The organism is Priestia sp. Y58 (assembly GCF_029522095.1).
In the GTDB taxonomy this organism is placed as follows: domain Bacteria; phylum Bacillota; class Bacilli; order Bacillales; family Bacillaceae_H; genus Priestia; species Priestia megaterium_E.
Genome location: NZ_JAKWFL010000005.1, coordinates 1 through 57,671 on the forward strand (window position 1 = coordinate 1; position 57,671 = coordinate 57,671).

A 57,671-nucleotide genomic window follows, 5' to 3' on the forward strand; every position below is an offset into this window, starting at 1 on the left:
CTTTATATGAATATTGCTTATTGATGTAGAAATCTACAGCTTTTAACTTTGTTTCAAGTGTGTGTTTTGACATGAAAAACTGCACCTCCAATTATTAGTTTTTGTCTAACAATTGGGGTGCAGTTCATTTGCAAGTAGTTTTTTTACTCCTTCCCTCCCTATATTCGAATAAGAATATTTATCTATTTCCACAAAACTACGCATACTTCTTTTCCAGTTTCGTATATCTAATAATAGCTTCGTTCTCCTGAACTTTTGAATTTTTTGTACATAAAACCCATATAAAGTATTTTTATACTATTTTATGTCTTTTTATGGTATAAAAAATACAACTATGTTACAATATGATTACAAAACAATCTGTATAACGCTTTCATTTCTTTACACAAAAATGAAGAACTGGAAAGGGTGTGATGCCTACGTAAATATGAATCCGCTAGATTAGTAAACTTATATTCCTAAAGTTGTACAAAGCAGCAAGAAAAGCTTAGTTATTCTTATTATTATAAATTCCCGCTAGTAAAGTCTTTCTACTTAATGATTTCCTTATTAAGCGCATACATACAGGTATAAGAAAATGCAGCTATTCGTCTTTTATTTTATTAGTGAAGAATTTATAGCACTGCCGCACCATATGTTTTTCATTAATGCAGCCTAAGGAGGCGCAGCACATGGCAAATAGAATATCAAGAACAACAATCGTACTCATAGCAGCTATTTTAGCTCTAGCCTGCTTGTTTGTAGGAGTTCCAAAAACAGAAGCTGCTTCAACACCATCTCATTTAATTATCATTAACAAAGCGACGAATAAACTCGCTTATTACCAAAATGGTTCACTTGTCCGAACGTTTTCAGTAGCAACAGGACGTACACAGTCTCTTACACCAGAAGGCCATTTCAAAGTAGTAAATAAAATCGTCAATCGCCCTTATTACAAAGGGAACATTCCTGGTGGAGATCCTAGAAACCCCCTTGGCAATCGCTGGCTAGGCCTAAATGCTAGAGGTACATACGGCACGACGTATGCTATTCACGGAAATAATAATCCTGCTTCCATCGGCAAATATGTAAGCAGCGGATGCGTTCGTATGTACGATGAAGAAGTAGAATGGTTATTTAGTAAAGTGACCGTCGGTACACCAGTGGTGATTACAACTTCTTCTAAATCATTTAACGACATTGCAGCAGCAAACGGATACAACGTTTCTGGAAACTCAGGTTCTACTCCAGCTCCTTCTACAGGAACTGTTTTAAAGAAAGGCAGCAAAGGAAATGCAGTTAAAGAACTTCAGCAGAAACTAACTTCACTTGGCTATAATACACAGGGTACGGACGGTGTGTTCGGTGCCAATACAGATTCAGCTGTTCGTAAGTTCCAAAAAGACCACGGCTTAACGGCTGACGGCATTGTTGGTCCATCAACATATAAAGCTTTAGGAAGTTCAGGAACGAAACCGAAACCGAACCCGACGACACCAACAAACCCAACAAATCCAAAGCCAACAAATCCACCAGCAGACTCAACAATTAATACAAAACAAACGCTTAAAAAAGGAAGCAAAGGCAGCAATGTTCAAGCCCTTCAAAAGAAATTAACAGCGCTTGGCTATGATACAAAAGGCACGGACGGTATCTTCGGCGCCAATACAGAAGCTGCTGTGCGTAAGTTTCAAAAAGACAATAAGCTAGCAGTTGACGGCGTTGCCGGACCTAATACTTTAACTGCTATTTCCAAACGCTAATAGAGCCTGAAATCAGGCTCTGTTTTTTTATTGATAAACCTCTTTTTACATTGACTCCTTAATGAACCATTACGCCGTCTTTCTTTTCTATCACATACTTAATCAGCTGATAAACCGTTCTCATAAGAATTTGCTGCTGATAGATATCATTTTTGGCAGGAATTACGTTTTCTATTAGTCTGCTATATTTATACGGTTGATCGTCTTCTTTTTCTTTATAAAGAGCGAGCCAGTCCTTACGGGCATTTTCAAGTAGCTGCTCGTTGAAATAGGAATAAACAACGCTTGCGAATTCTCCTGCTAATTCTTGAATAACCTGCTGTCGGTCGGTGACCGAATGATAGGTACTTGACCATCCAGACGGCTGGCTTAGAAAATGCTCGTAGACAGATGAAATAAAAGCGGACGCAATGACTGGCACCGGCCCTTCATGCTCTCCTAAGGAAATGTTCAAACACGTTTCTCTATCCATATAAGGAATGTTCAGCGACTCCATCGCCTCATAAAAAGCCTGGGAAACAGTTAAGTTTAAATAAATAGGATGCAGCTCTTGCTGCTTTTTTCTCGTTTCTGATACTAAAGCTGCCTTTATGTCTTTATACAGAAGCTGGCTCTCTTTGAATTCCTCGTGTACACATTCTAAAATAGACGTATTCCCTACTGTTAAATAGTAGTGAAGCTGCTTTTTCATAAGAGGTGAAACGCTTGTAAGCGCATAATCTATTATTTTAGCCATGGCATGTTTTTTAGCATAATCCGTACGGCAGCTTGGAGAGGTAAGCAAATCTCCGTGTGTAACACAAACGTTTACCTTAGCACCGTGACCATGTACGATGAGCTGTTGAAGAAATTGAATATTTAATTCTTTAAGCCCATGATGTACGTATAAAATAGAAGCTGCTTGTTTAAAAGAATCGTGGATGGTGCTTGTATATTCAAAACACGGATGCTCGCAAATCGCTACTCCTTTTTTAAAAGAAAAAGGGCCGCAAACTTCAATTCTACGAAACAATGGATAAATAAGACATCCGTTATTTTCTTCTTCTTCATTTGTTAGCGGGCCAAAGGAAGACAGCTCTTTTGCTGTGAGACGGCAGGATATTGGCCAGTCGTCTTCTCCTATTTCCCATATTCCTTCCTTGTATTCTTTCAACCGGGATTCAATTGCCAGAAGCATTTGCTCGGTGATTTTCCTACATTCAAGCCGCTTATGCCATACCTCTGCAAAATCTCTTCCTTCTTGATCAACAGCGTCTTTTACTATTTCACTTTCTCGTTTAATTGCATCTACAAATTGTTTGAATGAACTATTTTCGTCGCTCATTCTTAAAGGAACATCATTATTAAAATAACGGGCTTTGTATGGAATATCTCCCAAAAGAGCGCGCAGATTAAAAGAAGAATCTCCGTATAACAACTCAAAGACCAAGTCATAATCCGTTCCTCCTTCAGCATACACTTCAGCGCTTCTTAGTAGGATATTCTCCAATTTCCTTTGCACTTCACTTCGCGTAAAAAAAGAGACAGCAGCTTCATAGTGTTGGGAATCCTTCACCTTATACGTAGCAGAATAAGCGCCTTTACTGCCTATTCCTAGAAAGCCACATTCCTTTTTTATACCAAGAAGCTGGCGGATTAAGGCTGTTTTGCCGCTTCCTTGTTCTCCGATTACATGAATGTACTCATACTCGCTGTCAATTTGTTCACTCGTTCTTTTTTCAATATCGTTATAAAAAGCATTCACTACTCGTTCATCATATCTTGCTTTTGCTCTTCCTTTTGCAGTACTTGTCCAAAAATCCTGCACTCTCAGCAGTTCATTCATCTCTTCAACCAGGATGTCAATTTCATCGTGTTGCTCTGTATACATAAACCGTTTAACAAACGGGTGCGATCTTCCTCTTTCATCTTTTTTAAACGGATGCTGAAACATAATTGACCAGCCTTTTCGCATAGGAGATTGACAGGCTTTTGCACGAAAAACTTTCATTCATTTCCCCTTCTTTCCCTAACATTGTCCTATTTGAAATGTATGGCTTTTAAAGGGGGGATATGTCTATGATTTTCCTCTTTTTAGAAGGATTTTCCCTTCATTTATCGAAGTAATTAATTGAGGTGATGGGAGAATGTTGACAAAAATTGTGAAATGCAGCATACCGACTGATAAAAAAGCATCTTTTTCATATACGCAACAGCATTGGGCTGCTCTTGCACACGTGAATGGTTTCATTGGCCAATTAGGGGGTTGGAACGTGGAAGATGAAACAGATGCTTGTATTTTAGCTCTGTGGGAAGATGGAACAACTTATCAAGAATTCATGAAGCATACTCATGATTCTATTTTTTATAAAAGCAAGCAGGATCAAACATATACGAATTTGGACGTTTCCACATCAGATCCGTCCTACTTCATAGGAGCACGCTACAATTATTACCGAAGCAGCGCCATTGAAAGCCGTTATTTAGTAAAGACGGAAATTGAAGTCGATTTTTACGACAAAGAAGATATCCATGAGATGGTAAAAAGCTTGATAAATCCTTCTTATCGCTGTTTATCTCACGTCGTATCACCAATCGAGCATAGCAAGCTTGTCATTTTTTCATTATACGGATCTGCTTGTCCGCAAAAAACAATTGATACCTTCGTTCATCCAAATGTACTGAACGCGTCTCAATACATATATCAATTAGAGAAAAATTGGAACGTTCTTTCCAATTAAAAAATAGAAGCCTAGGCCCGACGCCAAAGCTTCTATTTTTTTATGATATGAACATCTTGATTTTGTACGGTAATAACTTCCTCCGTCATTCCTACAAACAAACCGCTTTCTACTACGCCTGGGATCTTTATCAGCTGTTTTTCCAACTCAGCAGGATTTTCAATTTCTGAAAAATGGCAGTCTAGAATATAATTTCCGTTATCGGTGATAAACGGCGTATGATCATCTAAAAGCCTAAGCTGCGGTACACAACCTGCACTGCGAATATGCTTCGCCGTCATTTCCCAGCCAAAACGTATAACTTCAACAGGAAGAGGAAAAGCTCCTAGCGTCTTCACTATTTTTTTAGAATCCGCAATCACGATAAACCGCTTCGCTGCGTACGCAATCATTTTTTCTCGAAGCAGCGCGCCTCCTCCTCCTTTAATTAAAGAAAGTTCGCTATCCACTTCATCTGCTCCGTCAATTGCTATATCAATATATTCAACATCTGCTAAGGTAACAATGGGAATACCTAGTTTCCTTGCCAGCTCTTCTGTTTTTTGAGAAGTAGGAACCGCTTTGATGTTTAATCCATTTTTTACTCGTTCACCTAGTTTTACAATTGTATAATAAGCTGTTGAACCTGTTCCTAGCCCTACAATCATTCCATCTTCAACAAATTGTGCTGCTTTTTCACCAACTGCTTGTTTTTCAATCATACGAAGGCCTCCTTACTCATATTGTACCCGTTTACATAAAAAAGCAAAAGCATTATGAACCCTTACGAAAAAACTCAGCTGACTATTCAGCTGAGTTTTTTTGAAACTGTGTATTTAGAAGAATTTTCTCTACCCAATACTGCTGTTTTGTACTGTTTGTCTGTTCATTGCTTTTTAGTTCAAACGTATAGTAAATATACTTGTCTGAATAATCATCATTCACATAAGCATGATAAATGCTATGCTTTCCATCTCTTGTTTGTTTTTTCACATAAATCGTTGCATTTTTACCTTTTAACATGTAATCAGGCTGAAACGCATCCATTTTATTTTGAGCTGCTTTGCTTTTTTTCTTAGAAAATAAAGCCGTTATTTTTCCAGCATTGTATGAATCATTTTCCTTCGTTGATGCTGTCCATACTTCACTTTCATCTTCACTGCTTTTATAAGAAGATTTATGAATAACATACTGAAGCGGAAACCACATCCTATATTGATTGGTATCCGAAGTAAATAATTCAAATCCATTGTCTGTTTGTTCATGATCGACCAAAAATGTACTCGTAAACTTATCTGCCTGCGCTTCACTTTTAAATTTCCCGCTTTGAAACAGCCAAATTCCTACGGCAATGACCAATGCTCCAGCTACTGATGCGGCTTTTTTCCGATCCATTGTTTCCACACACCTTTTAATACCCCTTTAACTTTTGATAATACCACATTGACGTTTATATCGTCATAAGGAGAAATAACCAAAGGGTTATAAGAGCGCACATGCTAATTTAACTAGAGAAAATAAACTTTTTTACAATAGTAAATTTGATAACAGACGCTGAGCTAACAGGCGGTTAGCCTCACTGGGCTCTATCGTATACGTTAGTAGTTCTTGCTTTTCAGCTTTCGCTTTTATCAAACATTCACCCTTTGGAGAAAGAAGAGAAGTCGTGCTTTTTTGGTTCTCTAAGGCGTAATTCACGCTTGCAAAGTAAATACCATTCCCCGTACTTCTTGCAATCATTGCATAATCATAAAACTTCGGATCTGGTACTTCACCAGTAAACTGTGGATGAAACACAATGCTCGCTCCTCTTATAGCAGCCCATCGGACAGTTTCAGGATAGCGCCATCCCTCATGGCAAATAACAATACCGAATTTCACGCCGTTTATTTCAAACAACTGGCGGCCATTTCCAGGCTTATAACCAAATTGATCTTCTGCTGGATCAATTTGATTTTTAGTTTGATACCCTAATTCTTTTCCATTTTCATCAATTACGAAAGCAGCTAAATGCATACCAAGTTCGTCGCGCCACTCCAGTGGTAAAATTACGTTGAGCTTTAACTGTTTGGCAAGCAACTTAACTCTATAAAGCGTATTTTGTTGAATTTCGTGATTGTATGTCTCAACTTCAAAACCCACTCCTCTAAGTCCCGGCACAATTGATTCTGGAAAACATACAAGGTTACAATCTTCTTCTGCTGCTTGTTTCATACAATTTTCTACCGTTTCTACACCTTCTGCGGCTGACTTTGGAAACCTCACTTGCGCTAACCCAATTTTCATTCATTGCTCCTCCACTTCCAATATCATAAAAAAACTCATGCTACTAGCGTAACATGAGTTTTTTATCTTTACGTAAATAATTTAATTTGCTGGCGGCTTAATCTTTAGTCTGCTGTTCCATTGCTTCTCCAATGGCTTTTTTTAAATGTCCGTCATGTTTATCAAGTAGCCGGTGCACCTCATCACCTTCTGTAGAAGTAAGAAGCGCAAGAATGGCAGCTTTTGGCGTTTTGTATGTTTGTAAACTTTCCGCTGCCTCTTCTGATGAGACGCCTGTTAGTTCTGCAATAATATTTTTAGCACGCTGTACGAGTTTATCATTAGTCGGCTGTACGTCTACCATTAGATTGCTGTAGACTTTACCAATTTGAATCATAGACGCGGTCGTCAGCATATTAAGAACAAGCTTTTGAGCAGTTCCGGCTTTCATTCTTGTAGAACCTGTTACAACTTCCGGCCCTGATTCTGCTACTATTGCATAGTTTGCTTCTTGTTCCATAGCTGATTGAGGAGAATTTACAACGCAGCCTGTTACTGCCCCCAGGCTGTTTGCATACGCAAGCGCTGAGAGTGTATAAGGCGTTCTTCCACTTGCAGCTATCCCTACAAGAATATCTTTATTTGATAAATTAATCGCTTTCAAATCCTCTATCGCTTGTTTTTTATTATCTTCTGCTCCTTCTAACGCATGCCGGAGCGCCTTGTCTCCCCCGGCTATGATCCCAATTACTTGTTCGGCAGGTGTACCGAATGTTGGTACACATTCAGATGCATCTAACACGCCTAGCCGCCCGCTTGTACCTGCTCCGATATAAATCAGACGTCCTCCTTGTTTAAAAGCACTGACAATTTCATCTACTAACAGAGCAATAACAGGCAGCACCTTATTGATTGCCTGAGGCACTTGGTGATCTTCTTCATTAATTTTTTTTACAATTTCCAGGCTTGATAATTCATCAATGTTTAAAGTTTGCGGATTGCGTTTTTCTGTTAAGATATGATTTAAGTTCACTGTGATCCCCTGCCTTTTCCACCATCATTTTTTCTCTATTTATAATCATTCATGAACAGCTGATAAGCTCCTTTAGCAGATGATACTCGCTGTGTTGCCCACTGGATATGCTTTATTTCTTTTTCACATGCTTTTTTATAAACATCAAACACTTCCGGAATTTCCGTTAAAATGCTGCCTTTGCATGCCAGCAAGCAGCTCCCTTCAAACCGCTGTTTCGTATACAAATGAAGAGTCATATCTGCAAGGTGTTTTCCCGCTTGGTGAAGGATGTCACTTGCTTCTTGTTTATGATTTCTTGCTTGCTGTACAACAAGCGGAGTGAGTGAAGCAACTTCTGATTTAGGAGATGAATAGACAAACTTTTTTATGTCGTGTATGGTGTCTGCTTTTACATGTTGCAAGATTGTCTGACTAAGGCTGCTGTAAGGACGGCTTTGATCATGCTCTTTCGTCAGCAATATCAGTGCTTGAAGACCAATCCAATATCCGCTTCCTTCATCTCCAAGAAGGTGTCCCCACCCTCCTCCGTATTCGTATACCCCTTCTTTTTTTCCAATGCTGACGGCTCCAGTTCCTGCAATGGTTAAAATTCCGTCTTTTCCATGCAGTAGTGCTTCATGTGCAATCATGGCATCATCATATAAACCTACTTCTACCTGATAACGATCATAAAAATATCTTTTTATTTCTTCTTTGGATAATGCTTTACTTCCAGCAAGCCCTAGTGAAATGCCTTTACATGTATGACCAGCAAGCGCATTTTTGCACGCCATAATACATTCATCAATATGAGTAACAGCCGTATTGTAATTAATGAGTAAATTGCCGTAACCGCTTTTTGAAGCAGCGAGCTTTTGACCGTCTAAGCTGTACGCAACGGCTTCTGTTTTTGTTCCCCCGCCGTCAATACCTATAATATAGTCCATTTCATCACCGCTCACAAAAAGCAAATTTGTCCCATGGCTGCAGTTCATTTAATAAGAAAATTTCCTCTTCTGCAATGCGCCCTACTACGTTAGTTTTCCCGGAGTTTTCCATGTCTAACAGCGCAATTTGCAGCTCTCCTTTGTACTGACCATAAAGTTCATTTTCTATTAAAATATCGCCTCTTCGAATGGAAGGAGTATGCGTAGGCTTGAATTCTTCTTTTTTATATTTTACTCGGCTTTGCGTAGAGCGAATTAAATAATCGGATACGTCTCCGCGGTAAAAATGAAACTCTTCCAGCACAATTTTCTTTTCAAGTTCAGTAATCGTATCATACAGGGTCACATTAAAGGTAAAGCGCTCTTGCTGAACAACATCACGCAGCGCCTTCATTTCTTCTTCTGATGCATAAGCATTCGCAATGATTGCACAATCAATTAATCCCGTTTTAAAAAGATGCTTAGCCTGCACGTCGATCGGAAGCGTGCGATGCATTTCAAGCGTACAAAGTCCTTCAGTAACAGGCCACGGTCCAAAAGTAGCGCTTGGTGAATTAATAAAAGCAGCTGTTTCAAGGTTATGTTCTTTAAACAATGCTGAACACTTCATAAAGTGATCATACGACAATCCCGCATATCGATGAGGATAGAAGTTGTGCGACCCGAGCAGCTGCTTACGGTTCGGTCGGTAACTTAAAATATTATCGACATACTTTGTTGCATTACTCATATTAATTTCAATTTTTAAGCCGTATGGATTAAAGGTCATAATGGACTCTTCATTTCCCGTATACCCTAGATCAAGACGAATAGCATAAGCCCCTAGTTCGTGAAAAAAAGATAGATCATCATAAGAAATGCCGAGCGCTCCAAATACGCGAGGAGCGATGTCTACTACTACTTCCATCTCTAGCTCATTGGCAAACTCAATAATTTCTTTAAAATTTGCCATTACTTTTTTCTGATCGCCTTCAACAGAAAGCAAGCACGTAAAAATACGTGTAAATCCGTATTGATGCGCAAGTGCTATATACGCTTTATCTTTTTCCACGGTCGAATGTTCCGGGTAAATCGCAATACCTAGCTTTTTCATTGATTTTCGCCTTCTTTTTTAAATTTTTTAATAAGCTTAATCATATGTTCAATTAATTTTTGCTCTGAAATAGCCGTCATTAAATGATCCTGCGCGTGAATTAAAAGCAGCGACTTTTCAATTATTTTTCCGTTCAATTCACGTTGAATAAGCGCAGTTTGCGTTTTATGAGCATGACTAAGCTCTTCTTGAGACTGCTTTAACAGTTCGTCGGCTTTATTAAAATCATAGTCTTCAGCTGCTTCTAACGCTTCATATGCCAGTGATCTAGCATTTCCTCCGTATGCAATAAGTTCAAAAATTTCATTTTCCATATTTGCTGCTTCTGTCATTTCTTCCATCCCCTTTTTTATAGTGGTGCAGGCGTAATGTTTCCTAATATTACAGGAGACAAGGCGCCGGTTGCACTTGGTACATTGCTTGGATAACCTGAAAGTGTTTCATTTGCGAGCACCGCAAAAGCTACGGCTTCTTTTGCTTCTGAAGACATTCCTATTTCTTCTTGTGTATACACGCTGCAGCGCTTCCCAAGCTGCGTTTTAATCATATTCATCAGCGTATTGTTATAACTTCCGCCTCCTCCAATAATCACTTCGTCAATAGAATAGGCAGGAAAAATAAATGTTTCATAGTGATGTACAATGGATGATGCCGTGAACATAGTAATCGTAGCTAGCAGATCTTCTTTTTTATGTTTGCTATATTTCTCTAGCAGTCTCCTTGTGTACTGTGTACCGAACAGCTCTCTTCCCGTCGATTTAGGAGGAGAAAGCTCCATATAATCATGATTCATACAGTCTTCTAAAAGCTCCGAAATAATCTTTCCTTCAGCTGCTAAACGCCCATTTTCATCAAATGAAACATTAAAAAGCTGCTGACACGCTTCATCAATCATCATGTTTCCCGGCCCCGTATCAAAAGCTACTACCGGTATAGGAGAGTGTTTTGGCGGAATCAACGTTACATTCCCAATACCTCCAATGTTTTGAAGCAGCCTTGTACGGTCATCGTGGCTGTACAAAATCCGTTCCGTGTGAGGAACTAGCGGAGCACCTTGCCCGCCCGCTGCCATGTCCATCACTCTGAAGTTTGCCACTACCTTCGTTTTGGTTTCATAGGCAATAACAGCGGGCTCTCCAATTTGGAGTGTAGACATCGCTATATTTTCTGAAGCATAGGGCTGATGGTAAATGGTTTGCCCATGTGATCCGATGACATCTACTTGTTCAAGAGAAAACCCGGCTTCTTGGCACACTCTTTTCACTGCATCTGCAAACGCATAGCCAAGTTTAAAATTCAAGCTGCAGATCAGCTGTACATTTGAATGTTCGAGAGAAAGCGCCTGTTCAATTTCCTTTTTTAACGGAGGTGAAAACGGCATGGTAATGAACTGAAGAAGTTTGACTTTACTTTCATAGCCGCTTCCTTCAATCTCCACAAGAGCTGCATCAATTCCGTCCAGTGACGTTCCTGACATAAGTCCAACAGCATACATACTACGCGTTCACTTCCTTAAAAAAAGCGGGTAAATACTTGCGATGAGCTTGAAGCAGTTCGTCTAAGACCGACTTAGCCAATGCGTCACTTGGAACAAGCGGATTAATAGTAAGTGCAACCAGTGCTTTTTCGTAAGATCCTGTAACCGCAGCTTCTGCTCCTACTCGTTCAAACGATTTAATTTGCTGTACCAGTCCATTCACTTCTACAGGAAGTTCACCGACAGCGAGTGGGACTGGTCCTTGCTTTGTTACCACGCAGTTTACTTCAACCGCAGATTCGTTCGGGAGTGAGGAAATAGCGCCATTGTTTCTTACATTTAATGTTTGAATATCACCTTTATCGTTATAAATGGATAAAATTAAATTACATGCGGCATCGCTGTAGTAAGCGCCTCCTCGTTTTTCTAGCTGCGGAGGCTTACTTTCTAGATTTGGATTTTTGTAGAGTTCAAAGAGCTCGGCTTCTAATGCTTTGACCACTTCAGCGCGCGTAGTACCTGACTGAAAGGCCACAAGCTCTTCTTCTAATATTTCTTTTGTTTTATAGTAGTAGCGGTGATAAGGACATAAAATCACGCCAAGAGCTTCCAAAAAGTCCGGTTGCCATGGAATAGGAGCTATGTTTTTCATTGTTACTTGGGACTTTGGATCACTTAAACGCTGAATTACTTCTTGCGTTACTTCCTTTCCTTTTGCATACACGTGCAGCCCATATACCAAGTGATTTAACCCTGCAAATTCAATGTGAACATCTTCTTTTTCGATTTGAAGCAAGCTGGCGATTGAGTTTGTCATATGTACAGGCAGGTTACAGACTCCTACTACTTTAGAATGCTTTCCGTAGCGAAGCAGCGCCTCCGTTACCATGCCAGCAGGATTTGTAAAATTAATAAGCCAGGCGTTTGGACAAATTTCGTGTATTTCCTCGGCAATTTTCAACAAAACCGGGATCGTTCGCAAGCCCTTAAATAACCCTCCTGCCCCGTTTGTCTCTTGACCAATCATTCCGTACTTAAGAGGGATGCGTTCATCTTGAATGCGTGCATCAAGCTGACCTACTCTAAGCTGTGTCGTTACAAAATCAGCATTTATCAACGCTTTTTGTCGATCAAGCGTTAAATGAATTTCCATATCAACACCTGCTTTTTTGACCATTCTTCTCGCAAGTGCTCCTACAATTTCAAGTTTCTCTTTTCCTTCTTCAACATCTACAAGCCATAGCTCTCGAATTGGAAGCTCATTATATCGTTTAATAAACCCTTCGACCAATTCCGGTGTATAGCTTGATCCTCCCCCTATTGTCACTACTTTCATTTTTTGCCCCTCCTTGTTAAAAAACGGCTAAATATGTAACGGCTGTGCACCCTGCCCCGAGCAAAACAAAGCGTATACAAACGGCGGTTTTAGATAAAGCTGCGGTTGAAAGCCGAATGGAAATAAATGTTGTCAGCAGCGCTGCTGACAGACTTGTAATGGCAAATAAACTATGCTGTGCTGACAGACCAGCATACTGCAGCAGAGGTGTAAAAATAACGTTACAAAGAACCATGGTTAGCAGAAATAAAAACACTGTTTTATAACGAAACCGAACAAACATTGATCCTCACTCCTATTAAAGAGATAGAAGCCAAACAAGTTGGCTTCTCTTTCTTTACATTTGAACTGAACTATCGGATGGTGTAACCGTTGCTTCATCGCTTTTTTCCATTTCAACCATTTTTCGGTCGTACATTTTAAAGAACGGAAGATAAATGACAACAGAAATAGCAATATTGATAACGACTAGCACAACCGCCCGCCAGTCTCCTCCGGTTGATAGATAAGCCCCGATTGGCGCAGGTAGCGTCCAAGGAACCATTACGTAGGTTGGAGTAATAAGACCTGTCGCCGTTGCTGCGTATGAAATGATCGTTGTAATAATCGGGATAATGATAAAAGGAATAATTAAAATAGGATTTAAGACAATTGGCAAACCGAAAATAATTGGTTCGTTAATATTAAAAACCGCTGGAATAAAAGATGTCCTAGAAAGCGCTTTCGAATATTTAGATTTTGAGAAAAACAGCATCGCTAAAACAAGGCCCAGCGTTGCTCCAGATCCTCCAATCCAAACAAACCACTGAAAGAACGTTTCAGGTGCAATATACGGAAGTGTGGAAGCTCCGTCTGCTACCGCTTCAGCATTTTTGGCTAAATACACTTCCCATACAGGGCGTGCCACTGTCCCAACAACAGAGACGCCGTGAATTCCAAATGACCAGAAAAACGTAATTAAGAAAACCGGTATTAATACTCCTGCTAAACTATCTCCTGCCTCTACAAGCGGAGCAACTAGTTTATCAACTAAATGGTGAAGATCGATACCTAAAACAATCGTAATAATCGTCATAAGTACAACAACAATCGCAACCGGTATTAGTGCTTCAAAAGACCTCGATACCGAAGGCGGCACTTGTTCCGGCATTTTTATGGTGACATTTTTTGCTTTACAAAACCTGAGAATTTCGACCGATAAAATCGACACAATCATCGTCACAAATAAACCGTGACCTCCAAGGTTGGTCATTGGAAGCATAAACCCTTCTTCTTCAATCAGCTTTGGAGTCAGCGTAAGAAGTAGTGCAGCAACTGCAATTTGCGCTCCTGACAGCGGATCGAGATTATAGCTTTTGGACAAGTTATACCCTATCCCAAAGGCTATATATAAAGACATAATAAACATCGTTACTCGATACGGTATTAAAATATTGGCGCTGTTATCAGCGGCCCATTTCGCAATTGTGCTATCTTGCGGCACAGGCGGAAACGCTAGAATCAAGAAAAAACTTCCGATAATGATAAACGGCAAAGCGGAAATAACACCATCACGAATGGCTTGAAGATGCCGCTGTTCTGATAATCTGGCCATGGGTCCCGATAAATTGTTCTCTAAAAACGACACAAATTTGCTCATATACCCTTTCCCCCTCTATATTCTCCCCTTGTGTAATAAACCCCTTATTTATTTAAAAAGCAGGAATACGCCTGCTTTCCTCAGCTAACGAGCTGTTGAACCGTTTTAAAAAGCGTCGGACCTCCAAGCGGCGTATAAGCCTGCGGCGGAATGGGCCCGCATGGAACAGAAGCTTTATCCGCTTCCGCTTTCACTGCGTTAAACCGGTGACGAATCTGCGGTGCAACCATTACAACGTCCCAGCCTTTTTGAATTTCCTCTGCCACTTCATTTGTCCCAATTGCCAGCACTTCCATATCCGTTCCGTGCTTTTGTGCTTCCGTCTTTAATGCTTTTACCACAATTGAACTTGACATTCCTCCAGAACATACAAACAATACCTTCATTTTCTCGTTTCCCCCTACCTCTTTATTTTTTGAATTACATTATGTGTATCGATTATGCGTTCAAACACTTGATTGCCTTTTTGAATACATAACCGTATAAACATCGCATCTACAATGGCTAACTGAGCAATACGAGCGCTCATCGTTCCAATTCGAATATGCTGCTCTTCTACTGAAATAGTCAGCAGAATATCAGCTAATCTAGAAGCTGGAGATGATCCGTGCTGCGTTAGCAAAATAACGGCTGCTCCTTTATCTTTGGCTATTTGCATCAGCTCCACCACTTCTTTTGTTTGACCTGAAGTGGATACCACAAACAGCACATCATCTTTTGTCATATTCGTAGCCATCACCATTTGAACATGACTATCTAATGAAAACAGAGCCGAAATATCAATTCGAAGCAGTTTATACTGAGCATCTAGCGCAACTACAGATGACCCTCCTGCTCCGTATAAAAACACTCGTTTCGCTCCATGAATAGCTTCCGCAGCTGCATCAATTGCAGAAGAGCTCACTAGCCGGCTTGTGTTCATAAGTGCGCTCATACTTTTGCTCATGACTTTTTCAAGCACGGCTTCGGTCTCGTCTTCGAAATTAACAGGAAGATTCGGCAGCTGCTCGGTATTCACCTTATGGGCATCTTTTGCTAATTCAATTTTTAACTCTTTAAAACTATTGATCCCTACACGCTGACAAAAGCGAATAATCGTAGCTTCGCTGCACTGACACTGCTTCGCTAGCTGTTTGGTGGTTAGGTTCAACGTGGTCGTAGGATTTTCTAACACGTAATCAGCTACTCTTCCTTCAGCAGGACTATAATGATTCATTTGTGCATCGATTAAAGTAAGTACGGAAAATTGGCGCATGAATTCCTCCATCGTTAAGTAACGTATTTCTAAAATATTCTTTAAATTACCATTATTATATTTTTTCTGAAGTTTAATTTCAATGTTTTTCTGATATTTTTAAAACTTTATTTTATTTTTCAGAATATTTTATTAAAATCTATTGTGAATATAACGACCGCATGCTATATTATGAAAGAAATTTTATCTCAACCAAAAAAGAAGGAGGAACGAACATGCATATTAAAAAATGGGTTGGAGGCATCTTGTTTTTACTGCTGTTCTGTTCGAGCACATTACCTGCTAAAGCAGACGTACCTACTACGTATCAAAAACGGGAGCTTCGAGCGGCTTGGATTGCAAGCGTATACAATATTGACTGGCCTTCTCAGCCTGGTCTTCCCGTTGAGCAGCAGAAAAAAGAGTTTACTTATTTGCTAGATGAAGTACAAAAGATGGGGATGAATGCTGTGGTCGTTCAGATTAAACCTACCGCTGATTCCTTTTATCCCTCGAAATATGGCCCGTGGTCAGAATATTTAACCGGTACACAAGGAAAAAATCCTGGCTACGATCCCCTGGCTTTTATGGTGGAGGAAGCACACAAGCGCAACTTAGAATTCCACGCATGGTTTAATCCTTACCGCATTACAATGAATCATACTGATTTAAACAAACTTGCCGATAATCATCCTGCCAAACAACATCCTGATTGGGTCGTCTCCTACGGAAAACAACTCTACTACAACCCAGGTATTCCAGAAGTGAAAAATTTTATTATTGAAGAAGTGCTCGAAGTCGTAAGAAACTATGATATTGATGCTGTTCATATGGACGACTATTTTTATCCTTACAAAATTGCAGGTCAAACGTTTCCAGATCAAAAAACATATGAAACCTACGGTGCTCAAACGTTTTCCAATATTGAAGACTGGCGACGTGACAATGTTAATCAGCTTGTTCGAGATTTAAATACGTCTATTAAAAAAACAAAATCATACGTGAAGTTTGGCATCAGTCCGTTCGGCGTATGGCGAAACATCGCTAATGATCCAACCGGCTCTGAGACGACTGCTGGACAAACAAACTACGATGATTTGTATGCAGATACGCGTACATGGATTCAAAATGGATACATTGATTACATCACTCCGCAAATTTATTGGAATATCGGATTTGAACCCGCTGCTTACGATACGCTGCTCAACTGGTGGAGAGATGAAGTTCGCGGAAAGCCAGTCCACCTCTATATTGGACAAGCTGCTTACAAAATTAATAACAACGCGGTGGAAGCTTGGTCTGATCCCGATGAGTATCCAAGGCAAATTGCTCTAAATCACCAGTTTCCAGAAGTACAGGGGAGCATGCATTTTAGCCTGAAAGATTTGAACCGAAACCCGCTAGGAATAAAGGACAAGCTGCAAAACGATATTTATAAACATCCTGCTCTTATTCCTTCAATGCCTTGGCTTGATAATGTAGCCCCAAAAGCACCAAAATTAAAAAATGCGGGCCCTCATACAAAAGAACCAGCATTTGAAATTCGAGATCACCAGCAAAATGATTCCGCTTATTATGCCATTTATCGCTTCCAAGGCAATAAAAAAGGCGATATTAACAACGCAGAAAACTTGCTGACAACCGTTCGAAAAACAGGAGAAAAACAATTGTTTGTAGATCAAAACGCACTCAAAAATCAAACATACACATATGTTGTAACCTCTGTTGACCGTTTGCATAACGAAAGTGCTGTTTCCCGCACGCTTACTGTAAAAGCATCTCATTAAAAAAGGTTCTATAGCAAAATGTATGGTAGGATAAAGAAATCAAATGATGCTTTATCAAGCCATTCTGTTATAGAAAGTAGTGAAAAAAGATGGAAGCAAACTATGATCGCGCTTTTGGCGTATATGGAATTTGTATGCGAGATAACAAGCTGCTTGTTATTCGAAAAAATAGGGGCCCGTATATTCATCGCTTTGATTTGCCAGGCGGACAGCTAGAGCACGGTGAAACATTAATAGATGCAATGAAAAGAGAATTTAGTGAAGAAACAGGCTTTGAAATTACTATTATTTCTCAAGCGGGCACAACGGATTTTCAGTATCCCTGTAAGTGGAAAGAATTTACCCATGTACATCACATTGCCGTTTTTTATCACGTAGATATTGCCGGCGGTGAGCTTCTTTCCAACCCCGTCCAGTTTGAAGGACAGGATTCTTTAGAAGCATTGTGGATCCCACCGCAAGATCTTAACATCGATAATGCTTCGCCTCTTGTTCTAAAAGCAGTGGAATCTTTAAGCTTATTATCATGGCCTTATGAATCTCAGATTTATGATGAATGGGAACTTAAAACCTCCGAATGATGATAGTGACTAAACATTACTTTTGAATATCGCAGGCTTAGCTTCTGTTTAGGCCAAAATCAGAAAATATGTTTAATTCCTTTCTAATGGTGGAATAGACAAGTAACACTACTTAATCACTAATAGAAAGGAAGATTAAAATGAGTAAAGGTTTAGGAGATAAAATTAAAGGAAATGTATCAAAAGCTAAAGGTGAAGTAAAAGATCAAGTGGGAAATGCAACAAATAACCGCGACCTTCAGCGTGAAGGAAAAGCTGAGAAAACAAAAGGAAATGCTCAAAAAGCAGTAGGTGAAACAAAAGATACATTTAGCAATAAATAAAAAAGGACGAGCTTAATGCTCGTTCTTTTTTTATTTAATAAGCTGATTTAAGCTTTTAATGATTACGTTTGGCTGCAACTCTTTATGCTCAGCTACATTTCCTTTTCGGTTAACCCAAGCCGCTGCGAACCCGTAGTTTTTAGCACCGGCAATATCCCATGTATTCGATGACAGAAACAATACTTCTTCTCTTTTTGCATTCATTTTATTTTTTGCATAATGATAGCTTGCCATTGTAGGCTTGTACTGTTTGATTTCGTCTACGGAAATAACGTCTTCAAATAAATGATTCATATTGTGATAAGAAACAAGCGGATCAATCATGTGCTTAGGACCATTCGTAAAAATAGCCAGACGATATCCTTTTTCTTTTAAATAGGCGAGCACCTCTTTGACCTCATCGTAGACATTCAGCTTCATGTAAGCACTCATCAGCATTTTTTCTTCATGTTCCGTTAAATCAATATCATTTGCTTCTGCTGCATATTTCAGGGATTGATTTGTTAATGTATAAAAGTCAATGTATCGTCCCATCAGCTGATATTGCATGGCGTATTCAATTTGCTTCAAACGCCATAAATGGCTAATACTTTCTCCCCGCTCCGGATACAGCTTATCACACGTTTCAATAACGGTATGTACATCAAACAGTGTTCCATATGCATCAAATAAAATCGTTTTAAATTTCATCTGTGTTCGCCTCCTTCTTTCATTTTACCCACTCGTAAAAAAACATAACGTTTTTTCTGTTAAAAAAGAGGCATATTACCAGCTGAGGTATGCTCATTTCTTATGAAGAGAAAAAACAGCAGGCTCTCCTACTGTTTATAATCCCACACGACTTTCCATTCTCCTTTTTCACGAACAGCATACACTTTCTGCACCAAATCAAAGTTTCCATATTTCCCTTTATACGTTTGGATAACGGTCATTTCGTAAACAACAGGAAACGCTTTACGATCATTTTCCATCTTCCAGCTCTTTCTTTTTTCAACACCTTCAATGGAATACGTAAAAGTGTCTACTCCGAAATGATTGAGAAATACGTGTGCTCGATCTTGTATGTATGCACCTTTTGTCCACTTCTTTTTCATGGACGAATGAAAAAGGTTCCATGATTCCGAAAAGTTCCCTTCCTGTTCTAGCGTATAAAATTCTTTTACAGCAGATTTGGCTTGATGACTCGGAGAAAAGAATGTAAATTGAAATATCCAAACTCCCAGCGCAATCACAGCAAGAAACACAGCTACTCCTAAACTTCGCTTCAAAAGCAGTGTTTTTTTTCGATACAAGTAAAAAGCCCCTTTATCAAAAATGCAGTATACAACAGCTTATTCGATATCGGGGCTTTTTAGTATTGCCGGACTAAACTTATCAGGCATATCTTTAAAAAAGAGATTGAGACATAACTACATACATGAAATCTACGTTCACCCTAACCATAAAAGATCCGAACGATTCATCGTTCGGATCTTCCTTCAACTAAACTACGTTTGTCACAGTCTCTTTCTGCGCTATACAATGTGAAAAGCCATTTGCATGGCTGCTAAAAAGCCGACGAACACAAGGCCCGTCACGAGACCCTCTTTCCAATCTGGCCGATCCCCTCGAACAAATTTAGCAATATCATACGATAGCATGGCTGCTAAAAAAATCGTTAAAACAATATACAGCGGCTCCATCTTCTATCACCCACTATTTCTTTTCTTCAGTGTAACAACTTTTTCATAAGTATGCATGTAAGAAAAGCAGCTTAAAATTCTTGACGAATGTGTGAAATTTCTCTTTTTTATGCATAAACTACTTAAAAGCGTGAAAGGAAGATGCCCTTTGTCTGCTTTTAATCCTCAGCAATTTAGCGTCACATACCGGCAAGGAAGCACGCCCACCTTTCCTTTTATTGGGCGACGCTATACCCTCACACATTCTGAACAAACAGACGATTTATTTCTTTGGATCGACGAAAAGTTTGCTGTTGATCAATTAAATGAGCAGCGAAATGAGCTTTTTGCCGAATGGCTCCACAAAGACGGTGTTGATACACTGTATGTATACGTATTTATTGGAAATGAACAAACGGAAAAATCCGTTCAAGCCATACGATATGCTATTTTCAAACAAGAAATGCCTTACTTGCTAAAAGCATTGCGCTACGGTGATGCCACGTTTTTCAACGCTCACCCTGCTTTAGATCGTTCCCCCATTTACGTACATTTTCATTCCAGTGACAAAGAATTTCGTTCCATTCGATATTTTCAAACGCCTTCTCACTATGCCTAAGCATATGAGAAGGGATCTTTACTTCGTTAATCTCCTGTTTTCCAAACTCCATTTCTTCTAGGGTCTCCCGCTCCTTCCATTTGTTTATCTTGAAAATTAATGGTTAACGCTTGGATACCTCCATAAAAGACGTCGCTTTCCTTTGTTTCTATTCGAAACGCAGAAGGAATATTTTTTGTATTTAAATCAGGCTCTACATAAATAGTCGAATCGTCAAAAATAAATCTCGGTTCATTTACAGCTTTTTGAAGCGGTTCATTTCCTTCAAGATTTTTAGAAAGTACCTGAGTTAAAATTTGAGGAATCCGTGTTCCGCCTGGAGAACCTATTCCCATCGCCCACTCGCCTTTTTCTCTTATAATAGTTGGAGCCGTAAAGGTTCTTGCTCTTTTTCCCGGCTCACGATTATTCGGTTCTTTGCTTCCAAACGTATCAGCATTGTTATTAAGAAAAAAGCCGTCAACTTGTTCCCCTGTACCAAAGAAGTTACTTAACGTATTGGTTGTAGATACGACGGTTCCTTCTGAATCAATAACTACAAAATGTGTTGTACTTTCGTGTTCTTCATCGCCTTCACCTGAAGAACGTGTCGGGTGATTGACCAGGTTTGTTATATAATCATCACTAACTAACTCACTTGAGTTTTGATTATGAAAGTCAGGATCGCCGATTTGTTTTAAGCGGTCGGAGTAAGCTGCTTTTTTAATTCTGTTCATCGTTTCGTAATAGTCTTTATCAGGCTTGGTTTCAAGATTTTCTTTCTCTGCCATTTTTAACATTTGAATAAGTGTAATTCCGGAAAAAGGCGGAGGCGCTGAAATCACTTCCGTTCCATTGTAAGCAGAAACGACAGGCTTGGTTTCTGTCACTTGATAGGAAGATAGGTCTTTTTTAGAAATAGGCGTTGCATCAGCAAGATCTTGTGCCATATCTCCTTTATAAAATGCAGATGCACCTTCTCGCTGAATCTTAATTAACGTTTTAGCCAACACTGGCTGCGACAGCGTTTCTCCTTCTTCGATTGCTTCTCCCTTTGGATAAAAAGCGGATAGATCGGCTACATCCATCCTTCCTCTAGAGTAATACAATCGAGAAGATAAAAGAGAGTCTACTTCAAACCCTTTTTCAGCGTATTCAACAGCCGGCTGAATCAAATCACTCATTGATTTTGTACCATACTTCTGCTGAATATATTCCATACCAGCGACAAATCCCGGCACGCCGTTTTTACCACTCATAGAAGTTGGAGCGGTTTCCCGGTAATCGATAAAGGTAGCAGGCTGATCTTTTTTGGCAATCAGCATACCTCCACCTCCGCCAATTCCAGATCCAAAAGGTTCGACTACATTGAGGGCATACGAAATAGCAATGGCCGCATCTACTGCATTCCCGCCTTCTTTTAATACGTCCATCCCTACATTTGCTGCCAGAGAATTAGAAGAACTCACACCATAAGAATGATCATTATTTTTTTTAAGCAGCTTTTCAGGACTAAGGTCTGTACTCGATTGAGTCATAAAAAAAGCGACTATAACGCAAATTAATAATAAAAAAGCCATAATATTAAACAACAGTAATTTTTTATTCACATCTTACCCTCCATTTTTACTCATCTGTATATTTTGTGAAGCGCTTTCATTTTTATCCATACATTACATTGCACACAAAAAAGACATCGTCTAGGACGATGCCTTTTTGTCACTACCTAAGATTTATTTTCCAGAAGCTGCCGCAGCATCATTTACTGCATCTGTAGCAGCAGATTTTGTTTGTTCAATCATTTTTACGTTATTTTCAATTTTTTGCTGTTCATCTGTTGAAAGAGTAGCCGGATGTTTTAAAGCTCCAAGTCCTGCTACTACTCCTGCTACAATAGCAATTGGTCCTACAATCCCTACGATTCGTTTTGCGATCATTTTCTATTCCTCCAATTAAGTTAGTCTGTACTTTTTTCCCATAAACCGTGGCGGCGCGGATCAGCGTCACCTTGAATTTTGTTTTTCTTTAAGTCTTTCACAAGTGCTTGAACGCCTCCGTAAAACATCGCGTTATCATTGTTTTTTAAGTCATAGCCGTACGTTTTTAAACCATCTTTAGTTGACTGTTTAAGCTTAGCTTCTGAATAAAACTTATGAGAATCAAAAATGACACGCTTGTTTTCTACTGCGTTTTTAATGGAATCTTTGTCTTCAAAATAATCCCCAATTACTTGCGTTAATACTTGAGGAATGCGATTTCCTCCCGGTGTGCCAATGGACATTACCCATTCATCACCTTCACGAATAATGGTAGGGGCTGTAAATGTTCTTGGACGCTTACCAGGTTGACGCTTATTAATTCCTTCTCCAAACGTATTGAGTGTATTATTTAAAAAGAATCCATCTACATACTCACCGCTGCCGAAGAAATTACTCAGCGTATTTGTTGTTGATACAACGGTTCCTTCACCGTCCATGACAACAAAATGAGTGGTACTTTCATGTTCTTCGACGTCGCTTACTTTTGTATGATCTGTTTCAGTATTATTTAATTTATTACGAAGTAAATGCACGTAATGATCGTCGATCCAATCATTTGGCGTTTCTTTTATAAAAGCCGGATCGGCAATTTTTTTCAAGCGGTCTTGATAAGCTACTTTTGAAATTTGACCAAGAAAATGATAATAAAGACTAGGATGCGATTTCTTCAGCTTCCAAATATCTTCTTGATCCGTCATTTTTAACATTTGAATGAGCGTAGCACCAGCAAAAGGCGGAGGTGCTGAAATAATTTGATGACCTTTATAATTCGTTGATAGAGGTTTCCGCTCAACAGGCGCATACTTTCGCAAGTCTTTGTGACTTACTTTTGTTTCTTCTGTAATATCGTCTGCAATTTTCCCTCTATAAAAAGCATTTGGCCCTTCTTCCTTAATCTTTTGCAGCGTGTTCGCTAATTCATGCTGTTTGACAATTTCACCTGTGTTAATGGCGTCCTTATCTGGATAAAAGCTAGGAATTTCATCTTCATTCACATTACCTTTGTATGAAACCAGCCTATCGTGCAAATCTTTGTCCACTTTGTACCCATTCTCGGCATAGTTAATGGCCGGGTCGATTAGTTTGCTCATCGACAGAGATCCGTAGTGGTGCTGAATATAATCCATACCAGCGACGAACCCTGGTACGCCAATCTCATCTTCTTTATCATTCTTAGGTGCAATTTCTCGGTAGTCAATAAATGTTGGAGAGGCATCTGCTGGATCAATCAGCATTCCGCCGCCTCCCCCAAGTCCTGATCCGTACGGTTCCACAACACCAAGCGTGTAGGAAATGGCAATAGCTGCATCAACTGCTGTACCGCCTTGTTTAAGAATTTCCATACCTACTTTTGTGGCGCGAGGATCTGAAGTACTTACTGCATATTCTTGTTTTGGAAACATAAATTGATAAACACATACACCTACTATGAGTGAAAAGATGACAATGGAAACAATAATCGTATTACGTTTATTTATCATCTTTTACCTCCTCTGTGTATGACGGGCTATTAGTTAGCTTGCGCTTCTTTCTTTTTGCGCTCCTCTGCATGTTTTATAATGCGAGAATGATCTAAGTTTAATTCAAACTTGTTTCGTTCTTTTTCTAACAGTTCAGGGTTTGAAGAAAACTTGTTTAAATCGTTATAAATACGCTTCATGCGCCAAGGGTTATCTGTTGGAGTTGGTGTACCTGCTTTAATAACCATTGGAATAACATCAATTTTAGCTTGGCCCTGCTTGTTTAAATGATACTGAACCATCGCTGTATTTTTCGTACTTGACCACCCTTGGTCAAAAATAAAGTTTCCTAAGCTATAGAAAATAACCGAACCTTTATATACGTCATATGACTGTAGAACGTGCGGATGGTGACCGATGATAATGTCCGCACCAGCGTCTACCATCGCTTTTGCTAGTCCTTCTTGACGAGGACTTGGCTGTGCATCGTATTCTTCACCCCAGTGGGCATTTACTACAACTAAATCAGCATTTGCTTTCGCTTGCTGAATCGTGCTGAAAATAAGATCCGGGTCTGCTTTTAAAATACCTGGGTTGTTTTTTCCAGCCGACATTCCGTCTGAATGTACATCCGTAAAACCTACGGTTGCAATGCGGATGCCGTCAGCATCTTTATATGAAATATGCTTTGCTTCTTCAGAGTTACGGCCAGCACCAACAAAATCTAATTTGTTTGCTTCAAAAGTAGAGATCGTATCTTCTAACCCTTTTGCACTGTAGTCCATTGAATGGTTATTCGCTAAGTTTAATACGTCGAAACCTGCATTTTTAACGGTCGCTAGATCAGCAGGCTTACTATATAAATGAATACCTTTTTCCATTGCTTTATATGAATCTACGTCATTTGTTAAAATCGGCGTTTCGTAGTTCCCGCTTACGTAATCCGAATTTTTAAAGAACGGCTCCACGTTGCGGAATACAAAATCTTCTCCGTAGCGTTCAGTTACTTCTCTTACATGGCGACCCATCATAATGTCTCCGACCATAGTCATCGTTAAATCATTATTGGCCTCTGGATTAGCCGTCTCAGGGTTTTCAAGAGCATCCGAACGCTCCATCCATCCTGAAAGAGCTAAAATTACGATTAAAATTGGCGTTAAGATAAGAGCTTGCTTGCCTGTTGTAGGCTTTGTTTTCTTTATAAACATCAATACTTTTTCTTGAAAGTTTAATTTTTTCTCTTTCAACGCTTTCACCTTCCTTTACCAGCTGCGGTTTGTTTGTGTATTAAAATAAATAATAAACTTGCATAATTCCAAATGTTACACCACTTAATAAAACCGTTGTTCCAACTGTTAAAGGAAGACCTTGCTTTTGCATTGTATTTGCAATTAAGCCCGGTACAATGATACCAATTCCGCGTAATTCAAACACTTCAAACGGCAAGATCGGGAAGAAATAATCAAATGCAACTTTAATCACAATACCCGTAATTAACATCGCTGTAAATTTGCGACGTCCATATAAAATAACTACTTTTGAGATTCCGTACACGACGATAACATACGTTAAAATACTAATTAAGAAAATCATTAAAATGGTAATTGGCTGATCAAATACAAGAGCTAAATACCCCGGTACGATAAGACCGGCTGGCAATACGCCCGTTTTTTCTGTGAAAATTAAGCTTAGTGTAACCCCTAACACAAGGGCAATATATAAATCTGATCCGAACATGAAATGGCCTCCTAGATTAAACTGCTTTTCTCATCTTTTTCATTTCAATAATAGCTTCAACAAGCGGCTCGGCTGAACCGTGGATATTTCCGACACCGTATACAATACGATCTTTTAAATAAGGCTTCATGCGCTCTAAAATTTCTTCTGTAGAAGCGCCTTCCATATCCCAGAATTCTTTTGTTGGCAATTCGCCTCTCTGGTGTGCAGCAGCGATTGGTGAGGTCGTCTGACCAATTGCAATCATTACGTCCGCTTCAATGTATGGCATTACATCTTCAGCAAATTGCTCCGTGCGATCTACACGGTCCGGACGGCAGTTCATAATGACAATAGGAAGCTTTTCACTATAGTTCATTGAATCTACACGTTCCCAAATACGAAGCGTGGAAGAAGCGTCGTTGGCAGCAAATCCATTTACTAAAAATGCTGGATTTTTTTCATCGCCGAACGTTGTAATTCTCATAGCTCCTGGGTCAGGCTGGGCATTTAGCATTCCTCTCATCGCTGTTTCAGCATCGATACCAAGTGCTTCTGCTACTGCTAAACCGATGGAAGCATTATCAGGGAAAACCATATAATCAAATTCACGTAAATACGCTTCAGATACTTTATCATTGTCAGCTACAATAACCTTTGTGTTGCGCTCTGCAGCTATTTTTTTATAGTATTCCAAATATGGGCCTTCAATCGTAACAAGGTGGCCATCATAAGGAATAGTAGCAGTGAACGCTTGAGCAACTTCATCTAGAGTTGGACCCATTACATCCATGTGATCTTCTAGTACGTTTACAATAACGCCTACCTTGGCTTGAATCAGCTGATTTTGGAATGTGATTTGATAATCAGGCTGTACCGCCATACATTCACAAATAAGAGCTTCCGCGCCAATATCGGCAACTTCATTTACCACTCGTCGCTGTTCTCCAATGTTCGGACCTTCTTTACGACGAATAATTGGTTCTTCTTCACTTGTATGCCAGTAGATCATACGCGCTTGTGTTCCTGTCGTTTTCCCTACTGTTTTATAACCTGCTTCTTTTACAATACCTGTAATCAATCGTGTAACGGTGGATTTTCCGCGAATACCATTAACATTCACTCGTACAGGAATTGAATGCAGCTTGCGTAAATGTCTGCGATACTCCCAAACGCCATACCCTACTAAAAATAGGCAGCATAGGATAATTAAGATCATGTTTCATTCTTCTCCTTCCAAACTTCTCCTGTTGGATACGTTATGAATGCTTTTGATTCATAATGATAGATATACGATTTCATAGTTTCACTCCCTATATATATGTATGGGAGCTAATCAATTAACAGCGCTAGCATGCTGCTAAAACACCTGCTTTGAAAAATGGACTCGAGTACCAATTTCAACAGCTCTAAAACTATCATCTGCGCTCATTAGTGGTCAATAGCTCAAATGTTATATATTCTTACAATTCCGATTGTCTATTCACAGAATTAAAAACTCATCGTTTTATTTAAAATTTACAGAATAGGTCTAAAGTTTATTTACCTAGAAAAATCCCATACGTACCTTTTTTTACCATAACAACAGGAATATTTTATACATCACTCTTACAGTTAACACACGGAAATATTACGTAATTAAAAATTTCTTAACTTTAGAAAACGTTTTGTAATATAAAGATGGGATAAAATATATTTTATTACATTAATTACTTTTTATGGATATACCAATTGAATTTGTCTAACAACCGTACTTGTAAGGATGATAGATAGATATAAAAGTAAAAAAAATACATTTTCTTATCATTTTCCGCTTACATTTAACTTACTTAGATAGAAAGGACATTAAATATTTTTTTCTAATTATATAAGCATTTAGACTCCATATGTTCCTAGTTCTTTTGTTGTTGTTTTATAGATTCCCTTTATTTAATAATCAATTCAGTAAATCTAAATCTCTTGACTATGGCCTCTTTTCCTATTTTTATTTCAATATTTTCTGAATCTTTCTACCGATAAAGGTAGCTTTTGTCCGATAAGATTGCCTAGAAAAATGCATGATTTCTCACTTTTTTGGCATATGATGTTATCATAAAAAGAAGAAGTATCACCAAAAGGAGGAAAACAATGGTTGATACAATCCTTTATTTTCTATTTTCTTTTTGCTATATCGTCCTGTTTTTCTTTAGCATATATGTAGTACGAAAAAACACTTCGCCGTTTTACATGCTTTTTCTTCCTTTAGTAATAGCTGGACTAATTTACGATAATATAATGATTGGGATTGGTTCATTTATCGGTGAAGGCGATACTTTACGTTCACTCAGCATGCTTCGCTTTTGGTTTCACGCTTTATTTACCCCTACTTTGGTGCTCTTTGCTTATGGCGTAGCGAAATACTCGACGATTACATGGGCTAAAAAACCTGTGGCCGGCATTCTTTTTTTGCTAACTACGTTTGCCTTAATCGGCTATGAAATAATCGAGACGATTAGTCAGCGCATGGAAGTTGTACGTGAATATGGCATTGTTCGCTATACGTTAGTGGGATCATCCGGTCCCCCTCTTATGGTTCTCATTGTGGCGATTATTTTGCTTTTCGTTGGAATTTCCTTATTTCGCAAGACCAGGTGGAGCAGTATGATGATTGGAGTAGCCGTGATGATTATAGGAAGTGCCGTGTCAATTCCTATACCAAGCACAGCCGTAACAAATACGTTTGAGCTTATTTTTATCTTCTCTTTATTTCTAACTCAGCGTCATTTAGTGAAAATACATTAAAAAGAAGCGATTCCCTTGCTTCTTTTTTTTATATTTGATATCTTTTACCTAACGACCGTTAGTTAGATTGAGGAGGAGCTTTTCTTGAGTGAATTATCAACTGTAGAAAAAATTAGAGCTGCAGCAATGGAGCTCTTTGGAGAAAAAGGCTATACAGAAACATCGCTTGCTGATATCTCATCAAAAGTAGGCATAAAAAAACCTTCCCTGTACGCTCATTTTAAGAACAAAGACGACTTATTTTTACTAACCGTGCATGATTTAATGAATTTACTTTTAACAAAGTTATCTATTATATACGAACAGCATAAAACAAAGTCTGCTAAAGAACAGCTTCACTGCTTTGTTGTAGATTTCTGCACGATGATTGAAAAAGATTCTTTTGGCCAGATGTACCGTCGTCTTATTTTGTTTCCACCTGAACATTTGCAGTCGGAAGTAAAAGCTATTTTCTTAAGAAGCGAACGATTGTCTGATCAAATTCTGCATGCTATTTTTACACAGGGAATGGCTGAAGGCGAAATAATTGAACGTCCCATTGATTTGTATATCAATAGCTTTTATTGTTTAACCGACGGACTGTTCATTCAGCGCTTTTATTATGAACCAGAGTATTATGACCAAAAAATCCACGATGCTTGGACAATATTTTGGGAAGGCATACGTGCTAAATAGGCCCTGTAAAAAGGGCTTATTATTATGTAAGGAGGAATTAAAATGGCTTGGATTTACCTTATTATCGCTGGTTTGCTCGAGATTGTATGGGCAATCGGCTTAAAATATTCACACGGATTTACTGAATTAACTCCAACAATCATTACGATCGTCACAATTGTCATCAGCTTTTATTTCTTTTCAAATGCCTTAAAAAAAATTGCTGTGGGAACAGCTTATGCAGTGTTCACTGGTATAGGAGCTGCTGGCACAGCGATACTTGGAATGACCGTTTTAGACGAAGGCGCAAATATTGGAAAGATTTTATTTTTAGGATTAATGATCTTTGGAATCATCGGTTTAAAGTTAATTTCTACTGAAGAAACAGAAAGAGAGGAATCTTAACATGGCTTGGATTGCATTAATAGCTGCCGGTTTTTGCGAAGTGGGATTTGTGATTTTCTTAAAACTTTCAAATGGATTTAAGCGATTGTTTCCTTCGATTGGATTTATCCTTTTCGGTGCAGGAAGTTTTTATTTTCTCTCCTTAGCGTTAAAGGAAATACCTCTTGGAACAGCTTACGGTATATGGACGGGCGTAGGAGCTGCCGGAAGCGTACTTCTTGGCATGCTTTGCTTTCGCGAAGCAAAAGATATGCGTCGAATTTTATTTATTTTTTGTATTGTAGCAGGTGTAATCGGCCTTAAAATCACTGGATAAGGGTGTACTACTTCCCCTCTTTTCATGCTATACTAAACTTGTAAACACTTTCAAAAAATAGGAGACGATGACAATGAACCTTGGGTTTGGAGAAATTGCCTTAATTGTATTTGTCGCTCTATTGCTTTTTGGTCCAAAGAAACTGCCGGAATTAGGCAAAGCTGCTGGAAAAACGTTAAAAGAGTTTAAAAATGCTACAAAAGGAATTATGGAAGAAGACGAAAAAGAAAAAGCCCCTCCTAAATAAGATGCTTATATCTCTTTTAAAAGCTGACTCAAACGTTTGAGTCAGCTTCTTTGTGGTGAGAATATACTGAAATTCGATTTCGACCCGTACGCTTTGCTTCATATAAAGCCTGATCTGCTCCATGGATAATTGAAATCGGCGGTATGTTTTCGGATGGAACGACCGTCGTTATTCCAACGCTGATTGTGATACACTTAAACACTTCAGAAGCCTGGTGGACAATTCCACGCTGCTCCACTTGCTGTCTAATAGCTTCTGCCATTTTTATCGCTTCATATTGATTAGCTCGAGGAAGCAATATACCAAACTCTTCTCCTCCGTATCTTGCGACAAAAGCCGATTCGTCAAAGACAACGCTTTTAGCGATATTCGCTACTTCTTTTAAGCATTCGTCTCCTTGAATATGGCCATAGGTATCGTTATATGCTTTAAAATAATCAATATCAAATAAGAGAAAAGAAAGCGGCTCTTTTTCTTTCTGTGCGTATTCCCACTCCATTTCCAGCTGTTTATCAAGAGATCGGCGGTTGTTCAGACCCGTTAAGCCATCTTTCATGGACAGCATTTCAAGCTTTTTATTGGCTTTGCGAAGATCACACTCAGCCTTCTTTTTCTCCGTAATATCTCGATATTCCCAATAGTGGCCAATATACACATGACCTTCATAGATTGGAATGTAGTCACGCGCATAAATTTTACCGTTAATAAACGTAATTTCTTCATCTACTATTGACTCTTTTGAATAAACAGTGCTTTCTACCGTTTTTAAAAACCTAGCAGGATCTTTCAACATAGGAGCGTGAGATAAAAACAGCTGATTACTTTTCAATCCAATGTATTGATTAGGAGGTCCGGGTATATCAAACATGTCACAAAAAGTTTGATTAATAACGGCTACTTCGCGCTCTGGCGTTTCAATCATGGTACCAGTCTTTGCGTTTTGAACCATAACCGAAAACATTTTAGACAGCTTTTTATGCTGACTTGTCGTTACTCGGGATACATATATATATCTGCCTACCAGATACACTAAACCCCCACCTATAAAAGAAGCAGGCAGTAAATAGATGATAGTTGTAGCAGCGTGCTTGATATCTTTAAAAAGAAAGGACAATGAGAAAAATACGCAAAGCAAGCTGATCGAATTCATTAATTGAAAACGAATAAATGGACGATAAGGTAAGCGAACCGTCCACCCAGACAGTAAAGCCATTACAATAATTGTAGCTGCCCCTATTATTCCGCTTTCCGTAATTCCAAACAAAAGCAAACGCATTACCCCTATAATACAAGCCGCAATAACAGCGGGTACCATTCCTGCATAAAGACAAACAATTGTCACCGCTAAAAAGCGAAGGTCAAGAATAATAGTAGAATCTATTTTAATTGTATATATCATTAAAATGCTGCCTAATAGTCCGTAAGAACATCCGTAATAAATTAAGCGATACATTTTGTACCGTTTTATTCCTTCTACTCTATAAATAATTTGCTCTCGAACTATACTCGCAGCAAACAAAAAAGAAATAATTAGCGTAATATTAAAGAGAAGCTGACTCACTTTATTCTTCACCTCTTTCCAAAAGCTAAAACAAAAAACAATAGGCTTCTTAGCTTACGTTTTGTTTACTGCTGCTTTTTTATAAATAGTGCTGTTTGATTTATCGAACAGCACTATTTTTTTCTTCATTAAATAAAACGCTTCTATACTATATTCGTTGCAGACAATCCTCTATACGAAAGAAACGACTTCCCTCTTTTCACATAAGAAATTCTACTTGTTAGTATACTACTAAACTCTATGTGTACACATCACCTTTTACCTTTTTTAAAATATTTATCCATTTTCTGTTTTTTGAATGTTCCACTGAAATGTAAGTAGTCGAAATGCGACAAAAATAAAAAAAGAGCGTCGATAAAACGAGCGCTCTTTTTTATTTTTGATGTAAAAATTCCCAAAGACCTGGCGTTTGAGAAAAATCGAAGGTCTTAACAGCGGAAAGAATTTTAACCTTTAAATCTTGCTTTACGTCGTCTCTATCATGCAGTGAAAAGCTTTGAACAGCTTTATTTATTTTGGGTTCCAGTTTTTTTAATAAACGCCTTGATGCTTCTTCATCTCCAGCTTTCACTTTATTTACAAGTTCGTATAGAGTTTCCATTTCTTCACTTCTTTCTTAGGTCAGTTGTTAATTCTTCCACTTTTTCTTCAAGTCGCTTTATATTATTTTCTACACGCAGTAATAAATAAAAAGAAAGGACAGCGGGAAATCCTACGTTTCCAACAAGTTGAAGCCACTGAGGATCAAACATATCTATCACTCACCTTCATAATTTTTTTTAACTTGCTTAGCGCACGTTGATAATGATTAGAAACCGCTTGCTGAGAAATAGAAAAATAAGCAGCGATTTCTTTATGAGTCCAGCGTTCGACAATAATCAAGTGCAGCATACACTGCTGCTTGGCCGTTAATTGGCGAAATGCATGATGAAGCATACGATTTTCAAGTTGATTTCCTAAAAATTCATGCTCCCATACAGCTCCGTCCTGTACTCCTAGCATATCTTCAACTGTTCGATTTCCATCTAGAAGAGCCGGCTGCTGCAGGCGAAGAGGAATATAAGAACGCTCTTTTTCTTTTACACGCATAACATCTCTGGAATAATGTCTGCAAAGCTTGTTAATATAATGAAGCAATCTAACTTCGCTATAAAACTGATGAAATTCTTTGTTTAGAAGTCTTTGTTCTTTTGTATCATTTTTAACAACCGCTTTTTGTAATCGCTCATAGCGTTCTGGTGTCAAAAATGTATTCATTATATGAGTCTGAAGAGTTGCGCTGTGGTTTGTAAGAAATGTATGAAAAGTACATTCTTTGTCGTGCTGCTTTTCTTGCTGCGAATAGAGCTGAGTCATTGTGCAAATCTCCTCCTTTTTTTCTTATACTTATTAAAAAGGGAGAAAAGAGTAAAATAACAACACTAAAACGAACATTTGTTCTTATATAAATTTAACTATATTAGGTTTTTTATGTCAATATGATGAAAGGCTTATTAATGATTGAAATGACTCAGTAAAAAATAAAAAAAGAGATTGAGAGATAACGAAATGAATCTAATTTAAAGACGCACAAATAGGATACATGAGCTGATCCGCTTGTGACACGGCCGTTGATTTCCGTGCAAGACTTCGCTTTGCCCTCCAATCAACTGCTATAGGAACGAAACAGATGAAATCTACGTTCAGCATAGCAAAAAAAAACGAACCGCTAATCAAACATGTTGATCAGTGGTTCGTTTTTAACTTCGTCTAAAATATTTTTATCCCGGCCCTTTTTATTTCTTCTTCATGTAGAGATTATTCTTCGCCTAAGACGCGGTTGATACGTTTGCGAAGCATTGGCATTCCATTTCCACCCGCTTGGAAATGACGAAGCTGACCTTCTTTATCAAATACATAATATGCTGGTACATATTTATTTTCAAAAGCGTCTGTTAACTTATGCTCACTGTCTACATAAATTGGCTGAGTAATATCGTGTCCCATTGCCATTGCCTCAATAACACCCATATCTAAGTCATCTTCCGAACGAGGCATATGAACAGCTACAACATTCAATTGATCATCATACTCATCACGAAGATCATTAACTTCAGGCATTGCTTCTTTACATAAATGGCAGCTTACTGACCAAAAGTGGATAAGCGTTGCTTTATCACCTACTAAATCTTCCTTTGTTACTTCGTCGTTAATCCAAGATGTTGCTCCAGTTAATTCAGGCATTTGTTCACGTAATTTCATGTTAAAATCCTCCTCTATATTAATAAGACTGAATATTCAGTCTTTTATAATTAGAAAACTATCTTTTCTATTTTAATGGCAGCAGTAGAGGAATTTCCCCTCTACTCCACCGCTATTTATTAAAGTGTTTTTTGACCTGGTTTCCAGTTAGCTGGGCAAAGTCCGCCAGTTTGAAGTGCTTGAAGTACACGTAACGTTTCTTCTACGCTGCGACCGATGTTGTTATGGTTTACAACTGCGTATTGTAATTCACCTTCTGGATTAATAATAAACAATCCGCGAAGCGCTACACCTTCTTCTTCAATTAATACGCCGTAATCACGCGCTACTGCATGCGTTGGATCTGCAGCTAATGGATAATTCAAATCTCCAAGTCCATTATCTTTACGATCAGTGTTAATCCAAGCTAAGTGAGTATGAATTGTATCTGTAGAAACACCTACAACTTCAGCGTCTAGATCTTCAAACTCTTCGTAGTGATCTGATAGAGCTGTAATTTCTGTTGGACATACGAATGTAAAGTCCATTGGATAGAAGAATAATACTGTCCATTTACCATTTTTCATATTTTCTTCTAAACTTACTTTTCCAAACTCCTTATTTGCAAGTACCGCTTCCATCTCAAAGCGTGGTGCTTGTTTTCCTACCATACGTTCTGCCATGTCAAAACCTCTCCTTGTGCAATATATTTCACAAGCTTATGCTTGTATGTATTATTTTTAATGCAATCAGCGCTATTTACTATTTGATAACGATTATTAGTATCATTATAAACTAGGAATAACTATTGATTACACTCTTTATTATACACGAGCTATTATTATAGTCAATACTTTTTTATAATCATTTTAATCTAGGATTGATTATCGAATATTTTCCACTCTTTTTATTCTTTCCCTTGATCAATCCTATGTATGCAGGGATGAATGAACATAGAAGATACTAAAAAACTTCCCCTATTTCAACATATTTGCTTTTAAAGTGTGCTGCAGCAAGATTTCGAATCTCAATTATGCTCTTTATAACCACAATAAAAGAGAATGAGACATAACGATTTGAATCCAAGTTAGAGACAAACAAATGGTATAAATCATCTAATAAGCATCACTACTTGTTACTTGAAACCTGCTTTTACCCCACCCACGAAAAAATCCGATCGAGTTTGATTCTACATCAAGAATCAAACTCGGTCGGATTATCCTTCAACTAAACTATTTTTGTTCCAGCCTCTGTTATTTACTTCTTATCATTTGGATATACAAGACCAATTTGCTCTCGTACTTTATCCATTACGCGCATTGTTAGATACGAATTTTCATACGAATTTGTGTCCGATTCCGTCTTTCCTTGCTTTAACAGCTCTACGAACTCATTTATTTCATAGTACATAGCAGGATAAGGCTGATCGACCGTTAACTCTTCTACACGTCCGTTATTGTATCGAATTTCTACCTTTTCAGCGGTATGTATTTTGTCAATAATCATACTGCCTTTTTCTCCTTGAATTTCACTTGGTAAATGCGAATTTGTAATCTTAGAATACATGATGACCGCTTCGCGATCTTCGTACTCTAAAGCAACTGACCCTTCTCCATCTACTCCAGATTCTAGCATAAACGCCGTTGCCTTTATTTTATGAGGCCCTCCAAACAATGTAATCAGAGGATAAAGACAATATACGCCTAAATCCATTAGTGCACCGTTGGCAAGCTCTGGCTTAAAGGCATTAAGCACGATACCTTCTTTATATTTATCATAACGAGAAGAATACTGACAGTAAGATGCAACGTATTTCCGAATTGGACCAATTTTATGTAAGTTCTCTTGAATCACTTGGAAGTTGGGAAGAAGGGTTGATTTCATCGCTTCCATTAGTAACACCTTGTGATTTTTGGCTGTTTGAATCATGCGAGTTACTTCTGCTGCATTAGCTGCGAGCGGTTTTTCACACAGTACATGCTTGTTATTTTTCAAAAATAAGATAGCTTGTTCCGCATGATAAGCATTTGGAGTAGCAATATACACTGCATCAATTTCCGCACTCGCTGCCATTTCCTCTAAATCAGTAAATATATGAGGAATATCATATTTACCTGCAAATTCTTCTGCTTTTTCAATAGTTCGAGAATAAACAGCTGCAAGCTGAAAGTTGTCTACATACTGAGCTGATTCTAACAATCGATCTGTTATCCAGTTTGTTCCTATTACGCCAAAACGAATCATCTTTTCATCTCCTTTTTATCATCTATGTTGTATTGTATCGTTTTTAAAAAGAAAAACGAAGAAATAATAAAAAATCTATACCGTTTTCCATTGCTTTATATCTATTTTGTTCTATATAAAAAACAGCTCACAACAAATGTAAGCTGTTTCTCAATATGATTCAAACGTCAGCTTATGCTTTCTCACCCACTACAGCAAAACGTTCATTCACATGTTTTTTATTCTCTAACTCATCTATTAAAGCAATCGCGTAATCAGCATAGCTAATATAGCTTTCATTTTGACTATTTGTGATCACATGATCTTTTCCTAATTGATAGGCTCCCGTGCGAGCACCTTCTGCATCAAAAAAGGCTGATGGGCTTAAATAAGTCCAATTTATAGTCGACTTTTCAAGTTCTTTTAAACCTTTTCCCATGTTTGAAGCCGTTGGATAATAAGCTGCTGGAAAACCTTCTGTGCTCATTAAAGGCGTTGTTTTTTCTGCATCTACAAATAAACTTCCCGCTCCGCCCACTACTGCGAGTCGCGTTTGAACACCTTGAAATACTTTAATAAGTGATTGTATAGACTCAACGTGGAGCTGTTCGCTTCCAGGAGGTGCATTAAATGCATCTACCACAGCATCGAACTGTTCAATGTCTTTTGAAGTAATGGCAAAAATATCTTTTTCCATTACGTTTGTTTGATTTTTTAGTTTAGAAGCATTTCGAACAATGGCTGTTACTTCATGTCCTCTCTGTTTTGCTTCTTCCATAATTAATTGACCTGCTTTTCCTGTTGCTCCAATAACACCAATTTTCATTTTTATTCTCTCCTTTTATTTTAGTTGTAACCATTATAGTTACATATGACACAAAAAAATTTGAGCTTTTTATAGCACTGCTAATTCTTATCAGCTTGTTGTAACCATTATAGTTACAATCTATTCAATTTGTCAACCTCGCTATTCATTTTTTTTACGAGATAAAAGATTTTAGGGATTGCTAAAAATCCACAAAACAATAGCTTGTTTACTATTTCAAAATATATCCATATTTTCAACTTATTTTTATCTCAGAGTACTTTTTTATGAAAAAAGGTTTCTTTTTTATAAAAAAGTGTTATACTAGGTATATTATTTCTTGTTCGGTGTTAACAAATAGAAAGACTTTCTTTAAAGTGATTCTTATTGAAATTGAGCAGAGATAGTAATATATTCGTGGATTTTCCACACAGGAGGTACTACAATGGTACAAGGTAAAGTAAAATGGTTTAATGCAGAAAAAGGTTTTGGATTCATCGAAGTAGAAGGACAAGACGACGTATTCGTACACTTCTCAGCTATCCAAGGCGAAGGTTTCAAATCACTTGAAGAAGGTCAAGAAGTTACATTTGAAATCGAAGATGGAGCTCGTGGACCACAAGCTGCTAACGTTCAAAAGTAATTGATTAAGAAGCTGTCACTAATGTGACAGCTTCTTTTTATGCTCTTTTTTGGATTTTTTATTACATTTTATGAAACTTTATCCTTTTTCAATCGTATATGATAGTAGAAAAACAAATGAGGAGGATAAAGATGCACTCTATTTCACTATCAAATGTATCTAAAAGTTACGGTTCGTACAAAGCGGTAAAAAACATTAATTTAACCGTAGAAACTGGCGAACTATTCGGCTTTTTAGGCCCTAACGGTGCAGGAAAAACAACGACTATTAAAATGATGACAGGACTATTAGAACCTTCTTCCGGCTCTATTAATGTGTGCGGAATTAATGTGTGGGAGTCCCCTGTTGAAGCAAAACAAAAAATCGCCTACGTTCCTGATCAACCTACACTTTACTTAAAACTCACTGGTATGGAATACTTACAGTTTATTGCCTCTATTTTTAAATTATCTGCTGATGAATTCGAGAAACGCTCCAATAAATGGCTAAGCCTTTTTCAGCTAGAAGAACGAGCACATGAACTCATTGAAGGCTACTCACACGGCATGAAACAAAAAATAGCCTTATGCGGAGCGCTTTTACATAACCCTGAAATTATTTTTTTGGACGAGCCAACTGTAGGACTTGACCCCAAAAGCGCAAGAACGCTGAAGAATCTATTACGTACACTTTGCGATAATGGCGTAACGGTCTTTATCACTACTCATATTTTAGAAATTGCTGAACAGCTTTGTGATCGAATTGGCATTATTTTAGATGGAGAAGTTATTGCTTTAGGTTCCATGAAAGAGCTTAGAGAGCAAGCGAACAATGATCAGTCTACCCTCGAAGACATTTTCCTCAATTTAACAGGCAATGAAGAGCAGCAAAACATCATAGAAGAACTTGCAAAAGCCGGTGAAATTCAATGATGAAACTCTTGCTTCAAACAGAAGGAAAACTACTTCTTAATCATTTTAGATCTTCTAAAAAACAGGCATACGCCACGGTTGGGTTTTCTACTTTATTCATTGCTCTTATTGTGTATTTTTTATCAAAAGGCGTATGGAGAATCGCACCCTCTCTCTCTTTTGAGCTGATGGGCAGCTTATTTTCTTATAGCTGTTTATTATTAATAGGGATGCTGGTCTTAACGGGGATCCCACAGGTATTTAAAAACTTGTATTCTTCTTTGGACCTATCTTTTTTATTTACACTGCCCATTCCGACAAAACAGCTTTTTTGGGTAAAATATATTAAGAGTTTTCTTTCTACACCGTTGATAATGTTTTTTCTATTTTATATACCATTTATCGTATACGGTATTCGAGTTCATACTAACTTTTTATTTTACATTATTTCATTTGCAGTTTTATTAAGTACAGTGGTAACTGGACTTTCTCTTTGTTATTTACTTAACCTTATATTGGTTCAACTCATTCCTGCACAGAGAGCAAACGAACTTATGACAGCCATGAGTGCTTTATCAGGTGTCATTGTGTATGTATTATTTCAACTTCCTAATTTTAGTTCTAATGGAGCACCTTTTGAAAAAGCAATAGCAGGCCTTCCCTTATTTCCTACATGGACACCTTTTCACTGGGCAAGCATAGCGATAACTTCAAGTGCTAAAGGATCTGTTCATGCTTTTGTACCGGCGTTAAGTATTATGGTGTTAGCTTTTTTAAGTATTCTCTTATCTTCTTCTTTAGTGGAGAAAGGTTTTAGAACTGGATGGGTTCGTTTAAGTGAAGGAAAAGCAAAAAAGAGAGCTAAAATTTCATCAAGCAAAAAGTATAAAGTTCATCATCCGATTATGGTTATTGGTTTGACAGACTGGAAAAACATAAAAAGAGATTTGCGAGAATGGCTCGTTTTTATGCCTTTTGTATTCTTTCTTATCTTTCCTGCCGTTGGTTTTTTAAAAAGTGGAGCTACTTTAGAGAATTTAATTTCTTATAAAGATAACGTATGGCTCGGCGTACAAGTTTTTTTCCTCTTCTTTTACGCTCTCTTTAACGGATCAATGTCTGCCTCTTCCATCGCACGTGAAGCAGAAACAGCTTCACTTATAAAAAGTCTGCCGATTTCAAGTTGGCAACTCGCACTAGGTAAGCTGTGGATCAGCTGGCTGCTTCCTTTCATCCTGCTATCAACTATTGAAATTGTTCTGGGCTTGTTCATTCATTGGTCTGCTTTACAAATAATTGGTGGTATTTTGCTAAAAGGAATTTTAACCGTTGGAATTAGCAGTATCGGGATTTGGTTAGGTACCATTGGTGCTAAACACAACCCTAACAACCCTCAGAACCGTCTTACATTTGGTGTGTCGATTCTCTTAGCAATTTTAGCCTATGTGTATTTATTTATTGCCCTTATTCCATTTGCTTTACTAAACCTCCCTTCTTCATTTAAAGTATTTGCAGACGAACTTGCAGGAAGTGGATTCATTGGTTTCATAGCTGGTCTAGTTTCTAATTTGCTTTCATTTAAAATGGCACATCCTGCTATAACTTATCTAATAGGCATTGCTCTTATAATTATCTTTTCAGTAGGCATTGCTTTTCTGATGTTAAAACTTAGTACAATACGCTTAAAGAAAGGCATTCGAGTGGCAAAAGTACAATCACGTTCTACTTTAGGACGCCAGAGCTAAACAAAACATTTATAGAGATGAGGCACAGAGAAGAGTATATTCGTTGAAGGAAGGTCCGAACGAAGTGGATTTTTGATGGAGAATCCAACTCGTTCGGATCTTTTCATTAGGCTGGTGCACGTAGGATTCATGTATATAATTGCTTCTAGCTGTTGATTGGAGGGCAAGACGCAGACTCCTGCGGGAAAAGCGGAATAGGTGAGACCCCGCAGGAGCGCAAGCGACGAGGAGGCTCACCGGCCGCCCGCGGAAAGCGAAGTCTTGCACGGAAATCAACAGCGGTGTAACAAGTAGTGATATCTATTAGATGATTTATACTATTTGTTCGTCTTTAGATTAAATTGATATAGTTATGTCTCAACCTCATTTTTAACCAATTAAAATTTGGTTTTCCTGCCAAAGGTTAGTCAAGTTCGTATCCGCGAGCCGCTGATGCGTCTCTTTTACGCTAAGCCAGCGATGTTTGTTGAAAACAAAGCGAGTTTCAGGAAGTTCAGTCCATATTTCCTGTATAGACTGCACATTTAATAGAACAAAGTTTGCTTCGTTTCCTTCTTCGACTCCATACTTTTCTTTTCCAATCAGCCGAGCTGGTATACTTGTAATCATGCGGAGCAACTGCCGCTGATCATCCGGACTTCCCATATGTGCAGCATAGGCAGTTAGTAACCCTACTTGCAGCAAGTCTGCTTTTCCAAACGGATGAAAGGGGTCGTTCACGTTATCAGATGCAGTAGCAATCGGAATCGCTGCTTTTTGTATGTCACGAATACGCGTTACGCCTCGTCTTACAATTCCTTTATCTTCTCTTCCCTGTAAATATAAATTAGAAGCAGGTAATGTGACAACTCCAATTTTCGCCTGCTTCAAAAGGTTTAAGATTTCTTTCACTTTTGCATCAGTCATTCCTACAAGCGAGCAAAGATGCGCCACTACCACTTTTCCTTCCATATTTAATTCAATTGTTCTATGAGCAATATTAATTATTGTATCAACAGATGGATCATCGCTTTCATCCACATGTAAGTCAAGAGGTTTATTATAGGCTTGAGCCAGCGAAAACAGAGCATCAATCTCTTTTTCTGGATTTCTAGCTAAATGAGGACAGCCTCCAATCGCATCGATTTCAAGGTCGAATACTCGCTCGATTTTATTCATTTTACTCATATCATCAATGTCTAAGTTAGAGAATAGCGGAACAACCTGCACGTCCATATACGGGCTTAATTCATCTCTCACTTCGACAGCCGCTTGTAAACTTCGAAATAAACTATCTTCTTCCATGCTGCAGTCAAAATCAATATGCGTTCGAATCGTAGTCGTACCGTTACCTAATGCTTGCAAAGCAGTTTTTAACATTCGCTGCTTAATTTCTTCTTCTGGAAATGCCGGCAGGCTGCTGCTGTAATTTTTAATAGCTTCTTGAAGAGTTCCAGATATATTTGGCACTTGAGGAAGCGAATGAGCTTTGTCTAAATGCATATGCATATCTACAAATCCTGGTAATAGCACACGGCCCTGTGCATCAAGTGAAGTTTCTTTTCCTAACACGGCTGCGTGCAGCGGAAAAAACTCGTCACCTTCAAGGTAACCGTTTTGTAAAACGATAGAAGTATACATTCCATTTGAAATTTTCACTTCAAAAAGAGCGTGATCGTGCATAATTGGCAAACGAACATTAATTAAGTGAAGCAACATAATTCCCTCCTCAATTTTTCAACTTCTTCATTTTTCATAGACCGCTTTATCTTCTCTATCATTTATTGTTTAAAGCATTAATTCGCCAAATTTCGCAAATCACCTTCTCTTTAGAGACCTTTATTTACAGAGAAAAAAGCAAGAACAAAAAAAAGAGCAGCGTCCCCACGCTGCTCATCAAAGAAAAAATGCTAGAAAATAGATAGAATGTACTTCCCATGGTTAAATGAGGGCTTACAGATAAAGCTTCAGTGAGTGATTTCATGCTTTGCATCGCTATTCTCCCCAGAAAGCAATGCAGATACAAACAAGAAATTTCCATCACTCGCTCATACTGTAAATAGACACATAAGAAAAAGCCCAAACAAAGGCAGGTCTCTCAAATACAATGAGCAAAAACCTACCCGCCTGGGCTTTTATCCCTTCGGTGTCATATCCACTTCTTTTCAAAAGTGAATATGTGAATCGCTTGGACCAAACTTTCTACTAACGTAAAAATGGGAACCTAGATTCACTTTTTACTCATAGTCCTATCATTTACGGTGATAAGGTAGAAACGTCTGAGCCATATTCTCAAACATATATGAGTGAACCGTATTTAGCTTTTTCTTGTCTACAAATATACTATAGGTCTCTCTACAAGTCAACTATAAACGAATAATCTTTTTAATTAAATTATATATAGTTCGCCTTTTACAAAAGTTTACTTTTTTAAAAGTTTGTTAAACTATCTAACATCAGTTAGACTTAAAAGGGTATACAAGCACCTATCGTGTAGAATGAAAACGCAGCTGATCTTGATGAGAAACATACTTCTTGCGCGGATGTTTATCTAAGTATCGTTTAGCAGTTTGTAAACATTGACGCGCAAACTCTTCATACCCTAATTCGTTGGCACGTTTTACATTTGGCAACTCTATGGAATAAGGAACCTGCGGGATACGATTAATAATACTTGCAACATCAATACCTTCTTCATTTAAATACAATCGTTCTTCTCTAAGAACTCGAGTCATCTCCTCCTTTGAACTTGGAATTTCCGCAGAAGCATTGCAAAGATGAAGATAGCGAAACCACTCACGAGGCACGTCGTCCAAATCTTCCACCTTATCTCCTGATCGATGAAAATGGTGGATATCAATCATAAGACCTGCATTTTCACGATTAGCCGTATAAAGAACATCCATTGCGCCTTTAAGGTTGTATACGCTCGCAATAGGAACAAATTCTAATTCAATGGTTAACCCAAAAGGCTTAGCTAGATCACAGAGTTCAGCAAAGCATTCGATACCAAAATTGCGATCGTCCGTCCAAATGCTACTAAGGACGTGACGTCCTCCAAGTTCAGCAGCTGCTTCCATTGCAGGTAAGTAACGTTTTGGATCAACTCCTTCATAGATACGTGCTAACTCTATATCAAGGAGCTTCACTCCTGTCTCTGACATGGCAGATTTTGTTTCTCGCATCAGCTGCTTATTTTCAGCTAACGCATAATTAGGCTCTCCAGGCAACCCCATGTAAATAGGCCTTAAACTAACAAAATCATACCCTGCCTTTGCAGCCATATACGTCATTTTAGGTGGTGAACATCCAAGAACAGTAAGATATGCAAGGGAAAATTGATTAGGCATTTTATAAATTCCTCCTTTATTCAAACGAATTAGATCGATCTAATAAAAATGACGATATATACTTATAAACGTCCCGCATATTGATCTGATTTTAATTCTCTGTAGGCAGTCTTAATACAATCATCTTCGTTTCAGTCATTTCTTCAACGGCGTAACGTGGGCCTTCTCTGCCAATACCGCTGTTTTTCACTCCGCCATATGGCCAATGATCTAATCTAAAGTTAGATGTTCCATTAATAACTACACCGCCCATTTCAAGAGAATGAGCCACTTTATAAGCCAAATCCATTTTGTTCGTAAAAATCCCTGCTTGAAGACCAAAAGCAGAATCATTTGTCTCTTCAATAGCTTCTTCAATCGTACCGTACGGGACAATACTAATAATAGGACCAAATACTTCTTCACAAATAACTTTGCTTTCTTTAGAAGGGTTTAGTAGAACGGTAGGTTCCACCGTAGCTCCGCGGCGCTTTCCTCCGCATATCACTTGTGCTCCCGATTGTACGGCCTCATCAATCCAGCTCGTCACTCGCTCAGCTGCATGGACATCTACTACACACCCTACATCCGTATCAGGCAATAAAGGATCTCCGATTTTAAGTTTCAGCACCTCGTCTTTTAAAAGATTGGTAAACTCAGAGACCACAGATTGATGTACATAAATTCTCTGAACAGAGATACAGCTCTGGCCAGAATTGCTAAATCCGGTTTTCGCACACATAGCCGCAGCACGATTTAAATCTGCGTCGTTATGGACGATCGTTGCAGCATTTCCTCCTAGCTCGAGCAATACTTTTTTCATTCCAGCTAGCTCACAGATGTTTTTACTAGCTACTGTTCCACCTGTAAATGAAATAATATTCACACGATCATCTTTTACAATTTGCTGTGCAACCTGTCTTCGACCAAGCACCATATTTACAGCATTTCTAGGGAAGCCTGCCCGCAGCAGCAGCTTTAAGAGCTCTGTTGCAATTAAAGTTGTTTGCGAAGATGGCTTTAAAATAACGCTATTCCCAGCAGCAAAAGCCGGCCCAATTTTATGGCATACAAGATTTAAAGGAGCGTTAAACGGTGTGATAGCCGCTACAACACCAACGGGCACTCGGAAAGTAGATGCAATAGCTTGTGCACCTCGTTCTGAAACGTCGCCAGGCAATGTTTCACCAATCAATCTTTTTGCTTCTTCCCCTGACAGTTCCAATGTTTCGATTGAACGGGCCACTTCGTCCAGCGTATTTTTCAAAGGCTTTCCTAATTCTAAAGAAATAAGTCGAGCAAATTTTTCCTTCTCTTGTTCTAGTAATAGAGCCGCTTTCTTTAAAATTTTAGAACGCTGGTAAGAAGAAAGGGCGACAACATGTTTTTTTGCTTCATATGCTGATGCTAATGCTTTTTCAACATCTTCTTCATTCGCTAATAGCTGCTCACCTATGATTTCTCCAGAATAGGGGTTTTTTATTAATGCTACTTCTCGATCTTCAATAATCCATTCACCGTTAATATAAGGCTGTGATTTCTTTTCAATAGTTTCTATCATGTTTAGCACCAACTTTTCATTTTTATTAAACAAACTTTTATATAAAACAAGGCCTGAACGTTTTTACATGAGAGGAAAATAGATCGATCTAATTTATTTTAATTTAAACGCTTCCATCACCTCCTAAAAGGCTATCATGTTCACGGCTTAGTTATACTAATTTCTCTTGAACCTTTGGCTTGGCATGAAGTTCTGAACAAGGACCTGCTTGTAGCATATAGCTTCCACCGTCATGACCAATTACGTGCTTTACCTCTTTTGCTGCTTGAATAAGCTTGTTAAGATCAATGCCCGTATGAATTCCCATTTCACTTAATCCATGAACCAGGTCTTCTGTAGCTATATTTCCAGTGGCGCCTGGAGCGTAGGGACACCCTCCTAAACCGATAATAGAACTATCAAAATGAATAACACCCTGCTGCAAAGCAGCTACTACATTAGAAAATGCCATTCCTCTCGTATTGTGCAAATGCATGGAGAAAATAATGCCGGGATAATTTTGTTTAAGAAACCCTAGTATACGATACACTTGCTGAGGATTTGCCATCCCCGTTGTATCCGCTAAAGAAATTTCTTCGACACCCATCATTCTGTATCGTTCTACAATAGAAGAAATGCGTTCTATAGCAACCTTACCTTCATAAGGACATCCAAACGCTACCGAAATTGAACCTCCCACTTTAACGTTATGCTTTTCTGCTAATTCGATAATAGGGTAAAAACCTTTTTGGGCTTCTTCTACAGAACAATTTGCGTTAGATAAGCTGTGAGAATCTGTAGCTGAAAGCATAAGCTTTAACTTTTTCACTCCGGCGTCAATGGCTCTCTGTGCACCTTTTACATTCGGCACTAACGCGCGAAATTTGATATTTGTTAAATCTTGAACACTTTCTACGACCTGCTCGGCATCCTTTAACTGAGGAATCGCTCTCGGATGTACAAAAGACGTAATTTCCATTGATTGAATGCCTGTCTTGGCTAGCTGACGAATAATAGATATTTTTTCTTCTGTAGGAATCCACTCATGTTCAGCTTGAAACCCATCTCTTGGAGCTACTTCACAGATTATGACTTTTTCCGGTAATTCTATTTTTTGAATAGTATTCATTAAATAACCCCCTTTTCTTTTAACACCGCTAAGTCTTCACTTGATAACCCCAGTTTCCCGCCTAGAATTTCTTCATTATGTTCTCCCAATTCAGGGGCACGATGACGAATTGCTCCCGGTGTATGTGAAAACTTTGGCACTACTCCCGGAACCTTAATTTTTCCTAGGCGGGGGTGCTCTACTTCTACAATGTTTTCTCGTTCTCTGTACTGAGGATCATTAAATATATCTTCAATGCTGTAGATAGGACTAACTGGCACACCAAATGAATCTAACTTTGCCTGCAGCTCGTCTTGAGTGAAGGACTTAATCCAATTTGACACAATTTCCTGAACTTCATGATCATGCTTTAGACGCTCTACGTTTGTATAGTATCGCGGATCCTTTAACATATCTTTTCTTTCCATTGCCTCTGCAAGACGATCAAAGGTAGAGTCTGTACTACATACTAATACAACAAACTTTCCGTCTTTTGTTTCATATGTGCCTGCAGGGCTTGAGTGACCTGCAAGTCCAGGGCTTCTCTCTCTTACTTTTCCGTTTTGATCATATTCAGCGATTAAAAACTCCATCATTCGAAAAATAGATTCATATAATCCCATTTCTACTACTTGACCTTCCGGCTGTTTGTGTACATCTCTATGATAGATAGCGCTTACACAAGCGAACGCGGTATATATGCCCGTTACATAATCTAGTAAAGAGTAAGAAGGACTGACGGGCGGACGATCTGAATATCCTTGTAAATAAGTATGTCCGCTAAATGCTGTACCAGGTGTACCGAATCCAGCTTTTTCTCGATAAGGACCTGTTTGTCCATAACCTGATACGCGCACCATTACTAGCTTAGGGTTAACTTTTTTAAGCTCTTCATATCCTAAGTTCCATTTTTCCAGTGTACCGGGGCGAAAATTTTCAATTAAAATGTCTACTCCACTAATTAGCTTTTTGAAAATTTCTGCTCCTTCTTCTGATCGAATGTCCAGCGTAACAGACTTTTTATTGCGGGCAAGTCCGGGCCACCTTAAGGGTTCAGTCCCTTTCCAAGGCCCTACAGTCCGAAGCGTATCTCCTTTTCCCGGAAGTTCAATTTTGGTTACTTCCGCCCCCAAGTCCGCTAGTAAAGTAGCTCCAAAAGGAGCAGCAATCATAGTAGAAATATCTAGTATTTGAACTCCTGTTAAAGGTCCATAATTTTTGGTTAACACGTTGAATCCCCTCCGGTAATAACTGTTTGTATGCTTAATTAAGATAATTAATTAGTAGATTTCCTTTGATATGTTAAAAACGGATATCATTAGTCAAAATATTAAGATTATTTATTTTTCTAAAGTTAACTCTTTTTCTTCTAATAGGATAGACTCTTTGCTTTCAATCGGGTCTAAATCTGTTAATAAGAACGTATAGCTTAAAATTCCAATCACTAAAAAAGCAGCTGCTAAAAGGAAAGCATACATAAATGAACCCGTGGCCTGAACAATAAACCCAGTCGTAATAGGTGCAACAATAGCCATTGAGTTATTCCCGAATGTTAAAAGTCCCGTTAATGTTCCTACCGTTCCTTTTGGTGCAATAAATGTAGGAATGCTGTAGGCAACAGCAGATGTGACAACAAGACCTCCAAGTGCTGTTGAAATCCAAAATACAGCTACGTTCGCACTGTGAGTAAACGCTGCCCCAATAATTGACAAACCAAATACCATACCTATTACTAGAAAAAACTTGCTGACACGCGTCCGGTTATACCCTTTGTTAATAAGACGATCAACAAGCCAGCCCCCGATTACTATTTCAGTAATGGTACCTACAATCCAAGGTATAGCCGAGTACCAGCCTGATTTTAAAATAGACATGTTCATTTCTGTCGCTAAATATCCAGGAAGCCAAGTCAAGAACAAAAACCATGAATAGCCGTATGCCGCAAACCCAATGAATACTGCCCAGACTTTTCTTTTAGTTAGCAAATATCGAATGTTCTCCATTGCACTGCCTTTAACTTCTTCTGAACTTTGAGAACCGCCTTGAACAATGTAGTCATATTCTTCTTTCGTTAAACGCTCATCTTCATGAGGTTCACGATACCAGATCCAATAAACAATAGCATATATGAAACTAAGAATAGCAGTTGCTAAGAAACCGCCTCGCCAGCCCCACTCTGTTACAATTAGTGCTAATATAGGCGCCCCGATGGCGTTGGAAAGTTTGGATTGAGAATCATAAGCTGCTATAGCTTTTCCGCGTTCCTGACGCGGAACCCAATGGCTAACTGCTTTGGCAGCAGATGGAAAGAATGGTGCTTCTCCAACTCCTAACAGCACTCGAGATAAAATAATTAACCCCCATCCATTTGCTACTGCAGTTAAAAGACAAGCTACTGTCCATATCACAGTCGCTACACGCGTTACCCATTTTACGCCTATTTTATCTAGCAAAGGCCCTATAGGAAGTTGAAGTAAAGCGTAAGACCATGCAAATGCTGATAGGAAAATCCCCATCTGACCTGCTGTCAAGTTAAATTCTTTTTGTAACAATGGCATAGCAATGGACATATTAATTCGATCAAAATAGTTTACAACTACACCAACCGCAATCAAGAATACAATCGACCAACGATGTTTTTTCATTATCTTCCCTCACTCATAAGATTTTAAGTATGCGCTTTCATTTTTATGAAATATTTCTTTGCTCAGATCCCATTTACAATTGCTTACTTACATAAAGTCTGCCTGAACTAAAGTTGAAAGATGGCAATGCTGAAAACCTAATCCTCTAGCTATTTACTTGTTCTCTTATCCTTTCCGTAAAACTTTTATTAGTGGAATTAAAAAGATTAATAGAAAGTTCTAATTAGAACGATCTAATAAATTTTTATTAGAACGATCTAATTTCAGCGGGAATCTCTTCACATATTGCGGAACGATGCCGTATATTTTATGATCTACTCAAATATCCGAACATGATGTGATTAATGTCTGCTTTTTTAATTTCTCATTGTAACACCTTCCTTTTTTTACCAAGCGTCGTCTTTTGACACAGCCTAATGTAAAATTAATTCAAACTTGAGTTTTAGTATACTGAATTACATTTCTCTGCGCAATATATATTTTTAATTTTTAGAAAATTTAAATATATACTTTTTTAATATAACAAAATCTTTTATATATTAATCGTCTAGAATCATTTTTTTATTGTGCTAGAGGAAAAGAAGATATAGTCCCTTCATTTATACAAATTTCTAGCAAAGTTAAAAAATACGCGTTTTTAATACTGTAAGCTCGGTTCAAACATTTGTTGCTTAATATACTCCACAGGCATCTCTTTTCCTGTCCACAATTCAAACGCCATGGCCCCTTGCCAGATCATCATTCCTATTCCATTAACAGTGTGACATCCAATTGATTCAGCTTGTTCTAACAGTTTTGATTTCATAGGCATATACACGACATCTGTTACAATTAAATCAGGACGCAGCATTGATATATCTTCAATAATGCTGAATTCTTCTAACGGTTTCATTCCTACTCCTGTTCCATTTGTCAAAATATCGCTCGTTCTAATTTCTTCTCTTAACCTGTCTGTATCCTCAAGAGAATACAGCTTCGCTTTACATGAAACATGTTTCATCTCTTCATTAATAATTTTTACGTTTTCTACAGCTTTTGAATAAAATTCATCATGACGAGCAAAAATTGTTAATTCTTCAAGTCCTTCTAAAGCCGCTTGAATAGCAATAGGCGTCGCTGCTCCACCCGAACCGACCAACGTCATTTTTTTCCCTGTGATCTCCACGCCGTTCTCTTTTAAATTTCGAATGTAGCCCATACCGTCTGTGCTATGCCCAACTAGTACGCCATTATCGTTTACGACGGTATTGACAGCTCCTGAAAATTTGGCGCTGTCTGCTAATTCATCAAGAAACGGGAGAATTTTTGTCTTATTGGGCATAGATACATTAAAACCTTTAATATTTAACGCTCTCAGCCCTTTAATCGCATCTTCTAACGAGTCATTTCCTACCTCAAAAGCTAAATAAGCATAATTTAATCCCAGTTTCTTAAAGGCCATATTATGCATAGATGGTGATAATGAATGTCCAATTGGAGTTGCTAAAAGGCCAATGAGCTGAGTTTTGCCGTTGATACGCCCTACACTTTTCATGATTCTACCTCCTGTTTTATTAAAATTTCAGAAATACTTGTGGTGCCTAACCTGTACTTTTTAAGCTTATTTTCATTTACGATCAAACACATTTCACATTCATATAGTACGGATAATTAGATCGATCTAATTTTAAACTATACTCATTATTTAACCAATCTGTAACAAGCCGCATTCAAAACCAAAGCTGCTCTACTCACATGTAAAAAGAAAGAAATCGCTTACAAATTTATGGTTTTAATAACACACGTTTGACACGTACTGTACGTCTGACCTCCCTTCACAAGGCAGCATTTCTCAACATTGCTAGAAACAAAGCTTTTACCTATACCTGGCTTCTTTTATTAAATAACTGCAGTAAACACCGGATGAACCAAGACAATTCTTAGCGACCTTATGTATCATAGTATCACATTTTTTTAAAAGGAAAAATGTTTTTTTATTATTTTTCAGAAAAATCTTTTTATTTAAAGAATTTCTTTATATTAAAATAAAGCTATAACCATCATTATAGCTTTATTCTTGAGCGTGGCTTTCTCTTCTCTTTTTCATCCACCAGCCTGCACCAACTATCACTCCGATTATAAGAATAACAAATATTAAACGATCTACATCATGCAAATATTTTTGGATTTTTTCAATATCTCCAAGTCCTCCTACATAGAGCAAAAAAACAAACCACGGAAAAATTCCTAAGGTGCTGTATAAAACAAAGTCCTTAGATTTGATTTTACTCAGGCCTGCCAAATAGGTTATATAGTTTGCGATACTGATGGGACGAGAAATCGTAATACTCCATTTTCCATATTTATGAAACCATTTTTGGGCACGCTTTATATTTTTTTCACCAAACCAGCGCTTGGTAATAGATTCAAACCTGTATCCCATAACGAACGGAATATAGTTGAATGCGATATAAATAACGGTATTGACAGCTGAAACAATAAGGATTTTCCATATTGAAAGCTGCAGCACCGAGCCAATGAGCAAAATCGATAACGTACACGGAAAAGGAATTGCCGCAGCTTCGATTGCTGTAGCAATAAAGATGCCCACTATGCCTAAATTTTGTACAAAATCAATAAACCCTTGCACCTTTTTTCTCCTTTCAATCATACAAATTTCACGTTCTTTCATCATAACTCAAACTATTCAAAATTTCACGATTTCAAAGCAATTTTACTAGTAAAAAAAGCTCATACGCACCCGTTTGCCATATTTGATTATCTTCTATCATATGCAGTTCATAAGTGAAGTAACGCAAAAAAAGAAAATAGCAGAAAAAAACTCTTTTATTAGTTGTAATAAAAGAGTCTTTTCTGTCTTGCTATTATTTAATTTTAGCAATGATTTTCCCTTTCACATGGCGTTTTGAAAGCTCTTCTAATGCACTTGGCACTTCTTTTAACGAGATGATGCGCTCAATCATCGGAGCTACTTTCTTCTCTGCTATCAATGCTAAAAGCTCATCGCCCATTTTTGCTAAATCCGCTTGCGCAATCATGTCATCAACGTGGTGTGCAGCATTTAAAGCTACTTCATGATAAGAAATCACCTTTGTAAAAGGCTTTACTTTTGTATAATCAGGTGCACCAGCAATATGTGCTAAATGCCCTCTATAGGCAATCATATCTAAAGAGTCTGTTGCGTTCTTTGCGCTCACCGTGTCAAGCACAGCATCTACGCCGCGGCCATTTGTCAGCTCCAATACTTTTTCTGCGACGTTTTCCTCGCGATAATCAATTACATAATCGGCTCCTAACGACTTTACATACTCATGATTATGTGCTGAAGCTGTTGAGAAAACGGTCTTTCCAGCGTTTTTAGCAAGCTGCACGCCAAAGCCCCCTACGCCTCCAGCTCCTCCATGAATTAAGATGGTTTGAATATGGTTCATTGGAAGTTTACGAAATAGTGCTTCATACGCCGTGTAACCTGCAGTAGGCAAAGCAGCAGCTTCTTCAAATGTAACAGCATCAGGAATGCGCGAAATTGAATGAGCAGTTGTAACCGCATATTCAGCATATCCGCCTTTTTTCATAAAGTCCCCGTGATAGACGACGCGGTCTCCTTTTTTCCAATCAACTACTCCTTCTCCAACTTCATCAATTGTCCCAGCTACATCTAAACCTAGAATGTGAGGATATGTCCAATGAGGGTTTCCGTTAGTAGCTGTTTTATAATCTACGGGATTAAGTCCCACTGCGTGAACTTCAACTACTACTTCCCCTTTATTCGGAAGAGGTTTTTCTATTTCTTCTACTTTCATTTCTGTCCATTTATTTTTATCTTGCAATAATAATGCTTTCACAGTCTAACTCTCCTTTTTAAATCATTTGCCTAGCGTTGCTATTATTATTTTATCTAAAAATGATTTGCTTACTATTTTTATTTTAAAGAGAGCTTGTCTATAATACAAATTAGAAAATAAATAGATAACCATAAATAAATTTATAAGAAAGGATGACATAAATGATTGATTTTGAATGGTATCGCAGCTTTATAAGCATTTACAAATATCGATCCGTTTCTGAAGCAGCCAGAGCGAGGATCTTAACGCAGCCGGCCATGAGTCAGCACTTAGCTGCTTTAGAAGCTGAAATAGGCGAAGGTTTATTTATCCGTGCACCGAGAAAGATGATTCCAACAGAAAAAGGTAAAGAACTGTACACGCGTATTGTCCCGTTAATTGAAAGTCTAGAAGCTGCTTCAATTGAATTAAAAATGACCGCTTCATCTCCCAACGCGCTGCCGGTCGTAAAAATTGGTTCTCCCGTAGAATATTTTACCGAACAAGCTTTAGAGAGAATAAAAGATGCAGGTATCCGATGCTACAGCCAGTTTGGTATTGCTTCTGTTTTACTTGAAAAGATTCAAAACGACGAAATTGATATTGCGATTACAACCCAAAGATTGCAAATACCTGGAATTGAATATACGGTCATTGAAGAAGAAGAGTTTGTCTTAACTGTTCCTCCTTCTTTTGAAATGACAGCTAGTAAAGACGTAGAAGATTTTTTATACAACCAGCGGTGGATTAGCTATGGTCTTGAACTTCCTATTATTAGACGTTTTTGGCGACAGCATTTTAAAAAACGACCTGAAATTCAGCCTCATCACGTCATTCCAAATCTTCAAACGGTGTTAAAAGCCATTCAGCATCACATGGGAATCAGCCTGCTTCCCCGCTATTTAATTCAAGAAGCGCTTCGAGAAAGCAAAGTAAAAATCGAACTTGAACATTTAGCGGTAAAAAATCAGATCTTTCTTGCTTATAAACTTAAGCATCGCGATCATCCTACTATTCAAAAAACGATACGCTGCTTAAGAAAAGAAACCTCTGCAGACTAGTCTACGGAGGTTTCTTTTTTTGACAGCTGCTGTGCTGAATCTACTCCTACTAGATCTAAAAAGAAAATAAAGATAGGAATACCAAGAATCAGCCCCCACACGCCCAAGAAGTGTTCACCAAACACTAAAATGATAAACGTAATGAACGTTGGCAAGTTTGTTTTAGATGACATGAGCTTTGGATTTAATACATAGCTTTCAAGTGCGTGAAGTACTACCACCATAATTAACACAGATAGTACTTTTACACCGCCTCCTAAACTGTAAGCGATTGTACAAAGTGGAATGAGTGAAACAAATACCCCAAGAACCGGCACTAGCCCTAGTAGAAAGACCATAACGCCAAGTGCAAGCAAATTAGGAAACCCTAACACCCACAGCGCAATAACGGACAAAATGCTGTTCACAAAAGCGATAATAAACTGAACTTCTATTACCTTGCCGAAGGAATTAACAAATTTTCTCCCCAAATAGCCAGCTTCTTTGAAAAACCAGCCCAGCCTAGATTGTTCCAGTTGGACAAATAATCGGTGAATCCGCGACTTTTCAAGTAAAAAGAATAGGCTTAACAAGAGTGCTAAGAAAACTTGTGCACTTACTTTTCCAATATTAGATAAATAGCTGTATACTAAATCAATATTCTGCTGAATATTTTCTGGTGATTTGAATCTCTTTAGATTATCGATAATATAGGTGACGAATGTATTATCAGGGGGGTGTTTGTAAAAATACATCAGCTTCTGTACAAGCTCAGTAACTTGCGTCATAATAACCGGGATATATACATATCCTACAATACCGAGGGCCCCAATCAGTGCGATATAGATGACGATGAGTATAAGCGTTGAATTAAGCGGAAGCTTTCTTCTTAACGTTTGTTGAAGACGACCAATTAAAAAGGTAAAAATAAACGTAAATAACAGCAGCTGAAGCATACTTCTAATGCTGACAAGTAAAACTGTAATGATAATAAGCGTAATGATGCGAACAGTAAGTTTGTTGTGAAGCCAACTTCTTGCAATATTCATGAAACCTTCAATTCTCCTATCTCTCTTTTTCCCAAGTCATTTGTATACATATAAATAAAACGGATACGCTAGACGCTCATATCCGCTTTCGCTATATATAGTGTATCATTTAATATTCAAATTTTACTATATTTCGGCGCTTTTTAGTATGTCTTTATTTTCTCTTCGCTATTCTTTTTCATTTTCCCATACATTATGATAAATTAGCTTGTCTAAATCCCTTCTTTTTTCCCAGTTTGCTTGTTCTAAGATTGGTTTCTCAGGATATTTATCTGTATAGCCAATTGACATGAGCGCTACAGGATCAATATGAGGAGGAATATGTAAAATGTCACGTACATCATTTTTCTTATAAAAACTTACCCACCCCATTGCCAGTCCTTCTGCATATGAAGCAAGCCACATATTTTGAATCGCACACGCAGTTGACATCATATCGGTTTCTGGAATTGAGTTTCTTCCGAGAACATGAGAGCCCCCTCTTGTTGGATCACACGTTACGCAAATAGTTAACGGCGCTTCTTTTAATCCTTGAATCTTTAGCTCTAAAAAATCTTCTTTCTTTTCACCTTCATAATGAATAGCCAGTGCTCTTCTCTCTTTATCTGCTGCCCAGGCAAGTTTATTTTTCACTTCTGTATCAGATACTAATATAAAATTCCAAGGCTGCATAAACCCGACGGAAGGTCCGCTGTGAGCAGCCTGTAGAATGTTATAAACCGTTTCATTCGGAATCTCATCAGACAAAAATGTTCGTACATCTCTTCTTCCATAAATCGCTTTGTATACTGCTTGCTTTTCGTCGTTTGTAAACGAATTCATCTCCTTCAACCTCCATTAAACTCTTTTTTTAACTATTTTTCTAAAAAAACATTAAAAAAATGTGATCCAAACTTTATGTTTTCTCGTATTACTATGTAAATCTATCATAAAGGAGGTTGCAAACATGTTCAACGACGTTTTAATGAACTTATTTAACGCGGTAAGCAGCATCATCAACACAATTGGATAAAAAAAGCACAAAGAAAAGGGTAACTGCCATTACCACCGTCTTTATGCTTTACTAGTTCAAAATCATATATTTTACAATAAAAAGAACTCTTTGATTAGGAGTTCTTTTTATTTATCCTAACATGTTCCCTTTTATTTGTATATATGCCTTGCCAGTTCAACAGATTCACTTATATGTTGCAAGCATATACATAGGTCTGCAGCTCGTAGTGCAGTTCTTTTAAGTCTTCAGCTGCTTGAGTCAATAACTTCTTTCGCTGAGCTGTATACACATCTAGAATAGCTCTTTCTACTTTTACTTTTTCTTCATATAAAATATCTAACTTATCTTCATTTCCTTCCAGAGAAATAGGCTTTAACATAGCAAATTGATAAATGGGTTGTCCATAATCCAATTTTGTTAAAATAGAACCTACTAATATATCCTGCGAGCATTCATATACGAAGTTTAACAGCGTACTTAATTCTTCTAGACGAGAAATATCCAGCTCTGCATTTTCGTTGATCACAGCCCCTATATATTGAAAGCACTCTTCTTCTAACTCATTATAAATAGTTGTGATGCGGTGCAACACTTCATTCAACTTCATAAAGTTCCCCCTTCACACACGCTTCTTGATACAACCATATGACAAAACTTGGTGTTTTATACTAACGAAAAAGCGAGGAATATAAACCTCGCTTCTTCTTTTTACCGATACATACTGGCAATGTCTTCAATAAACATAAGCGGTTCTTCTTCTGTTAGTTGTTTAATTGGAGAATAATCCTCTCCACCAAAACTTTGATCTATGTCTTCAATAAACGAAGAAACTTCTTCTGACTCTTCACGGTTAGCCGGCACTTCGTATTTCTGTAATTCTGTACGGTGCACGACGGATAAAATATGGCGAGGGAATTGCTGCTTCGTTTTTCCAAAACAGTATACCGGCTTGTGTTTCAAAAAGCGTTCTACTTCCTCTTGCCGGTTATAAATGCTTCCATGATCACCCCAAGCTACCACAACCAGTTCAGCATCTTCCACTGCTTTTTGAATATACTCACCTGTTCTTGTTCCAACAGCTTCTTCTTTTGAAAGCATGCGTAAAAACGAAACATGATCGGTTTGATAGCTGAATAAATAAACGATTTCTAAGACTCCAAATCCCCACTTTTGCGCCAGTTCTATACATTTGGATATAGCTGTATCGTCGCTGTATTCATACGTATTTTCTGGAAATGACAAGACAAACGTAAGTTTACGTTCGTTTACTTCACTCCATTTGCATAATAGAGAGTATTTGTATGTGCCTGTTTCATCAAAAATAACTTCTTTTTTCACTGCTTCCATCCCCCTGCCTTCTTACAATCTTGTTACTTATCTATTGCAAATGAGCTAAGCAGTAATCGTAACCTTGACTGTTAAAAGTTTTATTTTATATGTATTTCAAAATCATGCCTTCATGACAACTTTTCTGCCATTTTTTCAAAAAGCATTTTTTTCTTCTATACATGCTTTTTACAGCTAGTGAACATTCACATATACATCTTTCCTCTTTTCGAACCTCCAGTCAAAATAGATAAAATCAAAAGAATGGTCTATAATAAAGAAATAATCAATGAACTTTCCACTCATGTTTTTGACAGTTACGGATTTTTTCTCAGCAGGTATGTTCAAACCTGAACCTCTGAGAAAATAGAAGATAAATTTGTGTAAAGAAAGGATTTTGTAAATGGCTACTACACACACATTTACAAGAGGAGAAGAAATTGCAAATGCGATTACACACGGCGTTGGAGCCATACTCAGCATTGTTGGATTAACGCTTTTAATCGTACTTTCTTCGTTAGAAGGAACGCCTTGGCATGTTATCAGTTTTACTATTTACGGAGTAACCATGCTGCTTCTCTATGTCTCCTCTACGCTTGTCCATAGTTTTCCGGAAGGTAAGGTAAAAGATCTTTTTGAGATATTTGACCACTCTTCTATTTATTTGTTTATTGCCGGTACGTACACTCCATTTTTATTTATCGCAGTAAAAGGAACCACCGGCTGGACACTTTT

At 38.0% G+C, this 57,671-nt stretch carries 61 protein-coding genes and 1 riboswitch (1 of these 62 running past the window's edge); of the genes, 17 read left to right on the forward strand and 44 right to left on the reverse strand.

The genetic code is table 11. The features are described from left to right. The first annotated feature begins 671 nt into the window (after positions 1-671). On the forward strand, positions 672-1,742 hold the full coding sequence (locus tag MMB68_RS15900; RefSeq protein ID WP_277549177.1) for a L,D-transpeptidase family protein: 1,071 nt from the start codon (positions 672-674) through the stop codon (positions 1,740-1,742). A 58-nt stretch (positions 1,743-1,800) separates the two neighbouring features. On the opposite strand, the gene MMB68_RS15905 is transcribed toward MMB68_RS15900, so the two are convergent. Beyond that, positions 1,801-3,732: a hypothetical protein gene (locus MMB68_RS15905; protein ID WP_277549178.1), complete on the reverse strand. Its 1,932-nt coding sequence runs from the start codon at positions 3,730-3,732 to the stop codon at positions 1,801-1,803. A 136-nt stretch (positions 3,733-3,868) separates the two neighbouring features. Here MMB68_RS15905 and MMB68_RS15910 point away from each other — a divergent pair, with 136 nt between their 5' ends. Then, positions 3,869-4,462: a YdbC family protein gene (locus MMB68_RS15910; RefSeq protein WP_013055735.1), complete on the forward strand. Its 594-nt coding sequence runs from the start codon at positions 3,869-3,871 to the stop codon at positions 4,460-4,462. A gap of 32 nt (positions 4,463-4,494) precedes the next feature. Here the strand turns inward: MMB68_RS15910 and rpiA are convergent, their stop codons facing one another. The 13 genes from rpiA to MMB68_RS15975 form a co-directional block, all read right to left on the reverse strand. After that, positions 4,495-5,163 carry a ribose-5-phosphate isomerase RpiA gene (gene rpiA, locus MMB68_RS15915; RefSeq protein ID WP_221783974.1) on the reverse strand — a complete coding sequence of 223 codons (669 nt, stop codon included), beginning with the start codon at positions 5,161-5,163 and terminating at the stop codon, positions 4,495-4,497. 82 nt (positions 5,164-5,245) lie between these two features. After that, positions 5,246-5,836: a hypothetical protein gene (locus MMB68_RS15920; protein WP_221783973.1), complete on the reverse strand. Its 591-nt coding sequence runs from the start codon at positions 5,834-5,836 to the stop codon at positions 5,246-5,248. A gap of 132 nt (positions 5,837-5,968) precedes the next feature. Further along, complete coding sequence (locus MMB68_RS15925; protein WP_277549179.1) at positions 5,969-6,727, reverse strand: carbon-nitrogen hydrolase family protein; 759 nt, start codon at positions 6,725-6,727, stop codon at positions 5,969-5,971. Positions 6,728-6,824: 97 nt separating this feature from the next. Further along, positions 6,825-7,739 (reverse strand): N-acetylmuramic acid 6-phosphate etherase, encoded by a 915-nt coding sequence (gene murQ / locus MMB68_RS15930; protein ID WP_221783969.1) that lies wholly within the window; start codon positions 7,737-7,739, stop codon positions 6,825-6,827. A 35-nt stretch (positions 7,740-7,774) separates the two neighbouring features. Next, the gene (locus tag MMB68_RS15935) at positions 7,775-8,716 is read right to left on the reverse strand and encodes a BadF/BadG/BcrA/BcrD ATPase family protein (RefSeq protein ID WP_277549180.1); all 942 of its coding nucleotides are present in this window, start codon (positions 8,714-8,716) and stop codon (positions 7,775-7,777) included. After that, positions 8,673-9,761: a DUF871 domain-containing protein gene (locus MMB68_RS15940; protein WP_221783965.1), complete on the reverse strand. Its 1,089-nt coding sequence runs from the start codon at positions 9,759-9,761 to the stop codon at positions 8,673-8,675. Before MMB68_RS15940 ends, MMB68_RS15935 begins: the two co-directional genes overlap by 44 nt. Continuing rightward, positions 9,758-10,093 carry a PTS lactose/cellobiose transporter subunit IIA gene (locus MMB68_RS15945; protein WP_221783963.1) on the reverse strand — a complete coding sequence of 112 codons (336 nt, stop codon included), beginning with the start codon at positions 10,091-10,093 and terminating at the stop codon, positions 9,758-9,760. The genes MMB68_RS15940 and MMB68_RS15945 overlap by 4 nt, the downstream gene beginning before the upstream one ends. 17 nt (positions 10,094-10,110) lie before the next feature. Further along, the gene (anmK, locus tag MMB68_RS15950; protein WP_221783962.1) at positions 10,111-11,256 is read right to left on the reverse strand and encodes an anhydro-N-acetylmuramic acid kinase AnmK; all 1,146 of its coding nucleotides are present in this window, start codon (positions 11,254-11,256) and stop codon (positions 10,111-10,113) included. Position 11,257: 1 nt separating this feature from the next. Next, entirely contained in the window at positions 11,258-12,574 is a 1,317-nt protein-coding gene (locus MMB68_RS15955; protein ID WP_269870534.1) for a 6-phospho-beta-glucosidase, read from the reverse strand. A gap of 16 nt (positions 12,575-12,590) precedes the next feature. Continuing rightward, complete coding sequence (locus tag MMB68_RS15960) at positions 12,591-12,857, reverse strand: hypothetical protein (RefSeq protein ID WP_033578208.1); 267 nt, start codon at positions 12,855-12,857, stop codon at positions 12,591-12,593. Positions 12,858-12,911: 54 nt separating this feature from the next. Then, positions 12,912-14,213, reverse strand: coding sequence for a PTS sugar transporter subunit IIC (locus MMB68_RS15965; protein WP_217028609.1), 1,302 nt, complete (start codon positions 14,211-14,213; stop codon positions 12,912-12,914). A gap of 80 nt (positions 14,214-14,293) precedes the next feature. After that, on the reverse strand, positions 14,294-14,599 hold the full coding sequence (locus tag MMB68_RS15970) for a PTS sugar transporter subunit IIB (protein WP_221783955.1): 306 nt from the start codon (positions 14,597-14,599) through the stop codon (positions 14,294-14,296). A 14-nt stretch (positions 14,600-14,613) separates the two neighbouring features. Continuing rightward, positions 14,614-15,468, reverse strand: coding sequence for a MurR/RpiR family transcriptional regulator (locus tag MMB68_RS15975; protein ID WP_221783954.1), 855 nt, complete (start codon positions 15,466-15,468; stop codon positions 14,614-14,616). A gap of 215 nt (positions 15,469-15,683) precedes the next feature. Here MMB68_RS15975 and MMB68_RS15980 point away from each other — a divergent pair, with 215 nt between their 5' ends. The 3 genes from MMB68_RS15980 to MMB68_RS15990 all read left to right on the forward strand — a co-directional run bounded on the left by MMB68_RS15980 (position 15,684) and on the right by MMB68_RS15990 (position 18,138). After that, entirely contained in the window at positions 15,684-17,234 is a 1,551-nt protein-coding gene (locus MMB68_RS15980) for a glycoside hydrolase family 10-like protein (RefSeq protein ID WP_221783953.1), read from the forward strand. Positions 17,235-17,323: 89 nt separating this feature from the next. Continuing rightward, positions 17,324-17,815, forward strand: a complete 492-nt coding sequence (locus MMB68_RS15985) for an NUDIX hydrolase (RefSeq protein ID WP_277549181.1) — start codon at positions 17,324-17,326, stop codon at positions 17,813-17,815. A 140-nt stretch (positions 17,816-17,955) separates the two neighbouring features. Continuing rightward, positions 17,956-18,138: a CsbD family protein gene (locus MMB68_RS15990; protein ID WP_013055716.1), complete on the forward strand. Its 183-nt coding sequence runs from the start codon at positions 17,956-17,958 to the stop codon at positions 18,136-18,138. 30 nt (positions 18,139-18,168) lie between these two features. Here the strand turns inward: MMB68_RS15990 and MMB68_RS15995 are convergent, their stop codons facing one another. From MMB68_RS15995 to MMB68_RS16005, 3 genes are all read right to left on the reverse strand, one after another. Next, the gene (locus MMB68_RS15995) at positions 18,169-18,828 is read right to left on the reverse strand and encodes a haloacid dehalogenase type II (RefSeq protein ID WP_264408937.1); all 660 of its coding nucleotides are present in this window, start codon (positions 18,826-18,828) and stop codon (positions 18,169-18,171) included. Between the two features lie 128 nt (positions 18,829-18,956). Next, complete coding sequence (locus tag MMB68_RS16000) at positions 18,957-19,430, reverse strand: hypothetical protein (protein WP_264408936.1); 474 nt, start codon at positions 19,428-19,430, stop codon at positions 18,957-18,959. Between the two features lie 222 nt (positions 19,431-19,652). Continuing rightward, the gene (locus MMB68_RS16005) at positions 19,653-19,820 is read right to left on the reverse strand and encodes a hypothetical protein (protein ID WP_014461305.1); all 168 of its coding nucleotides are present in this window, start codon (positions 19,818-19,820) and stop codon (positions 19,653-19,655) included. A 148-nt stretch (positions 19,821-19,968) separates the two neighbouring features. Between MMB68_RS16005 and MMB68_RS16010 the strand changes: the two genes are divergently transcribed. Further along, complete coding sequence (locus MMB68_RS16010; RefSeq protein ID WP_221783947.1) at positions 19,969-20,418, forward strand: staygreen family protein; 450 nt, start codon at positions 19,969-19,971, stop codon at positions 20,416-20,418. Between the two features lie 26 nt (positions 20,419-20,444). On the opposite strand, the gene MMB68_RS16015 is transcribed toward MMB68_RS16010, so the two are convergent. The 6 genes from MMB68_RS16015 to pgsB all read right to left on the reverse strand — a co-directional run bounded on the left by MMB68_RS16015 (position 20,445) and on the right by pgsB (position 26,831). Beyond that, positions 20,445-22,007 (reverse strand): gamma-glutamyltransferase family protein, encoded by a 1,563-nt coding sequence (locus MMB68_RS16015; protein ID WP_277448202.1) that lies wholly within the window; start codon positions 22,005-22,007, stop codon positions 20,445-20,447. A 123-nt stretch (positions 22,008-22,130) separates the two neighbouring features. Next, complete coding sequence (locus MMB68_RS16020; RefSeq protein ID WP_014461308.1) at positions 22,131-22,334, reverse strand: CapE family protein; 204 nt, start codon at positions 22,332-22,334, stop codon at positions 22,131-22,133. Between the two features lie 20 nt (positions 22,335-22,354). Beyond that, positions 22,355-23,917, reverse strand: a complete 1,563-nt coding sequence (locus MMB68_RS16025) for a gamma-glutamyltransferase family protein (RefSeq protein WP_264408934.1) — start codon at positions 23,915-23,917, stop codon at positions 22,355-22,357. 29 nt (positions 23,918-23,946) lie between these two features. Next, positions 23,947-25,143: a CapA family protein gene (locus MMB68_RS16030; RefSeq protein ID WP_028412240.1), complete on the reverse strand. Its 1,197-nt coding sequence runs from the start codon at positions 25,141-25,143 to the stop codon at positions 23,947-23,949. 40 nt (positions 25,144-25,183) lie between these two features. Further along, a complete protein-coding gene (gene pgsC / locus MMB68_RS16035) occupies positions 25,184-25,633 on the reverse strand; it encodes a poly-gamma-glutamate biosynthesis protein PgsC (protein ID WP_013055707.1) in 450 nt (149 codons plus the stop codon). Positions 25,634-25,649: 16 nt separating this feature from the next. After that, positions 25,650-26,831, reverse strand: coding sequence for a poly-gamma-glutamate synthase PgsB (gene pgsB / locus MMB68_RS16040; RefSeq protein WP_014461310.1), 1,182 nt, complete (start codon positions 26,829-26,831; stop codon positions 25,650-25,652). A gap of 908 nt (positions 26,832-27,739) precedes the next feature. On the opposite strand from pgsB, the gene MMB68_RS16045 reads away from it, so the two are divergent. From MMB68_RS16045 to MMB68_RS16065, 5 genes are all read left to right on the forward strand, one after another. Next, positions 27,740-28,393: a hypothetical protein gene (locus MMB68_RS16045; RefSeq protein WP_264408933.1), complete on the forward strand. Its 654-nt coding sequence runs from the start codon at positions 27,740-27,742 to the stop codon at positions 28,391-28,393. Between the two features lie 84 nt (positions 28,394-28,477). Next, positions 28,478-29,068 carry a TetR/AcrR family transcriptional regulator gene (locus MMB68_RS16050; protein ID WP_264408932.1) on the forward strand — a complete coding sequence of 197 codons (591 nt, stop codon included), beginning with the start codon at positions 28,478-28,480 and terminating at the stop codon, positions 29,066-29,068. A gap of 42 nt (positions 29,069-29,110) precedes the next feature. Further along, positions 29,111-29,452 (forward strand): quaternary ammonium compound efflux SMR transporter SugE, encoded by a 342-nt coding sequence (sugE, locus tag MMB68_RS16055; protein WP_025749661.1) that lies wholly within the window; start codon positions 29,111-29,113, stop codon positions 29,450-29,452. Between the two features lies 1 nt (position 29,453). Then, positions 29,454-29,768 carry a DMT family transporter gene (locus MMB68_RS16060; RefSeq protein WP_264408931.1) on the forward strand — a complete coding sequence of 105 codons (315 nt, stop codon included), beginning with the start codon at positions 29,454-29,456 and terminating at the stop codon, positions 29,766-29,768. A 73-nt stretch (positions 29,769-29,841) separates the two neighbouring features. Further along, positions 29,842-30,015, forward strand: a complete 174-nt coding sequence (locus tag MMB68_RS16065; protein WP_013055701.1) for a twin-arginine translocase TatA/TatE family subunit — start codon at positions 29,842-29,844, stop codon at positions 30,013-30,015. Positions 30,016-30,043: 28 nt separating this feature from the next. Here MMB68_RS16065 and MMB68_RS16070 read toward each other — a convergent pair whose 3' ends face one another. From MMB68_RS16070 to MMB68_RS16105, 8 genes are all read right to left on the reverse strand, one after another. Beyond that, the gene (locus MMB68_RS16070) at positions 30,044-31,576 is read right to left on the reverse strand and encodes a diguanylate cyclase domain-containing protein (protein ID WP_277448200.1); all 1,533 of its coding nucleotides are present in this window, start codon (positions 31,574-31,576) and stop codon (positions 30,044-30,046) included. Between the two features lie 373 nt (positions 31,577-31,949). Next, complete coding sequence (locus MMB68_RS16075; RefSeq protein WP_014461317.1) at positions 31,950-32,177, reverse strand: helix-turn-helix domain-containing protein; 228 nt, start codon at positions 32,175-32,177, stop codon at positions 31,950-31,952. Positions 32,178-32,181: 4 nt separating this feature from the next. Further along, entirely contained in the window at positions 32,182-32,328 is a 147-nt protein-coding gene (locus tag MMB68_RS16080) for a YvrJ family protein (RefSeq protein WP_013055696.1), read from the reverse strand. Further along, positions 32,321-32,932, reverse strand: a complete 612-nt coding sequence (locus MMB68_RS16085) for a sigma-70 family RNA polymerase sigma factor (protein WP_264408929.1) — start codon at positions 32,930-32,932, stop codon at positions 32,321-32,323. The genes MMB68_RS16080 and MMB68_RS16085 overlap by 8 nt, the downstream gene beginning before the upstream one ends. Before the next feature lie 441 nt (positions 32,933-33,373). After that, positions 33,374-33,817, reverse strand: a complete 444-nt coding sequence (locus MMB68_RS16090; RefSeq protein ID WP_013055693.1) for a TlpA family protein disulfide reductase — start codon at positions 33,815-33,817, stop codon at positions 33,374-33,376. 119 nt (positions 33,818-33,936) lie between these two features. After that, on the reverse strand, positions 33,937-34,479 hold the full coding sequence (locus MMB68_RS16095) for a peroxiredoxin (RefSeq protein ID WP_014461319.1): 543 nt from the start codon (positions 34,477-34,479) through the stop codon (positions 33,937-33,939). A gap of 574 nt (positions 34,480-35,053) precedes the next feature. Then, on the reverse strand, positions 35,054-36,040 hold the full coding sequence (locus MMB68_RS16100) for a Gfo/Idh/MocA family protein (RefSeq protein WP_277549182.1): 987 nt from the start codon (positions 36,038-36,040) through the stop codon (positions 35,054-35,056). A gap of 172 nt (positions 36,041-36,212) precedes the next feature. Next, positions 36,213-36,845 carry an NAD(P)-dependent oxidoreductase gene (locus MMB68_RS16105; protein ID WP_221783933.1) on the reverse strand — a complete coding sequence of 211 codons (633 nt, stop codon included), beginning with the start codon at positions 36,843-36,845 and terminating at the stop codon, positions 36,213-36,215. 424 nt (positions 36,846-37,269) lie between these two features. Here MMB68_RS16105 and MMB68_RS16110 point away from each other — a divergent pair, with 424 nt between their 5' ends. From MMB68_RS16110 to MMB68_RS16125, 4 genes are all read left to right on the forward strand, one after another. Beyond that, complete coding sequence (locus MMB68_RS16110; RefSeq protein WP_013055689.1) at positions 37,270-37,467, forward strand: cold-shock protein; 198 nt, start codon at positions 37,270-37,272, stop codon at positions 37,465-37,467. A 131-nt stretch (positions 37,468-37,598) separates the two neighbouring features. Next, a complete protein-coding gene (locus MMB68_RS16115; protein WP_269870527.1) occupies positions 37,599-38,378 on the forward strand; it encodes an ABC transporter ATP-binding protein in 780 nt (259 codons plus the stop codon). Continuing rightward, on the forward strand, positions 38,375-40,102 hold the full coding sequence (locus MMB68_RS16120) for a putative ABC transporter permease subunit (RefSeq protein ID WP_277549183.1): 1,728 nt from the start codon (positions 38,375-38,377) through the stop codon (positions 40,100-40,102). The genes MMB68_RS16115 and MMB68_RS16120 overlap by 4 nt, the downstream gene beginning before the upstream one ends. Before the next feature lie 152 nt (positions 40,103-40,254). Beyond that, positions 40,255-40,389 (forward strand): hypothetical protein, encoded by a 135-nt coding sequence (locus MMB68_RS16125; RefSeq protein ID WP_264408924.1) that lies wholly within the window; start codon positions 40,255-40,257, stop codon positions 40,387-40,389. A gap of 82 nt (positions 40,390-40,471) precedes the next feature. On the opposite strand, the gene MMB68_RS16130 is transcribed toward MMB68_RS16125, so the two are convergent. The 9 genes from MMB68_RS16130 to MMB68_RS16170 all read right to left on the reverse strand — a co-directional run bounded on the left by MMB68_RS16130 (position 40,472) and on the right by MMB68_RS16170 (position 52,548). Next, entirely contained in the window at positions 40,472-41,800 is a 1,329-nt protein-coding gene (locus MMB68_RS16130; RefSeq protein ID WP_269870526.1) for an amidohydrolase family protein, read from the reverse strand. A gap of 505 nt (positions 41,801-42,305) precedes the next feature. After that, a riboswitch (purine riboswitch) is annotated at positions 42,306-42,407 on the reverse strand. A gap of 160 nt (positions 42,408-42,567) precedes the next feature. Continuing rightward, entirely contained in the window at positions 42,568-43,431 is an 864-nt protein-coding gene (locus tag MMB68_RS16135; protein WP_264408922.1) for a sugar phosphate isomerase/epimerase family protein, read from the reverse strand. Between the two features lie 91 nt (positions 43,432-43,522). After that, a complete protein-coding gene (locus tag MMB68_RS16140; protein ID WP_277549184.1) occupies positions 43,523-44,971 on the reverse strand; it encodes an aldehyde dehydrogenase family protein in 1,449 nt (482 codons plus the stop codon). Positions 44,972-45,122: 151 nt separating this feature from the next. Continuing rightward, a complete protein-coding gene (locus MMB68_RS16145) occupies positions 45,123-46,079 on the reverse strand; it encodes a hydroxymethylglutaryl-CoA lyase (RefSeq protein WP_264408920.1) in 957 nt (318 codons plus the stop codon). After that, on the reverse strand, positions 46,079-47,287 hold the full coding sequence (locus MMB68_RS16150; protein WP_014461331.1) for a CaiB/BaiF CoA transferase family protein: 1,209 nt from the start codon (positions 47,285-47,287) through the stop codon (positions 46,079-46,081). Before MMB68_RS16150 ends, MMB68_RS16145 begins: the two co-directional genes overlap by 1 nt. Before the next feature lie 111 nt (positions 47,288-47,398). Beyond that, the gene (locus tag MMB68_RS16155) at positions 47,399-48,703 is read right to left on the reverse strand and encodes an MFS transporter (RefSeq protein ID WP_013081988.1); all 1,305 of its coding nucleotides are present in this window, start codon (positions 48,701-48,703) and stop codon (positions 47,399-47,401) included. 637 nt (positions 48,704-49,340) lie between these two features. After that, the gene (locus MMB68_RS16160; RefSeq protein WP_277549185.1) at positions 49,341-50,237 is read right to left on the reverse strand and encodes a shikimate dehydrogenase; all 897 of its coding nucleotides are present in this window, start codon (positions 50,235-50,237) and stop codon (positions 49,341-49,343) included. 516 nt (positions 50,238-50,753) lie between these two features. Then, positions 50,754-51,332, reverse strand: a complete 579-nt coding sequence (locus MMB68_RS16165) for a DedA family protein (RefSeq protein WP_232217043.1) — start codon at positions 51,330-51,332, stop codon at positions 50,754-50,756. 235 nt (positions 51,333-51,567) lie between these two features. Further along, positions 51,568-52,548 (reverse strand): zinc-binding dehydrogenase, encoded by a 981-nt coding sequence (locus tag MMB68_RS16170; RefSeq protein ID WP_221783919.1) that lies wholly within the window; start codon positions 52,546-52,548, stop codon positions 51,568-51,570. Positions 52,549-52,709: 161 nt separating this feature from the next. On the opposite strand from MMB68_RS16170, the gene MMB68_RS16175 reads away from it, so the two are divergent. Further along, positions 52,710-53,588, forward strand: a complete 879-nt coding sequence (locus tag MMB68_RS16175) for a LysR family transcriptional regulator (protein WP_221783917.1) — start codon at positions 52,710-52,712, stop codon at positions 53,586-53,588. On the opposite strand, the gene MMB68_RS16180 is transcribed toward MMB68_RS16175, so the two are convergent. From MMB68_RS16180 to MMB68_RS16195, 4 genes are all read right to left on the reverse strand, one after another. Next, positions 53,585-54,616: an AI-2E family transporter gene (locus tag MMB68_RS16180; RefSeq protein WP_221783915.1), complete on the reverse strand. Its 1,032-nt coding sequence runs from the start codon at positions 54,614-54,616 to the stop codon at positions 53,585-53,587. The genes MMB68_RS16175 and MMB68_RS16180 overlap by 4 nt on opposite strands. Before the next feature lie 168 nt (positions 54,617-54,784). Then, positions 54,785-55,438 (reverse strand): 5,6-dimethylbenzimidazole synthase, encoded by a 654-nt coding sequence (bluB, locus tag MMB68_RS16185; RefSeq protein ID WP_013055676.1) that lies wholly within the window; start codon positions 55,436-55,438, stop codon positions 54,785-54,787. A gap of 359 nt (positions 55,439-55,797) precedes the next feature. Then, positions 55,798-56,217 carry a hypothetical protein gene (locus MMB68_RS16190; protein WP_115653170.1) on the reverse strand — a complete coding sequence of 140 codons (420 nt, stop codon included), beginning with the start codon at positions 56,215-56,217 and terminating at the stop codon, positions 55,798-55,800. Positions 56,218-56,318: 101 nt separating this feature from the next. Beyond that, positions 56,319-56,957 carry a DUF1643 domain-containing protein gene (locus MMB68_RS16195; protein ID WP_223260294.1) on the reverse strand — a complete coding sequence of 213 codons (639 nt, stop codon included), beginning with the start codon at positions 56,955-56,957 and terminating at the stop codon, positions 56,319-56,321. Positions 56,958-57,339: 382 nt separating this feature from the next. Here MMB68_RS16195 and trhA point away from each other — a divergent pair, with 382 nt between their 5' ends. Continuing rightward, positions 57,340-57,671 carry the 5' portion of a PAQR family membrane homeostasis protein TrhA gene (gene trhA / locus MMB68_RS16200; RefSeq protein WP_221783913.1) on the forward strand. The gene runs 319 nt beyond the window's last position, so 332 of the gene's 651 nt are visible here — the first part of the coding sequence; it begins with the start codon at positions 57,340-57,342; its stop codon lies off the right edge, out of view.

Excerpts from the sequence above, each read along its gene's own strand:
- MMB68_RS15900 (WP_277549177.1), top strand. The coding sequence starts at position 672 with ATGGCAAATAGAATATCAAGAACAACAATCGTACTCATAGCAGCTATT.
- MMB68_RS15905 (WP_277549178.1), bottom strand. The coding sequence starts at position 3,732 with ATGAAAGTTTTTCGTGCAAAAGCCTGTCAATCTCCTATGCGAAAAGGC.
- MMB68_RS15910 (WP_013055735.1), top strand. The coding sequence starts at position 3,869 with ATGTTGACAAAAATTGTGAAATGCAGCATACCGACTGATAAAAAAGCA.
- rpiA (WP_221783974.1), bottom strand. The coding sequence starts at position 5,163 with ATGATTGAAAAACAAGCAGTTGGTGAAAAAGCAGCACAATTTGTTGAA.
- MMB68_RS15920 (WP_221783973.1), bottom strand. The coding sequence starts at position 5,836 with ATGGATCGGAAAAAAGCCGCATCAGTAGCTGGAGCATTGGTCATTGCC.
- MMB68_RS15925 (WP_277549179.1), bottom strand. The coding sequence starts at position 6,727 with ATGAAAATTGGGTTAGCGCAAGTGAGGTTTCCAAAGTCAGCCGCAGAA.
- MMB68_RS15935 (WP_277549180.1), bottom strand. The coding sequence starts at position 8,716 with ATGAACTGCAGCCATGGGACAAATTTGCTTTTTGTGAGCGGTGATGAA.
- MMB68_RS15940 (WP_221783965.1), bottom strand. The coding sequence starts at position 9,761 with ATGAAAAAGCTAGGTATTGCGATTTACCCGGAACATTCGACCGTGGAA.
- MMB68_RS15945 (WP_221783963.1), bottom strand. The coding sequence starts at position 10,093 with ATGACAGAAGCAGCAAATATGGAAAATGAAATTTTTGAACTTATTGCA.
- anmK (WP_221783962.1), bottom strand. The coding sequence starts at position 11,256 with ATGTATGCTGTTGGACTTATGTCAGGAACGTCACTGGACGGAATTGAT.
- MMB68_RS15955 (WP_269870534.1), bottom strand. The coding sequence starts at position 12,574 with ATGAAAGTAGTGACAATAGGGGGAGGATCAAGCTATACACCGGAATTG.
- MMB68_RS15960 (WP_033578208.1), bottom strand. The coding sequence starts at position 12,857 with ATGTTTGTTCGGTTTCGTTATAAAACAGTGTTTTTATTTCTGCTAACC.
- MMB68_RS15965 (WP_217028609.1), bottom strand. The coding sequence starts at position 14,213 with ATGAGCAAATTTGTGTCGTTTTTAGAGAACAATTTATCGGGACCCATG.
- MMB68_RS15970 (WP_221783955.1), bottom strand. The coding sequence starts at position 14,599 with ATGAAGGTATTGTTTGTATGTTCTGGAGGAATGTCAAGTTCAATTGTG.
- MMB68_RS15975 (WP_221783954.1), bottom strand. The coding sequence starts at position 15,468 with ATGCGCCAATTTTCCGTACTTACTTTAATCGATGCACAAATGAATCAT.
- MMB68_RS15980 (WP_221783953.1), top strand. The coding sequence starts at position 15,684 with ATGCATATTAAAAAATGGGTTGGAGGCATCTTGTTTTTACTGCTGTTC.
- MMB68_RS15985 (WP_277549181.1), top strand. The coding sequence starts at position 17,324 with ATGGAAGCAAACTATGATCGCGCTTTTGGCGTATATGGAATTTGTATG.
- MMB68_RS15990 (WP_013055716.1), top strand. The coding sequence starts at position 17,956 with ATGAGTAAAGGTTTAGGAGATAAAATTAAAGGAAATGTATCAAAAGCT.
- MMB68_RS15995 (WP_264408937.1), bottom strand. The coding sequence starts at position 18,828 with ATGAAATTTAAAACGATTTTATTTGATGCATATGGAACACTGTTTGAT.
- MMB68_RS16005 (WP_014461305.1), bottom strand. The coding sequence starts at position 19,820 with ATGGAGCCGCTGTATATTGTTTTAACGATTTTTTTAGCAGCCATGCTA.
- MMB68_RS16020 (WP_014461308.1), bottom strand. The coding sequence starts at position 22,334 with ATGATCGCAAAACGAATCGTAGGGATTGTAGGACCAATTGCTATTGTA.
- MMB68_RS16025 (WP_264408934.1), bottom strand. The coding sequence starts at position 23,917 with ATGATAAATAAACGTAATACGATTATTGTTTCCATTGTCATCTTTTCA.
- pgsC (WP_013055707.1), bottom strand. The coding sequence starts at position 25,633 with ATGTTCGGATCAGATTTATATATTGCCCTTGTGTTAGGGGTTACACTA.
- pgsB (WP_014461310.1), bottom strand. The coding sequence starts at position 26,831 with ATGATCTTAATTATCCTATGCTGCCTATTTTTAGTAGGGTATGGCGTT.
- MMB68_RS16045 (WP_264408933.1), top strand. The coding sequence starts at position 27,740 with ATGGTTGATACAATCCTTTATTTTCTATTTTCTTTTTGCTATATCGTC.
- sugE (WP_025749661.1), top strand. The coding sequence starts at position 29,111 with ATGGCTTGGATTTACCTTATTATCGCTGGTTTGCTCGAGATTGTATGG.
- MMB68_RS16060 (WP_264408931.1), top strand. The coding sequence starts at position 29,454 with ATGGCTTGGATTGCATTAATAGCTGCCGGTTTTTGCGAAGTGGGATTT.
- MMB68_RS16065 (WP_013055701.1), top strand. The coding sequence starts at position 29,842 with ATGAACCTTGGGTTTGGAGAAATTGCCTTAATTGTATTTGTCGCTCTA.
- MMB68_RS16075 (WP_014461317.1), bottom strand. The coding sequence starts at position 32,177 with ATGGAAACTCTATACGAACTTGTAAATAAAGTGAAAGCTGGAGATGAA.
- MMB68_RS16080 (WP_013055696.1), bottom strand. The coding sequence starts at position 32,328 with ATGTTTGATCCTCAGTGGCTTCAACTTGTTGGAAACGTAGGATTTCCC.
- MMB68_RS16085 (WP_264408929.1), bottom strand. The coding sequence starts at position 32,932 with ATGACTCAGCTCTATTCGCAGCAAGAAAAGCAGCACGACAAAGAATGT.
- MMB68_RS16090 (WP_013055693.1), bottom strand. The coding sequence starts at position 33,817 with ATGAAATTACGTGAACAAATGCCTGAATTAACTGGAGCAACATCTTGG.
- MMB68_RS16095 (WP_014461319.1), bottom strand. The coding sequence starts at position 34,479 with ATGGCAGAACGTATGGTAGGAAAACAAGCACCACGCTTTGAGATGGAA.
- MMB68_RS16100 (WP_277549182.1), bottom strand. The coding sequence starts at position 36,040 with ATGATTCGTTTTGGCGTAATAGGAACAAACTGGATAACAGATCGATTG.
- MMB68_RS16105 (WP_221783933.1), bottom strand. The coding sequence starts at position 36,845 with ATGAAAATTGGTGTTATTGGAGCAACAGGAAAAGCAGGTCAATTAATT.
- MMB68_RS16110 (WP_013055689.1), top strand. The coding sequence starts at position 37,270 with ATGGTACAAGGTAAAGTAAAATGGTTTAATGCAGAAAAAGGTTTTGGA.
- MMB68_RS16115 (WP_269870527.1), top strand. The coding sequence starts at position 37,599 with ATGCACTCTATTTCACTATCAAATGTATCTAAAAGTTACGGTTCGTAC.
- MMB68_RS16120 (WP_277549183.1), top strand. The coding sequence starts at position 38,375 with ATGATGAAACTCTTGCTTCAAACAGAAGGAAAACTACTTCTTAATCAT.
- MMB68_RS16130 (WP_269870526.1), bottom strand. The coding sequence starts at position 41,800 with ATGTTGCTTCACTTAATTAATGTTCGTTTGCCAATTATGCACGATCAC.
- MMB68_RS16135 (WP_264408922.1), bottom strand. The coding sequence starts at position 43,431 with ATGCCTAATCAATTTTCCCTTGCATATCTTACTGTTCTTGGATGTTCA.
- MMB68_RS16140 (WP_277549184.1), bottom strand. The coding sequence starts at position 44,971 with ATGATAGAAACTATTGAAAAGAAATCACAGCCTTATATTAACGGTGAA.
- MMB68_RS16145 (WP_264408920.1), bottom strand. The coding sequence starts at position 46,079 with ATGAATACTATTCAAAAAATAGAATTACCGGAAAAAGTCATAATCTGT.
- MMB68_RS16155 (WP_013081988.1), bottom strand. The coding sequence starts at position 48,703 with ATGAAAAAACATCGTTGGTCGATTGTATTCTTGATTGCGGTTGGTGTA.
- MMB68_RS16160 (WP_277549185.1), bottom strand. The coding sequence starts at position 50,237 with ATGAAAAGTGTAGGGCGTATCAACGGCAAAACTCAGCTCATTGGCCTT.
- MMB68_RS16175 (WP_221783917.1), top strand. The coding sequence starts at position 52,710 with ATGATTGATTTTGAATGGTATCGCAGCTTTATAAGCATTTACAAATAT.
- MMB68_RS16180 (WP_221783915.1), bottom strand. The coding sequence starts at position 54,616 with ATGAATATTGCAAGAAGTTGGCTTCACAACAAACTTACTGTTCGCATC.
- bluB (WP_013055676.1), bottom strand. The coding sequence starts at position 55,438 with ATGAATTCGTTTACAAACGACGAAAAGCAAGCAGTATACAAAGCGATT.
- MMB68_RS16190 (WP_115653170.1), bottom strand. The coding sequence starts at position 56,217 with ATGAAGTTGAATGAAGTGTTGCACCGCATCACAACTATTTATAATGAG.
- MMB68_RS16195 (WP_223260294.1), bottom strand. The coding sequence starts at position 56,957 with ATGGAAGCAGTGAAAAAAGAAGTTATTTTTGATGAAACAGGCACATAC.